The organism is Capnocytophaga sp. oral taxon 335 str. F0486 (assembly GCF_000277665.1).
Lineage (GTDB): Bacteria > Bacteroidota > Bacteroidia > Flavobacteriales > Flavobacteriaceae > Capnocytophaga > Capnocytophaga ochracea.
The window spans coordinates 1-57,671 of the sequence record NZ_AKFR01000038.1 but is presented as its reverse complement, the minus strand read 5'-3'; the positions used below and the strand labels follow the sequence as shown (position 1 = coordinate 57,671).

Here is a 57,671-nt window from a genome sequence, read left to right as displayed (position 1 = left end):
AATCCTAAACCTCGACGGTTGCCTTCTGGACAGTAATTACAAGTGTTGAATATTTTTATAGCCTGAGGTTGCAAGAACCACGTACCACCGTAATACCCTTGTTGGAGGTACATTTGCATCACTTTGGCTACATCGTCGGCAGTTCCAAAAAGTCCTGCGTGCCCACCAACCCCTCCTAAAAGGGCTGCTCCTTGATCGTGTACGTACCCACGAAGCTCCTGAGAACGAAAAGTCTTTTCATCTTCGGCAGGTGCAATATTTACAGGAGAGAAGCGTTGCAAAGGAAGAAAAGTAAGCTGGTAGGCTCCTAAACCTCTATAAAAATGCTTCTGAACGATTTCTTGTAGGGGCTTCTTGTTTTTTTTTTCTATGTACTTCTTAAAATAATAATAAGGGAGGTCGCTATATAAGTACTTTTTATCTTTGATAAGTTCACTCTCGTCAATTGTTTTATAAATACTGTCAGCATACCCTTCTCTAAGATATAAGTCTTTGGCTACCTCAGTAGGGAAAGAATCACTTTTGGTAGTGCTGTAATACTCAGGCGAGGGTTTCCTATCAAGATCTAAGGTTTTTCGGTAAAAAGGAATCCACGACTGGAACTGAGCATAGTGCGAGAGTACATCTTTCATTACCAAATCTCCCTTGTTTGTATGTTTGAGTTTTGGTAGCAAATCCTCAAAAGTATCTACGGGTTTGAAATCTCCACGCACATAAAGGCGCATCAGTTCCGGGAGAGTAGCCAATATCTTAGTAAGCGAAGCGAGGTCGTAAATAGTATTGTCAGTCACTTTATTGGCTGGATTGTAATCTAAAGTACCAAAATTCTTGCGGTAAACTACTTTTCCTCTTTTGGCAACCAATACTTGCATACCGGGTGTCATCTTTTGTGCTACAGCATCAAGAGCAATGCTGTCTATCTCTTTTAGTTTAAGAGAATTGAGTCCCACGCTTTCAGGTAAGCCGTAAGCTAAGCGTCCTATTCTGGGAGTAGCAATCGAAGTGCCTACGGGTAAGTTAGGGTGTGCTGTTACAGGCAAAACTCCTTTGCCCTCAATAGCACCAAAAATGAGCTGAGCGGCTTTCTCTTGGGCTACTTTGTTATTTTGGTAAGCAAATACAATAGCTTTAATAGGAGCTATATTTTTCACGTCAAGCATCGCATAGGGGCGAGTAAACACTGCGAGGATTACCTTTTTTTTCTTAGCAATATGGTCTAACCATTTCAGTTCGTTCTCTGTAAACTTGTATGCGTCCCAAGGGGTCTTATCTGGTTTGTGCAACCCGATGATAATCGTGTCAAAAGGTTCAACTGCTTCATATAGCTGTGCCTCATTCTTAGGCTCAATAAGCACAGTCTCTGCGTATTTGCGTAAGGTGGAATAAAACGCCCAACCACTATCGTTACCAAACTTCACATAGGCTATTTTTCGCTTGTCCAAGTCTTTTATAGGCAGTATATTTTCCTTGTTTTGCCCTACCGTAATCGCATTTTCAAACAGTTCCTCAGTGAGCAAATCATCTTCTACCGTGTGCAAAGTCGAGGTTACAGTGCTTTCGTCTAACTGTTTAAAAGATGTGAGCCCCACTTTGTATTTAGCCATTAGTATTTTCTTTACTGAATGTGCCAAGCGTTCCTCACTGATGCGTTTGTTCTGGTACGCTTTCTTCATTGCCTCAAAACCCTTAGCTACATTAGCTGGCATCAGCAAAATATCGTTACCCGCCAAGAAGGCTTCTACTTCCACTTCGCCTACGGGCAAGTATTCCGATACCCCTTTCATACCAAGTGCATCGGTAAAGATAAGCCCTTGATAACCTAATCTCTTTTTGAGTAAATCGGTGATAATAGCACTTGATAACGAAGAAGGTAGCCCTGTTTTAGGTTCTAAGGAAGGAATATTAAGGTGCCCTACCATTATGCTGGCTACTCCTTCTCTAATGAGGGCCTTAAAAGGATAAAGTTCTACCTCGTCAATACGGTTAGCCGGGAAAGATATAAGCGGTAAAGTTTTATGAGAATCTTTAGAAGTATCGCCGTGACCAGGAAAGTGTTTAGCACTGCCCAACACCCCTACTGATTGCATTCCGCGAGTAAAAGCAAGCCCTTTTTGGGTTACATTCTCCTTATCTTCGCCAAACGAACGATTTCCTATAATAGGGTTATTCGGATTTGTATTAATATCAATATCAGGAGCAAAGTTAAACTGCATACCCAATTGTTTGCAGTGCAACCCTATGCGTCTACCGGTACGTTCTACAAGGTAGTTATCTTTGATAGCCCCAAGGGTCATATTCCACGGGTAAGCATAAGTAGAGTCTAGGCGCATCGCCAATCCCCACTCGGCATCCATTGCCATAAAAAGCGGAATTTTAGAGAGTGCTTGGTATTCATTGGTGAGCTTTGCCTGACGCTTCGGTCCTCCTTTGGAGAAGATAATTCCTCCAATGTAGTATTTCTTTATGAAGTCTTTTACCTCATCGGCTTTTTTTGTGCCTATATGGCTTGAAAACACCGATACCATAAACAGTTGCCCAATCTTTTCATCAAGGGTCATTTTGTTATAGGTGTCGTTCACCCACTGCTGTTGTGCTTGGGTATCGGTAGTTGTTAAAGGAGATTTATTTTGGGCAAGTGTAGTAAATAGTGATAAGTAAAAAAAAGTAATTAGTAAATAAGTCTTTCTCATTTTTTAAGATAAAAAGTAAAAGGTAAGAAATAACAGATAAGAGGCGTTTTACTTGCCTTTTACCTTGTTACCTCTTACCCTTTACCTATTAAAATTCGTCTATATTATAGGCTTTAAGTTTGTTGTAAAGTGTTTTACGTGTAAAGCCTAACAGCTTAGCTGCTTCTGTTTTATTATTATGGGTCTCGTGTAGCGCACTAATAATGAGTTCACGCTCGTTTTCTTTGGTTGAAAAAGAAAAACGCTCTGTAGGGAAATGGCGTGTTTCAGTAATTACAGGCTCTGGCAACTCATTTTCGGTAATATAATCACCTTGTGTGAGTAGGGCAGCGCGTTTCACCGTGTTCGATAGTTCGCGCAAATTACCTCCCCAAGTGTATAAAAGCATCTTTTGTACCGCCTTTTCAGTAAACCCTTGTACGTTCTTATGTAGCTTTTCATTTGCTTTTTCCAAGAAGTATGAAGCAAATATCATCAAGTCGTCCTTGCGCTCACTTAGCGAAGGTACTTTTATCGAAAACTCGTTCAATCGGTGATAAAGGTCTTCGCGAAACTCTCCTTTTCCTACTGCTGCCAATAAATCTTCGTTGGTAGCTGCCAATACACGAATATCAACTTCTATTTCCTTAGAACTACCAATAGGTTTAATACGGCGCTCTTGTAGGGCACGTAGCAACTGTATTTGGTTGTCATAGCTTAGGTTTCCTACCTCATCAAGGAAAATAGTACCACCATTTGCCTCTTCAAAGTGTCCTTTTTTATCGGTAATTGCTCCCGTAAACGAACCCTTTACGTGACCGAAGAACTCACTCGATGCAATTTCTTTAGGAATGGCACCGCAGTCCACCGCAATAAAAGGCTTGTTACGACGCTCACTTTTCAAGTGAATAGATTTGGCTATCACTTCCTTACCCGTACCACTTTCACCAGTAATGAGTACCGACATATCCGTAGGGGCTACCAAACTGATAAACTTATTCAGCTTTTTAGAAGCGGCACTTACACCTTCTATATATGAATTTTCGTTCGTAACAACAGGCTGAGCAGCTTTGCCAGGGCTGTTGTCCGCCTTCACATTTTCCTTCTTAGGTAACGAAGCCGTACGCGTACTGCTTTGCGCATTCTTAATAACATTCAGTACGTCCTCTTGTTGGAACGGTTTCGATATATAATCAAAAGCACCCAATTTCATTGCCTCTACCGCAGTCGATACTTCCGCATAGCTGGTCATTACCACTACAGGCAAATCTGGATATACTTCTTTCACCTTTTTCAAGAAATTGATACCGTCACCATCGGGCAAACGTAAATCAGTGAATACTAAACTTAGCGATGCATTTAGGCTTTTCTCCGCTTCTTCTAAATTATAACATCTTACTACTTCATATCCATTGCGCTCCAAAAATTTACCTAACATTTTGGAAAAAACTACATCATCTTCTACTAAAAGAATTGGATTCTTCATACTTTATATATGTCTTTTTAAATTAAAAAATATACTGTTTTTAGCCGTTACCTCACTTATCATCATATGATAAAAATATGAACATCAGCTTTGTGCGTTAAAAAAACGCTCTTTAAAACAGGACAAAAATTTTGCAAATATACAAAACTTTTCTAATAAACATACTATATTAATAAAAAAAGACTTTCTTTTTTCAAGAAAGTCTTTCTTCAATGCATATAATATAAATACTACTACTAACTCCCAATATTTGTTAGTACTTTAAGCTAGCTTGGCTAAACTTAAAGGAATGTCTTAAAATAGTTTAATAAATGATTGTGTTTAAACAATTAAAATTTTAGCAATGTTCTTAATATAAAAGTTGTTTCCCAACAACACAATGAAATGAAATTTAATTTTTAACAACAGTTTTGTTTAATGATTCTTATCTAACAATGTTTCTTTTAGCAATTTTTTCAGTAATTTAATTTTTAACCATTTTCTGTTTGTGACAAATCATTTATTTTATTACTATGCACAATAAGTTTTATCAACTTACGCCTACTATATAGAAAATTCCGTGCCAAAATACCGAAAATCTGTTCATAACTACATTAAAACACTTATTATCAATATAATAAGTTATTAACAACCTGTTAATAACTTGTTAGTATCCCGTGCGTAACCTGTGTACAAAGTGTGTAGTTATACACAAAATGTGTAAATATGTAACCTTTTACACACTATCGTTCCTCAGTCCAACCCCTCCTATACAATACCATCTCCTCCCCTTCTCTTCATCTTATTTTCATCTTAACCTCAATTCAACCATCAAATTCATCTCACAAGTGCTACTTACCCGACAAATCTGAGTATACAAAAGAACTATTTTCTCCACTACCCTTCTATCAATTCACTACTAACTGCCCGTGCAGCTCGTCTCTACCCGTCGTACTACACCCTCACATTACCTCCACCATTCGTCCCTCGCTATTCGTCTTTTCTTCACTTTCCTGTCGCTACCTTCCCCCTTTGGAGGGGGCTAGGGGGAGGTTTCTTTCGCTTTCCCGTCACCACATTTCCCCTTTTGAAGATAGCCAGCAATAGCTGGGTATATGCCCCGCGAAAGCTGGGTATGTGTAAAGGGGGGAGGTTTATCTCCTTTTCCAGCTTGTCCCCCTTCGGGGGTTCGGGGGGCTTACCAAATAAATAACTCGCCACATTCCCCCCTTTCAAGATAGCCAGCAATAGCTGGATATGTGAGAAGGGAGATATTTTCACCACATTACCTTCGTCATTCGTCATTCGTCCCTCGTCATTAATTTCTCTTTCTTTCGCCTCGAAACCCTCTTTTTACCGTTTTTTGCATTGTTGTATGATATTATGAATCAACTATTTATATACCCTTTCTATACCAATCGTCCAAGATTCGTATAAGCTTCCTATAAGCTCTCTATAAGCTAATCCCACCCTCCTTTCACCCTTTTTTCACCAAAATCTCTCTTAACCCTCTTTTGAACCTTTCCGTTTCCTTCCGAATTCCCCTAACAGCCCTAACACATCGCTTTTTCATCTCAAACTTTGGCAAAGTTAATAGCCCGTCGTGCTACGACTGCCTGTGCGGCTCGCACCTTTGTCAAAGTTAATTATCAGTATTATTGGCATTATCAGTATTTTTGGCATTTTTGGTTTTATCAGCATTATTCCCTACCTTTGCACCCTATTAAACACCTATCACCCATTAACCTTTTACCTTTTACCATTCACCTTTTACCATTCACCTTTTACCATTCACCTTTTACCATTCACCTTTTACCATTCACCTTTTACCATTCACCTTTTACCTTTTACCTTATGAACATACAATTACCTCATTCCACATTACAGTCAGGAAAACATTTGTTGCTCTCAGGCTCCAAGTCCGAAAGCAACAGAGCGCTTATATTACAAGCGCTCTTTCCTGAACTCACTGTGCAAAACCTCTCCACTGCCGATGATACCCTACTGCTACAACAAGCTCTTACCTCTCATACAGAAGTTGTAGACATTCATCACTCAGGTACTGCAATGCGCTTTCTCACCGCTTATTTCGCAATACAACAGGGCAAAGAAGTGCTCCTCACAGGTTCTCCCCGAATGAAAGAAAGACCCATAAACCTATTAGTAAATGCATTACAACAGTTAGGTGCCGATATTACATATACTGAAAAAGAAGGATTTCCACCTATATATATAAGAGGCAAAAAGCTTACTAACAACGAAGTACATATCCAAGGCAACGTCAGCAGTCAGTACAGTTCAGCTTTATTGCTTATTGCTCCTGCTTTGCCTAATGGACTCACCTTGCATTTGGAAGGCGAAGTTACCTCTCTGCCTTATTTAAAAATGACTACCAATCTCTTAGCTCATTGCATAGGACAAGAGCAAGTGTTGTTCAAAGCCAATACTATAAAGGTAAACACAATGAAAGGAAAAAACTTACTACATAACAGTTGGGAAGTAGAATCCGATTGGTCTTCCGCCTCCTATTGGTATGCTTTTGTCGCCTTATCGCCCATAGGCACCACCCTTTCATTGTCCTATTTTAAGCCTCATAGCCTGCAAGGTGATAGTGCCTTGAAAACTATTTATGAGTTTTTTGGAGTGCACTCCTCATTCAAAGGTAATGAATTAACCATTGAAAAAGTAGCTGAACCTCAGCAAAAGCGTTTCGAGTATAACCTAAATGCCACCCCCGATATAGCACAAACCATTGCCGTTACTTGTGTAGCAATGGGCTTAGAGTGCCATTTAACAGGCTTACACACTCTTAAAATCAAAGAAACCGACCGCCTTCAAGCGCTACAAACCGAACTGAGAAAGTTAGGAGCCGATGTAAGTATTACTCACGACAGCTTGCATTTAGCACCTTGCCCACACTTGCGCTCTGGTATTAGCATTGCTACCTATAACGACCATCGAATGGCAATGGCTTTCACACCTTTGATGCTAAAAACTAACCTCGAAATAGCTGATAAAGAAGTCGTAAGCAAATCCTATCCTTCTTTTTGGCACGACGTAGCCCAGCTTACAGTTAAAAGATAATCATTAAAACTTATTTTCAATCAGTAACATAAAAATCTACCACAATATGACAAAAGTATATTTTAATCGTAAAATATTAGAAAACAGTGTTTTAAACAGCTAATTATCAGATATTAAAAAATAAAAAATAAAAAAAGTTGTTCTAACATAGTGTTTATTAAATAATTAATTTGTACCTTTGCACGCTGAAAGGATTTAGAGAATATTATTAATAAAAACAATATAAAGATGACAAAAGCAGAAATTGTATCAAAGATTTCCGACAAGTTGGGTCTTGATAAAAACGACGTTCAACTAACGGTTGAAAACTTTATGAACGAAGTAATCAACACATTAGAAAGTGGTCAAAACGTATATCTTAGAGGCTTCGGTAGCTTTATTATCAAAACTAGAGCTGAAAAAACTGGACGTAACATCTCTAAGAATACCACTTTGAAAATTCCCGCTCATAACATTCCTGCCTTTAAACCTGCAAAAGTATTCGTTGAAGGAGTTAAAGCTAAGGTAAAAGTAGCTAAAACTGATAAAAAAGCGAAAAAATAACATTGTATTAATAAATCACAATATATTAAATAATTAAGTTATGCCAAGCGGAAAAAAAAGAAAAAGACATAAAGTGGCTAACCACAAACGCAAAAAAAGAGCGAGAGCTAATCGCCACAAAAAGAAAAAGTAGTTTTTAACTACTTTTTCTCTTTAAAGTAGTATTGTTTAACTAAAATCCAACAAAGTGGACAAAGAATTAATCATTCGTTCTGGTTCCTCTTACGTAGATTTTGCTTTGCTCAGAGACGGTAGGCTCATCGAACTTCATAAAGAAGAAGATACTAACGGCTTAGGAGTAGGAGATATAATGCTCGCTAAGGTGCGCAAACCTATACAAGGGCTCAATGCAGCTTTTGTAAACGTAGGTCACGAAAAAGACGCCTTCTTGCATTATCACGACTTAGGCCCCCAATTAGCTTCTCTACTGAAGTTCCTTAAATGGGTAATCTCTGGAAAACTAAAAGACTTTTCTCTTAAAGATTTTCCCTTAGAACCCGATATCGATAAAAATGGTTCTGTAGCCGAAACACTTAAACCTAATCAACCTATACTGGTACAGATAGTAAAAGAACCTATCTCCACCAAAGGTCCTCGTATCAGCTCTGAACTCTCTATCGCAGGTCGTTACCTCGTGCTGGTTCCCTTTTCTGACCGCATTTCTATCTCTCAGAAAATAGAAGGTAAAGCCGAGAAAGAACGCTTGCGTAAACTCTTGCAAGGCATTAAACCCAAAGGTTTTGGTGTGATTGTACGCACCGTAGCCGAAGGTAAAAAAGTAGCGGAACTCGACAAGGATTTGCAAAGTCTCTTCAATCGTTGGGTTTTGATGTGCCGAAAAATTCAAAAAGCGGTTTTTCCCTCTAAGGTAATGAGTGAAGTGAACAAAACGGGGGCTATCCTCCGCGATATGTTCAACGATTCCTTTACAGGTATTCACGTAGATAATGAGCAACTCTATGAACAGATAAAAAAATACGTACAAGAAATTGCTCCTGAGAAAGAGAATATCGTAAAACTCTATCACTCATCAGTGCCTATATTCGAAAAGTTCCATATCGAACGACAAATCAAAACGGCTTTCGGTCGCACCGTATCGATGCCAAAAGGAGCTTACCTCGTAATAGAACACACCGAAGCCTTACACGTGATAGACGTAAACAGTGGCAACCATTCCAATAAAAATAACGACCAAGAAACCACCGCTCTATCCGTAAACCTCATCGCTGCTACTGAAATCGCACGACAACTCCGATTGCGCGATATGGGTGGTATCATCGTCGTCGATTTTATCGATATGGGCAATAGCGAAAACCGCCGTGTATTATTCGATCACTTGCGCAATGAAATGGCCGAAGACCGTGCTAAACACAAAATCTTGCCTCCTAGCAAGTTCGGTCTGATACAAATCACACGCCAGCGAGTGCGCCAAGAACTAAACATCAAAACAAAAGAAGAGAATCCAAGCAAAGAAGGCGAAATCGAAGCGCCTATCGTTCTAATTGATAAAATCAATATAGAACTTGAAAGCATTATTAAGGAGGAAGCCTATAAAGGACGCATCGTGCTAAATGCACACCCTTTCATAGCTGCTTATTTAACCAAAGGGCTATTTAGCTCTATCCGTTTCAAGTGGTTCTTGAAATACAAGCGATGGATAAAAATCCTACCGCGCGATGCCTATACTTATTTAGAGTATCGCTTCAAAACCAACGAAGGAACCCCTCTTTAACTTTACCAAACTCGGTGCGTAGCAATACTCACCGAGTTTTTTTATTAAATAACAAATATGAAAACCATCGTCTCTACAAAAGTCTTATCCCAAGAACAGAAAGCAATCCTTTCAGTTCTTCCTATACACCTCATCGAACACAACTTTATCACCGTAAGTCCTATAACAATGAGCCTCACACCGCCCTACGACTTGCTCATTGTTACCAGTCAAAATGCAGTGAAGAGCCTATCACAACACCCTTTGGTAACTATCTTAAAAGAGACTCCAGTTCTTTGTGTAGGTGAGCAAACTCAACAACTACTCACTCAAAACGGTTTTAATGTATTGCATTTTGCCCACTATGCCTCTGATTTGGTTCAATATTTACAGCAAAACTTAACTTCCTTAAAAAAACTTACCTCTATCGCATTCTTTACAGGTACTCAACGCCTTAATACTCTCCCCAACTTCTTTGTTGAAAACAATTTAAAAGTAAAAGAAATCACCGCTTATAAAACTGAATATACTCCTATTGAGATAAAAGAGAACGCAAGTGCTATTCTCTTTTACAGTCCGTCGGGAGTAGAAAGCTACTGCTCGCGCAATACCCTTACCGCTGAACAACAGATATTTTGTATAGGTAAAACTACCGCCGAAGCCGTAAAAAACAGATTAAAAAACCAAACTGAAAATATAATCCTCCCTCCGATTCCTACTGTAAAATCTCTTTTAGAAATACTGTCTATAAACCTAAAATAACAGACTATATTAAGGTAATAATCCTAAAAATAAAGAAAATAATCACTAAACATTGTTGCTCTAATTATATTTTTTTGTATTTTTGCCGATTGAGGTAGTATGTTACCTAAACACTATTAACATAATAAACAGGAAAATGAGTTGCAATAGTTGCACAATCAATCATACAAAAAAAGGGTGTATATCCAACTGTCGAGCCAGTAGCTTTGGGAGTGTAAAGCTCTCGGTGTTCGATTGGCTTGCTAATACTCAATTAGCTGGTGGACAAGAGTTTTTCGACTGCGTGGAAGTACGTTTTAAAAACAGTCGGAAGGAATACTTCCGCAATGTCGACAAGCTTCCTCTGCAAATGGGAGATGTCGTGGCTACCGAAGCTCCCTCAGGTCACGATGTAGGGGTAGTAACGCTCACAGGTGAGTTGGTGCGTTCGCAAATGAAGAAGCGAAAAATAGATTGGGAAGGCGACTTGCCCCGCGTATACCGCAAAGCCAATCAGCACGATATAGATGTGTGGCAACAGTCACGTGCCAAAGAGATTGAAGTACAAAAACAATCACGCGAGCTGGCTATTGCCTTAGGGCTCGAAATGAAAATCTCAGATGTCGAATTTCAAGGTGATGGCTCTAAGGCTACTTTCTATTATACAGCTGAAGGACGCGTAGATTTCCGCCAACTCATTAAGGATATGGCAAAAGCCTTTTCAGTGCGTATAGAAATGCGCCAGATAGGTTTCCGTCAAGAGGCAGCTCGTTTGGGCGGTATAGGCTCTTGTGGGCGCGAATTGTGTTGCTCTACTTGGCTTACCGATTTTAGAAGTGTTTCTACTTCGGCTGCCCGCTATCAGCAACTCTCTTTAAATCCACAGAAATTAGCAGGGCAATGTGGCAAGCTAAAATGTTGCTTGAACTTTGAGCTCGATACTTATTTAGATGCTCTGCAAGACTTCCCAAGAACCGATACAAAACTCCATACACAACGCGGTATGGCTACTTGTCAAAAAATAGATATCTTTAAGCGATTAATGTGGTTCACTTATGATGAAAACCCTATTACTTGGCACAAACTATCTGTAGACAGTGTAAAAGAAATCTTAGAAATCAATAAAAACGGCGAACCTATCGAGGAACTCGAAGAATATGCCATTGTAACCGATTTGTCTTCTCGTAAGAGTACCTCAGTATATGAGGGCATTGAACTCGCTCCGGTAGAAGAAGATAGCATCACCCGTTTCGATACTCCTAAGCGCAAAAAGAACAAACGCAACAATAAAAAGGACAATAAAGGAGGTCAAAAGAATGCTAAATCTGCTCAAAGTAACAATAATAACTCCTCTAAACAACTGAAATCACAGTCCAATCAAGGAGCTAAGAAAGACAATAACAATGCAGAAGTAGCAAACGAAAAACAAGCTCAAAAGCCACAAGCGAAACCTAAAAATACTCATTATACCAATGGGAATAACAAAAAGAACCCTAATTATAAAAACAAACAAAAAGTTAATAATAACGACAATACACCAAAAGATGAGAATTCTTAGCCTGCTAACCTTCTTTACCTTGCTTATTTCTTGCCATAGTGGGGTGGAATATAGTCAATACGTTTCCCTACCCAATGGTTGGGAACAGCATAAACCTATGTTTTTTGAATTAGAAGAAAACGACACAGTAGCAAAGAAAAACCTTTTTATAATGCTCCGAAATGACGAACATTATGAGTTCAGCAATCTGTTTCTCATTACTAAAATGGAATTGCCTAACAGCAATAAAGTAATTGTAGACACTTTGGAGTACGAAATGGCTACCCCCGAAGGTAAGTGGTTAGGCTATGGCTATTCAGCCGTAAAAGAGAGTAAATTGTGGTATAAAGAAAATTTCACATTCCCTACTAAAGGTAAATATCTCATAAAAATAGAACAAGCAATGCGAAAAATAGGCGATAACAACGGCGTGCCTGTGCTCAAAGGAATTACTGAAGTAGGATTAAGAGTTGAGGAAGTAAAAAACAGAAAGTAAACTTTCATTGATAAACTGATAAATAAGATATGAAAAAAACAAACGACACAGAAAACAATAGTCAAACCAAAAAGGGTATAAGCCCCGTCGTAAAATGGTTTTGGTATATCTTTGCTGGTGGAATTGTAGCAATTATGTTGCTGTTCTTATCAGCGTCTTTGGGACTATTAGGCGAGATGCCTGACTTCAAACACTTAGAAAATCCCGAAACCAATTTAGCTACCGAAATAATTACCGCCGATGGTAAATCCTTAGGAAAATTCTATTTAGACGAGAATCGTACCCCTATTAAGTTTAAAGATTTGCCCAAATCATTAGTCGATGCGCTTATTGCTACCGAGGACGAACGCTTTTACGAGCATTCAGGCATCGATGTACGTGGCACCTTGCGCGCAATGTTTTTCTTCGGTAGCAGAGGAGGAGCTTCAACTATTACCCAACAGTTGGCTAAACAGCTCTTCCATAAAGAAAAGAAAAGAGGCTTAGGGCGTTATACTCAAAAGATAAAAGAATGGGTCATTGCTACTCGTCTCGAGAAACAATATACCAAAGAAGAAATATTGGCAATGTACTTTAATGTCTACGACTTTAATAACAATGCCGATGGTATACGCTCTGCTGCCAAAATTTACTTCGATAAAGAACCTAAAAACCTCAAGATAGAAGAGGGGGCAATGCTAGTCGGAATGTTTAAAAACTCCGCTCTTTATAATCCAGTGAAAAATAAAGTAGGCGTCACCAATAGGCGTAATGTAGTACTTGCCCAAATGGCAAAGAACAACTACATTACTCAAGAGGAAAAAGACTCTCTACAAAAACTGCCTTTAAAAATTAAATTCACTCCTGAGAGCCATAACGACGGCTTGGCTACCTATTTCCGCGAATACTTGCGCACTTATATGAAAACTTGGATTGAAAACAATCCTAAGCCAGACGGTACCAAGCACAACTTATACCTCGATGGACTAAAAGTCTACACTACTATCGATTCTAAAATGCAAGCCTATGCTGAGGCTGCCGTTAAAGCTCATATGCAACGACTACAAAAGGCTTTCGACGCCGAAAATAACCCTAAAAAGAACCCTATGTTCCCTTTCGTGAAGGTCTCAAAAGATGAGTACGCAGCCCTAATTGAAAAGGCGATGAAAAACTCTAATCGCTGGGCTCACTTAAAGTATTTAGGCTATTCCGAAAAGGAAATCCGCGACTCTTTCTATAAAAAGACCGATATGCGCGTATTCAGTTGGAAAGGTGAGAAAGACACTGTAATGACCCCTCGCGATTCTATACTGTATTACAAGGCTTTTTTGCGCACAGGAATGATGTCTATGGAACCCCAAACAGGGCATATCAAGGCTTGGGTTGGTGGTATTAACTACAAACATTTCCAGTACGACCAAGTCATACAAGGAGCTCGCCAAACTGGGTCTACCTTCAAACCTTTTGTTTATGCCACAGCTATTGACCAGCTCCACTATTCTCCTTGTTTAGAGCTGCCCGATATACAAACTTGTGTAGAAGCTCATAAATATGGTAACCTGCAAGCGTGGTGTCCGCGTAACTCCACAGGTAACTTTACCGGTAAGATGATGACTCTCAAATATGCATTAGCAAACTCCGTAAACTCTATTACGGTGAATTTAATGGATAAAGTAGGTCCTCTTCCTGTCATTAACTTAGTGAAAAAGTTAGGAATTACTTCCAATATGCCTCAAGCTCCTTCCATCGCCTTAGGTACTGCCGATGCCACTGTTTTCCAAATGGTAGGTGCTTACGGTACTTTTGCCAATGAAGGCGTATATGTAAAACCGGTACTGATTACCCGTATTGAAGATAAAAACGGTACAGTACTCTTCGAAAATACTCCTGAAACTCACGATGTAGTAAATGCCGAAGTAGCTCGCGCCGTAGTAAATCTTTTGGAAGGTGTTACTCGCTACGGTTCAGGGGCGAGATTACGCACCAAAGGAGCTGATAGTTACAACGCTGTATATAAAAATGTGATGACTGGCTATCCTTACCAATTTACCAATGCCATAGCTGGTAAAACCGGTACCACCCAAAACAACAGCGATGGTTGGTTTGTCGCAATGGTGCCTAATCTTGTAACAGGCGTATGGGTAGGAGGCGAAGACCGTGCAGTACACTTCCGTAGTATGGCTTATGGACAAGGGGCTACAATGGCTCTACCTATTTGGGGATACTATATGAAAAAGTGTTATGCCGATGCTGACTTAGCTGTTTCCAAAGCTGCATTCCCTGCTCCTCAGAATGTACAAATCCAAATAGATTGTAGCAAGGAGAAAGAAGAAGACTCTGGAGAAGACGATACCTCTATCGATTTTTAATCATTAAATATATTAAAAAATGGGATACCTTCGCTTTTGCGTTGGTATCCCCTTTTTTTTTTTTGCATTGATAAATACAACCGAACTTTCTTTTTATCCCTATCTTAGCTTTAACTTACCTTCACTTTTTCTTCGTCTTTTGTTCATCATTTGTTCATCATTTGTTCATCATTTGTTCGTCTTTTCTTCGTCTTTTCTTCGTCTTTTCTTCGTCTTTTCTTCGTCTTTTCTTCGTCTTTTCTTCGTTGTAGAGCCACTGAAGACCCACTGTAGAGCCACTATAGAGCCACTCATTGTTCGTTCTTTGTTCGTTCTTTGTTCGTCTTTTCTATAAGCTCTCTAAATCTACATTATTTAATTCTCCCGCCCCCATTTGCTAATTTGCTAATTAACTCATTTACTAATTTTATCTGCCTGTGTGGCTCGCACCGTCATTTCTTCCCTTCTCCGTCGCTACATTCCCCCTTTTCCGTCATACTCCCCCCTATTGCCTATGACCTAAGGCCTATTACCTATTCCTCTTTCTTTCGCCTCGAAACCTCATTTTTAGCACTTTTTAATCGTTGTATTATGGTATTAATCAACTACTTATATACCCTTTCTATACCAATCGTCCAAGATTCGTATAAGCTTCCTATAAGCTCTCTATAAGCTAACCCAAGCTCTTTTCAACCAAAAAACACTTTTACCGATTACTTATAATTCCTTTTTATTTCCTTTTAAAAAGCCCTTGTGCTTCTATTCTGTATATTTTTCGTAACATAAATACTACGATATTTCTTACGTTGAGCTCACGTTAACTTATTGATTACTTACGTTTTTACCAGAAAAATAACTTTTAGTAAAGAAAAATGTACAATAAGTAAAGTGCTTTTTGTTAAGTATTCCTTAATTTTGTCCCAAAGAAAAAACTTTAAATTTTATATAATGAAAAGCATCATTAGCATTTGTATTTTGCTGTTCAGTATCCCAATGCTGGCGCAAAAAGTAACTATTACGGGGGTAGTTACCGATGAAAACAAACAACCCCTCCCTGGTGCAAGCGTTGCTGTAGAGCACGCACATTCAGGTACGGCTACTGATTTTGAAGGGCGTTTCTCCCTAAGTGTAGCGCCTACCGATAAAATAGTAGTGAGCTTTATGGGCTATCGCTCTAAAACCATAGCCGTAGGTAAAACACGTACTTTCAATGTATCTCTCGAACCTGAGGTCACTCAGATTGATGAGGTAGTGCTTGTAGGGTACGGTACACAGCGCAAAAGCGATATCTCTACAGCAGTAGCTTCGGTGAAGATGGCAGATATTGCCCAAAGCAGTCCGTCGCAGGTATTGCAAGCGTTGCAAGGTAAAGTGAGTGGGGTGCAAATCATCTCTTCCGATGGTTCTGCTTCCAGCGGACTCACATTTAGAATTCGCGGAGTGAACTCCATTACAGGAGGTACGCAACCGCTCTTTGTTATTGATGGGGTGCCTATGCCTACCCAAAGGGTAACCAACACCAATGAAGATGTGGCTACCAATCCGCTACTCAGTTTAAACCCTAACGACATTGAGTCAATGGAAATCCTTAAAGATGCCGCAGCGGCAGCTATCTACGGGTCTAACGGTTCTAATGGGGTAGTGCTTATCACCACCAAAAAAGGTAAAGAACTCGCTAAACCTAAATTTAACTTCAGTTATGCAAGTTCTATTGAAATGATGCCTAATATCCCTTTGAAGGTGCTCAGTGCTGAAGATTACGCTCACAAAATGCTCGATTATGGCACTTGGGGCAATCAACCTCAAATAGACTTTTGGCAACGAATGATTGCCGAAAAAGGCTGGAATCACCCTGCCGTAAAAGATTGGCTGAAAGAAGTTACCCAAACAGGTACCAAAAACGAAGCTAACGGTAGTATCACGGGTGGTACCGACCAAACCCGCTATATGCTTTCAGTGGGCTATCTGAACCAAGAAGGACTTATCAAACGTTCTGCTTTCAATCGCTTTACTTCACGTCTCAACCTCTCTCAGAAGATTAACGATAAGATGAATGCAGGTATCAACCTCTCTTATGCCGTTTCTAAGGATAAAAATCCCGTAAGCGATTGGTCTCAAAATGGAGTGGTTCTCAAAGCTTTGCAAACTTCTCCTTTCTTAGACTACCCTGGTTTTGGTACCCTAATGAGCTATCCTAATATTCGTACGATGAGCCCTAAGGTAGCGGTAGACCAAGTGGATATCAATACCAAATACAACGAGCTCAACGCCAATGTATACCTCAGCTATCAACTGCTTAAAGATTTGACTTTCAACACCAGTGCTTCTTACCGTTTACACACTATTGGTCAAGACCGTTTTTGGGGACCTGACACTTGGTTCGGACAGTCAGAACGCGGACGTATGGAACTCTCTCATCGCAATGAGAACAGCTGGGTATATGAAGCCCGTTTGCAATACTCTAAGAGCATCAATAAGCACTATTTTTCTATAATGGGTGCTTTTGAAGCCAATAAGTATTGGACAGATTATACTTACAATAAGTCTACCAACTTCGAGGATACCAAACAAGGTATTTGGGGTATCAACCAAGGGTTAGTAACCTATGCGCCTTTGTACACTTATGATGGTAACCAATTGGTATCGTACATCAGTAGGGCTACTTATAGTTATAACAACAAGTATGTACTCAACGCTTCTTTGCGTGCCGATGGTTCTTCTAAATTTGGTAAGAATAACAAATACGGTTATTTCCCTGCCGTTTCTTTGGCTTGGAATGCTCACGAAGAAGACTTTATCAAGAAAATAGAAGCTATTTCCAATTTGCGTTTGCGCGGTAGTTTTGGTATGACAGGTAACAATCAAATCCCATCTTACCAGTCTTTAGCACAACTTGCTAAAAACAAAGTGGTATTGGACGGTAACAAAGTAGAAATCGGTCGTTATACCAGCAATATTGCTAACGACAACCTCAAATGGGAAAGCCAAAAGCAATACAATATCGGTTTAGATTTGTCCTTTCTCAAAAACCGTTACACCCTTTCTACTGAATTGTATTACAAACGCATAGACGATATGCTTTTGGAAGTGAATATCCCTTCTACTTCGGGATTCCAAAAAGCGTGGAAGAATGCAGGTTCAATGGAAAACAAAGGTCTCGAAGTGAGCTTCAATGCACAATGGTTGCGTGAAGGCGATTTCAAATGGACAACCGATTTCAATATTTCTTTCTACCGAAACAAAATCCTTTCATTAGACGAAGGTCAGTATCAACAATTCTACGATCGTGGCATCAACTCCAAAATCAAAAGTGATGTGCTCTTGCGCGTAGGTATGCCAGTAGGTATTTACTACGGTTATGTAGCCGATGGTGTATTCCACAACCAAAACGAAGTGGATAATGCACAACCAGGGCCTAACGTAGCTTTAGGCGGTTTGCGTGTGAAAGACATCAACCACGATGGTGTAATCGACACTAACGACCGTGTGCCCGTAGCCGATGTAAACCCATTGCACACAGGTGGTATAGGTAACACTTTCTCATATAAAGGTTGGGAACTGTACGCTTTCTTGCGTTGGTCGTATGGCAACGATGTAGTAAACGGTAATGCTTACTACCTCACAGGCACTAAGAATATCGACAATATCACACAAAGCGTTTATAATAACGTGTGGTCGGAAGCACACCCCGACCGTAACTTCCCGCTCTTTGGAGGTGGTTTCTGGGCTGAAAACGCTTTCCGTAGCGACTTGGTAGAAGACGGTTCTTTCTTGCGTTTGCAAACTGTTACTCTTAGTTACAACTTGCCTAAAGAAGTGTTAGAGCCTTACAAACTTAACAAATTGCGTGTAGGCGTTACCGGTACCAATCTTGCACTTTGGACGCGCTATTCAGGATTTGACCCCGAAGCTAATACGGGCTATGGAACTATTGCCCGCTTAGCCCCAGGTCTCGATATGAGTCCGTATCCACGACCCACATCGGTTTTATTCTCAGTAGAAGTTGGTTTTTAAAAGATATAGATTATGAAATTACATATTACCACCATTATAGCAATAGGGGCAAGTCTTGGGCTTAGCAGTTGTGGCAAGTTCTTGGAAGAAACCCCCAAGAGCACCCCTACATCTCAATTTTTCTATGAAAATGAATTGGATGCTCGCCAAGCGATGAACGGTACTTACCGTTACCTTACCGATGTATATGTTACAGGGCACGGTACCAAACAAATCAGTACCGACCTTGCCAAACGTGCCGATTGGGACGAAGGGGGAGGCTTGCGCAACTACAAGTTTGGACCTGACAACGATTATATCACCCAAATGTGGCAACAACATTATGCAGCCATTAAGAACTGCAACTGGGTAATCGATAATGTAACCGAACACCAAGATCGCATCAATAACTGGGAACGCTATGTAGCCGAAGCTCGTGGTGTGCGCGCTTACTTGTACTTCGATTTGGTGCGTTGGTTTGGCGATGTGCCTTTGGTACTAAAAGAAACCCAATCACTCAACGACCTCAAAGTATCTCGTACCCCACAAAAGCAAGTGTTTGAGCAAATCATTGCCGATTTTACTTACTCGATGGCTCACGTAGCCGAAAAAGGCGATACAGGCAATGGTTACCAATACGGACGTATTACCAAAGATGCTTGTCGCGGTTTCTTGGCTAAAGTACACTTGTGGCTTGCCTCAGTAGCACAACGCGACGGACGTGAAGTGCTTGGTTCGGCTACTGAAAATTACACCAAAGCAATGAACTATGCCAAAGAGGTCATACAAGGCGGTCGCTACCAATTAGTAGAATACTATCCCGATGTATTCAACGCTAAAACCAAAATAAGCGAAGCTCCAAAAGAAGTTATTTGGTGCGTACAAGGTCTTACAGGTGACGATACCGGTACCCTCACAGGAATGCTTTACGGAATGAGAGGGAATGAAAACTTAGGAGGTTCGTGGGATAACATTTCCAGTTCCGATTACCACCGTATGATTTATGAACCCTCCGACTCTATTCGCCGGTTGTGGAACTGCCCACGTGTGCAAGTACTCGACAATGGTAAGTTATGGGGTTGGGACTACAATATTTACAAAGATACCCGTGTAGACCAACCTCTTAGTAAGGCTACCGAAAACAATAACTGGGTGATGTGGAGTATCGGTAAGTTCCGCCGTTTCCCACTAGCTGATACCTCTTCGTATAACTACAAGAACTTTGGTATGGATGAACCGTTACTTCGCTTTGCTGATGTACTCCTCATCTATGCAGAGGCTTATAACGAGGTAAACCATTCACCTGGGGCTTACACACCCTCGTCTTCTTTAACAATGAATGGCACCAACGTGCAAAGCGCTTACGATGCGGTGAATTTAGTGCGCAAACGCGCTCGTATCTCTAACAAAGCAGGCGGACGCATCGTACACCGCGATGTATTGCCTCGTGATTTGGATAAAACTCATATCAACGATGTAAACACCGTAGTACCCGATTGGAAAACCTCCTCTTATGGTTATGACTATGCAGGTACTGCTATGTGGACAGCTAAACATTACAGCGATGATTATACCGCTTTCCGCACTGAAATCTTAAATGAACGGGCTCGCGAGCTTGTAGGAGAAACCACCGACCGCTGGTGTGACCTCGTACGCCGTGGCATTTTGGTACAAGCTTTCCAAAACTGGCGTATCAACAATCCGTTTATCAGTGGGGAGGAACGCCGTATTCCAGCACCTGCTGCGCCTGAGAATGTTCGCCCTTATCACCAGCTATTACCTATTCCGCTTAGCGAATTGGACGCAAATAAGAATTTAACTCAAAATCCTGGATATTAAAATGAAAACATATATATTACTCATTAGCAGTTTGCTACTCACGGCTTTGGGTGCTTGTACTAAGGATAAACCTGAAGACGTAGACCTATCAGTAACAGCTGATAAAACCCAAGTAAGGGTAGGCGAACCCGTAACTTTTACTATTCATCACAATGTAAATGCCTTGGCTATTTACACCGGTGATGAAGGACACGATTACCAAAAGAGTATAGACAATGTACTCAAAGGGAAGACTTCTGAGGAATTACAAGGTAAAAACTATCGCCCTACCGACCCTGATGTGAAACCTTACAAAGTAGACTTTACTTCTACACAAGTAGGGAGCACTACTTTAGCCAATGGCGCTTTTGAAGTGCGCAACGCCAATAGCGGTGATAACTTAGTTGGCAGTCAAGCCGAAGTAGTAACCGATGCTACCATAGGTAAAAATGTAGTGAAAGTGAATGCCAAACACCCTAACTGGTGGTATGAAGCTTTGCGCCTTAATGTAAACACCAAAGTAGGAAGTGACAAGAAGATGACTTTACGAATGAAGTTTGCGACAACTACTTTGAAAAGTACTAACGACCAAAGCGAACACCCCGAAGAAACAAAGTTCCCTATCGTGATATTCTTAGGAGGAATTGCTGAAGGAGAAACAGCAGTCACTTTCAAAAAAGAAACCGTTTGGGATTTATTTGTAGAACCCAAAACTGAGTATACCGATTACACTTTTGATATTGGTCGTACCATTTCAGCGTGGGAAAGTGCTGTAAACAAAAAAATGGCAACGCTTTCTTATATTCAGATTCTGTTTACTACCGTGGGTGCTGGCATTGGCTATATAGGCGATTATTTTGTTGAATCGGCTAACTTTGGAGCTATTGACTATAAGGCTTTCGATACAGGAAAAGGTATTACCATTACCGATGATTCTGGGGTAACCAAATACACTCATACGTATGACAAAGCAGGAACTTATGAGGTAGTGGTAGTGGGCAGTAGCAGTGGTTTTAAAAGCTATTCAAAAGACGGCTATAAAACTGATGTAGGAACTGTAAGTGCTGACGAGTACAAGTACAACACTGAATACCGCACTATCAAAATTACGGTAACCCCATAGGATAGTGATGAGGTGTAATCTGTACGAATAGGGTAAAGAAAAGACGAAGAAGAGGTGAACGAAGAGTGGCTCTACAGTGGCTCTACAGTGGCTCTACAGTGGCTCTACAACGAACAAAAGACGAACAAAAGACGAAGGAATGACGAACAAAAGACGAATCTACGATGAAGGTAAGGCGAATCTAAGATGAAGAAATGAAGGTTACTTATCAGTTTTTAGATTTGGGTATTTTGAGCTTTTGATAAGGATTTTATATCTTTGCCCTCTAAATGAAATTTTGACAAATGAACAGAACGATAAAGCTCCTGCGAATCCTGCTGTTGTGGTATTTTCTCTTTCCTATCGCTTTCACAGAAGAGTTGGTGGTGAGAATTCAAGCGCAAGAAACTTTCCTTTTCCACCATCTTACGCGCAATGAAGGTCTGTTACACGACAACGTTACTTGCATTGCTCAGGATTCGTTGGGCTTTATTTGGTTAGGCACCCACAGAGGGCTGAACCGTTTCGATGGCTATACTCTTGATGCCTACAAGTACGAGCAAGACCCTATCAACTCGGTGTACTACAACCGTGTGTACAGCTTGCAACCTATGGGGCGTTACCTTTGGGTAGCTACCGAAGCAGGGGTAGCTTGTTTTGATATTCGGCTGAAACAGTTTGTCAATTTCAAAATAGACGACCCTCTTGATTTGGCTTTCTATACCAAAGTAAAACTCTTACAAAAAGGCACAAATAATGAACTTTGGCTTTTGAGTGAAAACCAAATTAGGCGTGCTAAAGTAGTATGGAATCAGCGCGAGAAGACACTTACGCTAAAAACATTGCCTATTGGCTCTGCCTCACAACTCACTACTTCGCAACTCAATCCGCAAATAGCGGTGAGTGAAAAAGGAGAAGTGTGGCTTTCGGGGTTCCCTTGGTTATCGGCTTACGTTCCTGACAAGGGCACACTAAAAGCCCTACCTGAAAAGGTGAACAACATAGGTTCGGGTATCGTAAAGATGCTCTATACCGATGGCTATTTGTGGGTGATTTACCGAGATAGCTTAGTGAAGTACGCCTGTAAGCCCGATAACACCTATACGATAGTCGCTAAAAAGGAATTTGACCTAAACAAACATTTGCTTTCTCTTACACTGAGCGGTCAATACGTGTGGGTAGTGAATGAAGAAAGTATCTTTCAGTTGGATAAAAACAGTCTTTCTCTGCTGAAAGAACACAGTCACTCGCCTTTGAATCCGTATTCGGCAAGCAATCATATCAACAGTGTGTTCTTAGACAAAGAGAGCAATTTGTGGGTATCGGCTTGGTCTAATGGCGTATCGTACAGCAGTACGCGCGATGCGTTCTTCAAGACGGTATGGATAAAACCCCAGAGCAAAGTGGGTTCGGAGTTTGTAAGCACGATGCACTACGACCCCGATGGCTATGTGTATATAGGCAATAAGTTCGGAGGAGTGATTAGGTTTCACACCCAGAGCCAGCAGTTAGACGAGCATTATTGCAATGCTCCTGAGCTTTCGCCTAACGTTACGAGTATTCAGAGCGATAAAGCACACTTGTACGTATCGGTTCGCGAACGGGTATGGGTGATAGACAAGCAAAGCCGACGCATTATCGGTTCGTTTGCAACACAGTGCAACGATTATATATTTGATATCAAGCTCGATACCTTTCACCGTTTGTGGATTACTACCTATTCAGGATTGGAGTGCTTTGAAGAGCAAAAAGGACAATGGCAAAACGTCTACACCTTTACCGAAACAACGCCTGAACCTCGTAGGTTATCTACTAACAAGCTCCACAAAATATATGTGGATAAAGCTAAGAACGAACTTGTGATAACCTCGGTAATGGGCTTAAACAGATTGCAACTCAATGCCAAAGGCGAGGTAGTGCGTGTGCTCAAATACGTTGCCGACGCTAAAACCTCGCACAGCCTGAGTAGTAATTATCTTTGGGCAATTGATAAAGACAAAGATACTTATTGGATAGGCACTATGGGTAGCGGACTAAACAAGGTGATTCTCACTGATAACGCTAATGGCAAACTCACTTATACTGCCGAACATTACGGTATAGAAGAAGGGGCAACCTCTAACGATATTGAAAGTGTGGAAGTAGATGCTTTTGGCAATGTGTGGTGTGGAGGCTTTTACTTGAGTTTCTTTGATACAAAACTAAAACGTTTTGCCGCTTTCAGCAATAACGATGGCTTGCAAGGACACAGTTTCGGGACGGCTTCCTCTTGCAAAGATGCTGAGGGGAATCTGTACTTTGGAGGCTCACACGGCTTTAACTATTTCAAACCACAAGCGCAGATGTTTTCGTCAGCTCACCTAAGAGTACATTTTAGCAGGTTTGAAAACAACGGCAAGATAGTCAATTCGTGTATAGAGTTTACCGATGCGCTTTCGATAGCGTACCCGAACAACGATTTTTCGGTGTACTTCACCACTTTGTCTTACAATGCACCTCAGCGGTTGCGTTACCGTTATAAATTAGAGGATTACGACACTGATTGGCATTATATAGCCGTGAATGACCCTGCCCCACACGCTACTTACCAAAAGCTCCCTTATGGCACTTACAAACTATTAGTAGAGGTAGGCGATTGGCAACAGTGGAGCGGAGCGCAGACCGAGCTTACAGTGGTCTCCAAGCCTCCTTTTTGGCTTACGTGGTGGGCATACACCCTCTATGCATTTGCCCTTGCAGGCTTGCTGTACATAGGTTTCAGGTACTTTATGCGATGGACGCAAATGAAACATACCATAGCTGTACAAGAGGAAAAAGAGCGACATAAAGAAGAGCTAATGCAGATGAAAATGCAGTTCTTTACAGACGTCTCACACGAGTTCCGCACACCACTTACCCTAATGAGCCACGCAGTAACTGAAATGGAAGAGGAAATGCCTTCCAATAAGTATGTGCATACCCTCAAACGCAATACGGGTAAGCTCAGTAATATGGTGAACGAACTGCTTGAAATACACCGTATGGACGTGTATACACCTCAGCTAAAAGCCAATTACATTTCGGCAAACAGCTATGTGCAAGCCATTTACAACGAGTTTAAGGAGTGGGCAAGCAAAGTGGCTATAACGTTGCAATTAACACTACCTGAACAAGAAGTAAAGTTGTGGTTAGATGAGAAGTATTTTAGCAAGATACTTTCGAATATTCTTTCCAATGCTATTAGGTACTCCAATGCGGGAAGCACTATACGCTTATCGATTTCGGTAGAGAATTTGAGCGAGCTCACACCGCTCTACAAGAGCGCCTTTGAGAACACTGCGCATACCTTGCCAGGCAAACAGTTGGTGGTAAAAGTGCAAGATGAAGGCATAGGGTTGGAGAAGAATGCCTTATCCGAAATCTTTGAACGCTTTCACCGTGTAGAGGGACAAGGACAAAAAAGAGTAGGTTCGGGCATCGGGCTTTCTTTGGTAAAATCATTAGTTGAAGCGCATCGCGGTGGAATTATTATTAGCAGTAAGCCCAATGTAGGTACCGAAGTCATCATCACCTTCCCTATGGACGATAGTTACTTATTGCCCGAACAGAAGTTACAGGACAGTGCTTTTCAGCTGAAAGAATACTTATCGGACTATGCGGTTGAGTATGAACACATAGGCGAAGAAGAGGACGAAATGTTAAATTTGCCTCAAGAAGATAAACCTACCTTGCTTTTAGTAGACGACAATCACGAGGTACTGATGATACTCAAAAACATCTTTATCAAAGAGTACAACATCATTCTCGCCTCCGACGGCGAACAAGCGATTGAGAAGTGTAATCAGCATTTTCCTAATTTGGTCATATCGGATGTGATGATGCCTAAAATTGATGGCTTTGAGCTTTGTGCTATCCTGAAAAAGAACCTGCAAACTTGCTTTATTCCTGTGATATTGCTCACGGCGAAATCGCAAATAGAGTCACAAATAGAAGGAATTGAGTTAGGTGCTGATGCCTACCTTACGAAACCTTTTGATGTGAAACTGCTCAAAACCAATGTGCGCAACTTGCTCAACAAGAGCAAACAACACGCTCCTATTGAGAATATTCGTCAGAAGGTGATTGATAAAAAACAACAAGAACAGTTAGACAAGCTCACTCACTTGGTAGTGACCAATATGCAAAACCCACATTTCTCGGTAGATAACCTCTGCCTTGAACTCGGTATGAACCGCACTAAGTTGTACAGCTTTGCCAAACAAGCTACCGAGCTTACCTTGGCGAACTACATTCGCAAAATACGCTTAGACAAGGCTGCCGAACTGCTCAAAACTACTGATAAACTCATCAGTGAAGTGTGCTACGAAGTAGGAATCGATAGTCCGTCGTATTTCACAAGAGCTTTTAAAGAACAATTTGGGGTATCACCCTCAGAATTTATTTCAGGTAAGAGATAAGAGATAAGAGGTAAAAAGTTAACGGCTAAGAACTAATAACTAACGACTAAAAACATACAAATGAAAAGAATATTTGCTTTTATTACTTTGTGCAGTTCGCTATGGGCGAGTGCACAACAGCCCACTGAAATCACCCTACTACCCAATGAACAATGGTGGGGTGGCTTTACGGGCGTAGGCAAAGAGATGCCTTACCAACCATCGGAGCGTATTTACAACTTGCGCACCGAGAATTTTAACAACCAATCAGTGCCCTTTCTGTACTCTAATCAAGGGCGTTATATCGCTTCGGAAGCTCCTTTTGCTTACCAATTTAAAGACGGAAAGATACTTATCACTCCTTCACGGGCTGAGGTGGGTTGCCACACAGCAGGTACTACCCTCAAAAGCGCCTATCAGGCAGTGAGTAAACAATATTTTCCGCCTTCAGGGGTAATTCCCCCCGAAGTGTTCTTTACCAAACCACAATACAACACTTGGATAGAACTTATTTACAATCAGAATGAAAAGGACGTTTTAGTCTACGCCAAAGCCATTCTGGATAACGGAATGCCAACGGGAGTAATAATGATTGATGACAACTGGCAAAAAGACTATGGCGTATGGCAATTCCGCCCCGATAAGTTCCCTACGCCTAAGGAAATGATAAACCAGCTCCACCAAATGGGCTTCAAAGTAATGGTATGGGTATGCCCGTTTGTATCGCCCGATAGCCAAGAGTACCGCTTTTTGCGTGACAAAGGCTATTTAGTGAAGAAAAAAGGAGCTGACACCCCTGCTATCCTCGATTGGTGGAATGGGCTCAGCGCTTGCTACGACCTCAGCAATCCCGAAGCCTTTGCCTACTTTGTGAATATGCTTAAAGACCTACAAAAAGAATACGGCATCGATGGATTTAAGTTTGATGCAGGTGACCCAGAGCGCTATTTGGCGGAAGATGTAGAGGTTTTCGACCAAAAATCTTACGATACTGAACAAACCTATCTCTGGGGTAAATTAGGTTTAGAATTCCCTTACAACGAGTTCCGCGCTTGCTGGAAATTGGGCGGACAGGCTTTGGTACAACGTTTGGGTGACAAGAGTTACTCTTGGGACGGTGTAGCCCGTTTAGTCCCCGATATGATAGCCGCAGGACTCAACGGTTATGCATTTGCTTGCCCTGATATGATAGGCGGAGGGGAATACGGCAGTTTCTTGAATGTAGACCCTACTAAGTTCAATCAGAAACTCATCGTGCGCTCTTGCCAAATACATTCGATGATGCCTATGATGCAATTCTCAGTAGCTCCTTGGCGCATTCTATCGAAAGAGAATTTGGCTATCTGTATCAAATATGCCAAATGGCACGAACAATTAGGCGACTATATCATAGCCGAAGCTAAAAAATCGGCACAAACAGGAGAACCTATTGTGCGCAGTATGGAGTATGCTTTTCCTCATCAGGGTTTCGCTAATTGCAAAGACCAATATATGCTGGGCGATAAGTATTTAGTAGCCCCTGTAATGACCGAAAGCGATATTCGCACGGTAAAACTCCCCAAAGGCACTTGGCAAGATGAACAAGGCAAAAAGTACAAAGGAGGCAAAGCATACACCCTAAAAGTACCTTTGGAGCGATTACCTTATTTTGTAAAGATTAAGTAATAAATTATGCATTGTAAACTTAAAATCCTATGAAAAAATATCTTTTAACATTTTTTGTTTTACTAACCACCATAATCTCTTGCCAAAGCAAAGAAGATGACGTTAACAATGGAGGAGGTACACAGTCACCTACTACCAAAACCTCTACTACTACGTCTACTACCACCCCTATACCACCCGTTACGCCCCCAGCAGTTCCTTCTCTCAATCAGACAGTGAGATATGAAGGTACTAATGAGGTGTTTTTAAATCCTGAAAGAGGTTTTTTAACCCATCAAGACCAAGGGGAAGGTGATTGGACACTTAATGTAGATTGGGTGAGACAGAAGCGAAATCAGGAGGGGATAAGTCTTATTCTCACGATTTATTATATGAATAACTTTCGAGAGAAAGATATTCCGGAGTACTTTTTAAATCGGATTCGGAATAATATGCGAGTCATTCGCGAAGGAGGCTCTAAGGTGGTTTTACGCTTTGCTTATTCAAAAGACCAAGGTGATTATTACAATGGTAGAGGAGATACCTCGTGGTATTGGACGGAAAGACACCTTAACCAATTGGCACCGATAATTCGTGAAAATGCTGATATCATAGCTGTATGGGAAGCAGGTTTTGTGGGTGTTTGGGGCGAATGGTATTACACCAATCATTACGGCTTTGAACCCCAAGAAAATGCAGGAGCTTATGAAGCCCGCAGAAAGGTATTAGCAAAAGAATTGAGCATTTTACCTAAGGACAGAATGGTGTGTGTGCGCTACCCAATGGCAAAGATATTTACCCAAAACATCAATGTGCACACGAATCTTACAGAGGGAAATGCTTATAATGGCAGTGACTTATCACGCATAGGCTTCCATAACGATTGCTTTTTAGCTGATGCTCCTAATATGGGTACTTATCCTAATGAAAACTACCGCAAGTATATGGAGCGGGAGACCCAGTATGTGGTGATGGGCGGAGAGACTTGCACCTCGCCTAATAGTTTTACAGAATGTAGCAATGCTTTAAGAGAAATGGCTTTGTACCATTGGAGTTATATTAATATGGACTTTCACGAGGGTACTATTAATAGTTGGAAAAACAGATGTATGGACGATATGAAAAGAAAATTAGGCTATCGTTTTGCACTTAATTACAGTAAATTTACGGGTAACCCTGTGCCTGGAGGACGTTTGCAAATAGAGCTTGAACTCAAAAATGAGGGCTTTGCTTCGCCGTATAATCGTCGTGATGTGCAGATTGTTTTAGTGAGAAAAGGCACTTCGGAAAAACAAGTATTTAAACTCAATGACGACCCTCGACGTTGGTTTGCAGGTAAGACTGTGAAAGTGAAAGCAGATATTACTTTACCTCAACATCTTTCCAAAGGGCTTTATGACATTTATTTGAATTTACCAGACCCTTACCAAAGTCTTGCTCATCGTCCGGAATACAGCATTCGTTTGGCTAACAAAGGCATATGGGAAGCTCAAACAGGTTATAACAAACTCAATACGATTACGATACAGTAAAGATTAGGATAATAGAAACAGAAGAAAAAGGTCAGCAAAACTCTTTTTGCTGACCTTTTTTAATAATATAACGTGAGTTCAATGTAAGAAAAGTGTAGCTTACGCTACAGAAATCTTACAAATCTTTAAAAAATCAAACAAATAGGCAGCAAACTGCCTGAAAGTCTTACACGGATAGTCTTTCAATTGACAATTGATAATTGATAATTGACAAATGTGATATGCACGGATTGGCAACTTCGTTGCTGGATTTCACAGGTTATGACACAAATACTATTGTAAATCAATATTGTGCATATCGAACTGACATTAACATAATACCAGAAATACTGATGGGCGATGGAAGGTCGGAGTCTTCGTAAGGAAACGGAAGATTTCAGAAGAGGCTGGAATGCAATTTTGATAAAAAAAGGTTATTAGGAGGATATGCTTAGCTTATAGAGAGCTTATAGGAAGCTTATACGAATCTTGGAAGATTGGTATAGAAAGGGTGTATAAGTAATTGGTAATGAATAGTTAAAGATGGTGAGAAAACACTAATTTTGAGGGAAATAAAACGAAGGGAAAACAAAGTTAATCAGAGGGTAAAACAAGATAAGAAAGATGATGCCTCTTTTTTTGATTTTGTTTTTGACCCGCGTACTAATATAGACCCTAAATACACTATCATAGTAGAATAAGATGGTATTATTTACAAAAAAAGCCTTTGGAGTTCCAAAGGCTTTTTTTGTTGTAACATTAAAAAACTTTATTATGATTCTAATGGAATAACAGAAACAAATGATTTGTTATCTCTCTTCTTTTCGAACTTAACGATACCATCGATTTTAGCGTGCAAAGTATGGTCTTTACCAATATACACATTCTCGCCAGCATTGTGTTGAGTTCCGCGTTGTCTAACAATAATGTTTCCTGCGATGGCAACTTGTCCACCGAAAATTTTAACACCTAAGCGTTTAGAGTGAGATTCTCTACCGTTCTTAGAACTACCGACACCTTTTTTGTGAGCCATTTTTTCTTAGATTTTTAGGTTTAACAATTATTTTACGATACCACCGTTCAACTCGTCTTGCCATTTTTTAAGTTCGTCCCATTTGCCGTCAGCGGCTAATTGAGCTTGAGCTGCCCAAGTTTGAGGGTCTAAGTGTGCCAAGGTTGAACTTGTTTCTGATAGAATGGTTTTGATTTCTTCAGCTGATTTCTTAGCTAATTTAGCAAAGGTGTCTACCCCTGCTGCTACTAAGGCTTCTGCTGCTTTAGGCCCAATACCTTCTATCTTTTTCAAATCATCAGCTTTTGCTGACTTAACAGGAGCTTTTTCTGTCTTAGGTTTTGCTTGGGTACTTTTAGCACCACTTGCAACGATGTTCTCAATTACAATTTGCGTAAGGAACTGACGGTGTCCGTTCTTAACTTTGTAACCTTTACGTCTTTTCTTTTTGAACACGAGCACTTTGTCACCTTTCAAATGTTTCAAAACCTTTGCTTCTACGGAAGCTCCATTTATAGCTGGGGCGCCTACGGTGATGGTTCCGTTGTTATCTAAAAGGAGTACGTTATTAAACGCTACTTTCTCTCCCTCTTGATTAGGCAAACGGTGAACAAACACTTTTTGGTCTTTGCTAACTTTAAATTGTTGCCCTGCTATCTCTACAATTGCATACATAGCTTTGTTATTTAATAATGGTTTAAATCGGGCGCAAAAGTACGAATTATTTTTTACCTACCAAAATAAAAGAGAGAAAAAGTTTTAAAACCTTTTCTCTCTTTCTTATTTTATAGCGCCTATAAGGCTTGTATTAATAACTGTTTTCATCAATCTCTACTTTGCCCCAGAATACTTTGTAGGCGAAATAAGTGTAGAGAAGCAATAACGGCGCCCCTATCGCAGTAATAGTGAGCATAATCTTTAATGATTTTTGAGAAGCTGCTGCGTTGTATACGGTAATGCTATTGCCTGTTTCTAAAGTAGTTCTCAAGAAAGTAGGGTGCAAATTCAGTGCTGCTACCACCATAAAGAAAACGATGGTGAGAATAGTACCCACAAAAGCCTTTTTATAGTCTTTTTTCTTCATAAAGAAAGCTACGCTTAAGATGCTGAGGAGCAATAACGCAGGGAATACTTTCAGTGCAGTGTTATTAGCAATATTTTCAGCTAAATGAGGAGTGAGCATACTGTAAATCGCTACTGCTGTAAACACTACCAAAAAGCCGAGGTATGCATAGTTAATGCGTTTCTCGATGCGGTGGTGCATATCTCCGTGAGTTTTGAGAAGCAAATACAAACCTCCGTGTACCATAAAGAGCAAGAGTGTCATTACACCTACAAGTAATGCATAAGGGGTAAGGAAAGTAAAAAGCGCTCCTCCGGTGTACTGAAAGTTCTCGTCTAACGGAAGCCCTTGTAGTACATTGGCTATTACCACGCCTAAGAGCACAGGCAATACGATGCTACACACGCTATATACGGTATCCCAAGTGTTGCGCCAACGGTCGCTGTCCTCTTTGCCGCGTACCTCAATAGCTACCGCTCTAAAAATAATAAAGGTGAGGAAAAGCATAAAAGGCGTGTTCATAGCCGAAAACAATTCGGCATACATTAGTGGGAAACCAGCGAAAATACCTGCTCCCCCAATTACTAACCACGCTTCATTACCGTCCCATACTGGTCCGATAGCGTTTAGAGCTACACGGCGTTCTTTTTTCTTATCGAAGAACAAATGCCACGCTCCAGCGCCGAAGTCAAAGCCGTCTAAAATAGCATAGCCTGTAATCAAAAATCCTATAATGATGAACCACCACGTAGGGTAGTCGATTCCTAAAAATGTTTCCATATCTGTATAATGTTATGCTGTTTGTAATTGTTCTTGAGTTTCGTGTTCATCTATACCGTGAACGATTTTCTTGTTCATCAAGTAGATGAATAGAGCGAAGAGGATGATATAAATAACAGTAAATAAGATAATCGCAAAGAGTATTTGGTTAGCCGATACCGATTTAGAAAGGGCTTCGCTCGTGCGCAAGAGTTTGTACACTATCCAAGGCTGGCGACCCATTTCGGCTGCAAACCAACCTACTTGATTACCTATTTGTGGCAATAGTACACTCCATACGAAAATGTGCAAGAGCCAACGTTTGTTGTATAATTTGCCTCTCCACAATAGGAAAGAAGCGTAGAGAGTGAGTGCGATGAGAAACATACCAATAGCTACCATTATATGATAGAATTGGAATACAGCATTCACTTGTCCTGGACGGTCTTCCACTGGATATTGGTCAAGACCTGTTACAGGAGCATCGCCGTCAAAATGCACCATATACGAAAGCCCCTTAGGAATACTCAACCCGTGAGTTTCCTCATTCTTTTTATCTACCCAACCAATAATGTAAGCATCGCCAGAGCCTGTTTTGAAGTGCCCTTCCATAGCAGCTAATTTCTCAGGCTGGTTTTTAGCTACACCATCAGCTGAGCTGTGTCCTGAAACCAATTGCAACAAGCACACAATGGTACCGATGATAAGAGTTACTTTAAAGGCTTTTTTAGAGATTTCTACGTGGCGCCCTTTGAGTAAATACCAAGCGTGAACGCTCAATACCAAGAAGATACCAGCCAAGAAAGCTCCTTGCCACACGTGCCATATACGGTCTATGCTCGAAGGATTGAACACCATCGCCCAAAAGTCGGTGATTACGGCTTTGGCTTGCATACCTTCACCTGCAATTACATAACCTGCGGGGGTTTGTTGCCAGCTGTTGGCTATTACTATCCAGATAGCAGAACACATAGAACCTAAGAACACCCCAAGGGTAGCCAAGAAGTGCCATATAGGCTTTACTTTGTTCCAACCGAAAAGTACAATACCAAGGCAGGTACTCTCTAAAGCGAAAGCAAAAACACCCTCAGCCGCCAAAGCACTACCGAAGATATCACCTACATAACGCGAATAGGTAGCCCAGTTGGTACCAAATTCAAATTCCATTACAATCCCTGTAGCGACTCCTAAGCCAAAGGTAAGTGAAAAGATGCGCGTCCAGAAGCGGGCGAGCGTGTCGTACTCTTTTTTACCAGTGCGTAGGTAGATACCTTTAAAGGCTACCATTAGTAGTCCAAGCCCTATACTTAAAGGCGGATAGATGTAATGGAAAGCAATCGTCAGTGCGAACTGCACCCGTGCTAAAATTTCTGTCTCCATATGTCGAGTAATTTAATTAGTGAAATATGCGACAAAAGTACACTATATGAGTAATATACCAAAAGAAAAGTAGAAAACGGATATTAATTTATATTACATCTAAATAATATAGCTCTTTCTCTACTCTCATACCTAACTTATCGCTAGCTTTACCTCTGATGATTGGTTTTATCATTTTTTTTCGGTATTGTGATATTATAAAAAATCAATGGATACTCAATCCTCTGAATATCCATTGATGAACTTATAATTAGATATTATCGATTTTTACTTGTTCTTTTTAATTTTCCCTTTTATTTCTTTCACTTTGTCTTCTACAAATCGCATTAGTTTATTGGTAATAGGGAAATTGAACACTTCTTTATCAGTAGTAACCCTTGTAGTGAGATAAATACCCAAAGGCAGAAGTATCAAAGCGGGTATCCACGGTGCTAAGGCTGGGTTAATTGTGTTGTTCTCAGCTATATTTTTCATAAACATTCCTATAAAATAATAAGCTAAGAACAGTATCATTGCTATTACCAAAGGCATTCCAATCCCTCCTTTGCGAATGAAAGCTCCTAAAGGTGCCGCTACGAAAAAGAGCACAAAACAAGCTACCGTAAGAGCAAACTTATCGCTGAGATTTAAAATGTGTAAGTTCATTAGCTTATAGCGATATTCAAGGTCGCTTTGCCGGAACTCCACATTGTCTAACTGAGCTTGGTTGGTATTGATAGCCATATCAAGTACCATTGATTTTTGTGTGTTGTTCAGTTTGTTAAAGAGCTCTCTCACCGAAGTAATCTCCTTAGCAGGTTTAGGTTTCTCTTGTTTTTTAACTTCGGAAGAAAGAGATGTAGAAGGAGCTACTGAGAAACCTGTACGGCGAAACATATTATTGCCATAGTCAGTAATATTCTGCTTGAAATCGGTGCGGAGTGAGTCGATAGCGTAATTAAGCTGTCCTACATTCATCATACGATAGGTAGTAGCATCGGTTTTCTCGTTAAAATCTACATTGTTCAAATGCGAAAGATCAAGATTAATAACGTATTTTTTAAAGTACACTTTGGCAAAAGGTACTTTTTGTTGGGCTTCGTAAGAGTTGGTTTTAATATCCTCGTAATAAGTCCCGTCTTCCAAAATAAGCTGTAAGAAGTTGCTATTAGTCTTAGAACTCTTGAGTTCTCCTCGCTTGGCATTGATTACAGTGCGATTTACTTTATCGGGAGTCTTTTTGTGAATGAGCACATTCTCTAAAAACTCGTCATTATCACCTCTTTTTTTCCCTACTTTTATGCTTATATCTTCCCCTATGTTAGAGAATACTCCTTCGGCTATAGCCATAGCAGGCTTCACTTTGGCAATGTTCGATCTAAGGGTGTACACCTCGCGATAAGCTACTGGAATTACATTATTGGCTAAAAAGAAAGTGCCTAAACTCAGTAATGCCATCAGTATAATCAGCGGACGCATTACGCGCATTAGCGAAATACCTGAGGCTTTCATCGCAGCAAACTCATAGTTTTCAGCAAATGCCCCAAAGGTCATAATAGAAGCTATTACCACTGCCAAGGGCATAATGATAGGGATAAGTTGCGGAATAAAATAGATTAGAAATTTGAATATAATCCATAACTCCAAACCACGCCCCGCTAGCTCATCAATGTATGTAAAGATTGTGTGGAATACAAAGATAAGAACAAGTATAGAGAGTGCTCCTAAAAAGTTAGTAAGGAACTGAGTGATAATGTAGCGGTCTAATATCTTCATCTATAATTCACTGATAGTATAGCCGTCTTTTTTGTACTTCTCGCGGTCGAATTTAAAGATATTGTTCGAAATAGGCTGGTTTGTTTTAAAAGTATTCACTGTGATAGTGGTTTTAGTACCGTTCTTTCCTATTTCAATAAGGTTGTAGATGTGTTTAGTTTGTATATCTATCCCCAACAGAATTTGCTTTACATCAGTATTAGCTTTCTGCGGTTTTAGCTCTACATATTGTATTTTGCGCCCACGCACATTTTGCTGTATATCCCATTTGTACTTATAACCTTTCTTATAGAAGGTAAGCATTTTTGAAGGAGTAATGGCATTGTCGTCATTGGCGTTTTTCTCTATGGTTACTTCTTCATTCTCGGGTACTATGGTATAGGTCTTATGACCATCGTATATTTTAGTAGCCCCCAGATAATTCAGCACATACTTGTTTTTGGCAATGGTTACATTACCTTTGGTTTCCTGATTGATATTCTCAGCAATATTATCGAGGTTATACTTAAAATCTATATAGATATTATTGTAAGCAACCATCTTGTTGTACACTTCGTCCAATAGCTTTTTTGCCTTGTCTACTTGCTGGCTATGTGCCTGAAATACGCCTAAAAATAAAGCAAAAGCTACAATAAATATTCTTCTCATTTCTAGTGTTTTTAATGATTTTGTCTCTGTCTAATAGCAATTATTGTTCCAAAGTTTTATTGCGATATATATTTTTTACTTCTCTGTCTTGGGTTCTATCACTTTGCCTCCCTTTTTAAATATCTTTTGCATCAACCCTTTAAAGGTATTGAAATCTACCGAATAGGTCAGTCCTACCCCTTGGGCATACCCTATACGGTCGAGCATATACTGTTGCCATTCGTTTTCTCGGTTGAATATTTTAGCTGTCAGGCTACCGTCGGTGTTTAAGCGGAATTGTACCTCTACGTTACCCGCCACTGCCGTACGGCTCACTCCTCCCACAGGGATACCCACTTTGGCATTCACACTCGCCCAATCGGTGATTTGGGTAGAGACAGTAAAGCCCAAACGGTCGCTGTTGATGTCGGACGAACCGTCGTTAATCCCCGCCTCGTACGATACTCCCAAGTTCAGCTTGTTGTCTTCGTCCGAGAGCAATTGGTTAAACAAGCCTGCTGCCGTTTCAAAGAGGTTGTAAGCTACCAAACGGTTGTCGGTATTCTTTTCGCTCATAAACGAACCCTGTGCCAAGAGCGAAAAGGCTTGCAACTGCTTGCGGTCTTGGTCTTCAAGCTTGTAGTTGAGCTCCGATACCAAACTCGGACTACTATCAGGGAAGGTAATGTCAAACAAGGTTTCGGGGCGCATCAATTCTCCTTCTAATTTAATGATTACCTGAGTGTTGATTTTCCGGTTGTACTGGGTGCTTTCCAATAGCGTACTTGGGTTCGCACTCAGGTTATACGCCGCTTTCAAGTCGCGCAAAGTGGCTCTTAGCGGGTCGCCACTCCAAGAAATAGACCCCCCTGGGAGCACCGTAAAACGCTTGTCGATGATGTTTTCGTACTTGAAATTATAAAAGCCCGAATAGGTGATAAAGTCCCCCCACATATTGAACTTGCCGTTGGTATTAATTTCAATAAGGAGCGTACCTGCTCCACGCCCCACAAGGTTACTACCCGTTTTTCTATCCATCACAATTTCCACTTCGGCAGTAGGAAGGATATCAAGCTCAAAGTTCAGTTCTAACCCCTTGATAGACTCCAATTCTCGGTTAATTTTTACTTTTTTATCGCCCTTCTCTACAAAAGTGATAAACGAGTCATCGCCCACACTCTCACTATCGCTGAGCGGTATTTTGAAGGACGTACCCTCTTCGGTCTTCGCATTTACCTTAATCGCAATTTCGTCCAATGCTCCTTTAATGCTCGCATTCCCTTTGATAAAGGCAGTCCCATAGAACAGCGCATCATCAGTATAAGGGGTGTTGAGCACCATAAAGCGCTTGCCAAGGGTTTGCAATCTCAGGTCTAAAAACCAATCTAATAGTTTGTTATGTCTAATCGAACCATTCAGTTTGGCTTGTGTTTTATAAGCGGTATCGGTCAGTAGCCAGTTGTCTATATCAAACGTTTTGTTATTTATCTTTATCCGTGCACCTTCCTGAATATCGGTATTGAGTTTCAGGTACGTAATCCCCACACCTGCTTTGTGCAAGGTGAGTTCGCCGTCCATCAGTGGGTCGGTTACACTACCGTCTATCTTCACTTGCCCCGACATCGTGCCTCTAAGGTTGTAAAAGACTCCCTCCAAGAACGGATTAAAAGGCGAGAGCTCAAAGTCTCTAAAATAAGCCGTAAGGTCGAGCAAAGTACCCCGCTTCTTGTCTAAGTTAATTTTTCCTCTCGTAGCAAAGCCAAGAGCCCGCCCGTTAGAGAAAAACGCCCCTACATCAAACGACGACAAATCACTGTTACCAAAGATACTCACTTCCAAATCGCCATAGTCATAGCCATTCAGTTTAAAATAGCGTATAAAAAGGTCTGCCGAAGGGTAATATAAGTTCCCGCGTTGAGTGAGCGACACATTACCATTGAGCGTTCCCGTGAGGTTAAGCCCTTTGATTTCGGGTACTATCTTATCCATCGCTACGTTATGGGCAACTAAGTGCAGGTTCTTATAATCTTTGGTAGTGATGAGCCCACTGAGGTTCATATATTGGTTTTGGTGCGCCATCTTGAAGTTGCTCACCTTAATCGTATCGGCAGTGCGGTTGAGCACAATCTTGTTGTACTCATTCATCGCATTCTCGCGGTTGATATACCACGCATTGCCTTTGAAGTTTATCAGTGATTTCTTAATCCCTATAATCGACTGTTGTTTCTTGTTCAAAGTATGGTAGAAATTCAGCTCATAAGTATCTCTGCCGGTATCGCCCCCTTTGAACTCAGTACGGAAGAAAAGCGTATCTTTGATAGTGGTATTAATTAGGTTAAAATCTTGAATGGCATACACCCCAAAATCGGCTTTCTTCACTTCAAAATAAGTATTGTACAGCGGGTTTTTATTGTCAATTTCAAGACTGATACTGTCTATCTGAGTGCCGTATGCATTCACGCTGGGCGACTTCATTTGGAACTTAAAACTCCCTTTATCGGCATCTATATTCCCGTTGATGAAAGTGTTTCTGCCTATCTTCACTTTGGGCACAAACACTTCTACTATCTTGTTGTAAATATCAAAATGGAAGTCTACGTACTGGTTTTTCTCTATCTTATACGGGTTGTATTGGGCATAGATACTTCCCACCGCATTTTGCATTACCTTTTTTAGCTCAGCTAACTTGAACTTTCCTCTTACATTCCCACTCACAATATCAGGCGAATTAATCGTGATTTCTTTCACTCCGTTGTTCAAGGTTGAAACAACCTCGAAGTCTTTAAAGGTAAAACTTCCTGCTGAATTGATGTAATTGGTGTGTTTAAATGATATTTTACCCACAATATCGTCCAACTGATTGCCCGAAATATCTATCACTACCTTACCACAGAACTGCGATACGCTGTCCATTTCCATAAAGCGTAAAGCGTGCAAATCGGCAATAGCAATATCCGCTTGAAAGTCAAATTTGTTGTTTCTGCCCGATAGGTCAGCAAGCCCGTTGAAGTTCATCGTAAGGTTCGGGTCTTTTGCGTCTATTTTGCCGTTAAACACCTGATTCCTAAACTCCCCATTAATACCTATGCGCTGGTAGTTATAACCGTTGTAACCCACCGAATGAACCGTGCCATTGGCGTAGAGTTGCATAGTTTTAAAGTTCAATCCTTGTCCGCGCACTGTCATATCGGCAGTGAGTGCGCCCATAGTCGGGTCGTCTAAAATCTTGCCCAAATGAAACTGATTCGTAGTGAGCGTACCTCTAAAAGCCGTTTTATCGGTATGGGTAAGGTCTTCCAGAGAGCCATCGATATGTGCTTCGCCGTCATTGGTTTTCAGCAGTACATTGGCTTGTAGCGAAGTAGTTCTGTAAGCAAAATCACCTTCTACTGAAAACATTCCTAACCTTTGTAGTTCCCCTGGAATATTTTCACCCAAATCCTTGGGCATTAAGTAAGCCAAATCGTTATAAATGCTCTCGGCATATACACCTTTGCCTATCACGGCTATATTAGCGTGTTCTGCTAGTAGGTTTTGGAAAGTTAAATCTCCCTCTATAAGCGTGTTCTGATAAGATATTTTTCCCTGCGGAATAGTGAAGTTGTTCAGCGTTCCTTTCATCGTTACGCCCTCTAACACAATGTTTCTACCTCCGTTAAAACCATTGTAAAAAGCGTTCAAATCGGTAGTGCTTACCGTAGCTTTGGGCAGATTAACGTCAAAGACTACCTTGTTCACAAAATCGCCAAAACTACCGTTGTGAGAGAACATCGTTATAGTACCCTGAATGTCCGTCAATGCCGTTTGCAGTCGCAAATCCTTGGCTTGCATCAAGCTATCGGTATAGCTGAACTGTGTATTTAGGTGGGTAATATTCAGTTTGTCATCAAAGCGGAAGCTCCCTTCTTGCATCTCAAAAAACACTTTGCTACCCAAGATTTTAAAGTCGTTTAACTTAGTGTTCAGATGGTCTACTTTCAAGATAGAAGGGTTGGCGTTATTCTCGTCCGAAATACGGCAATAGCTGTCTTTTAGCTTGATACTTTTTGCCTTCATCACAAACTTGCCCGTGCTGGGTTCCCCCGAATCAAATTTGTTTACAAACACGTCTAAGTTAGACAAAGTATCACCCTTATGGGTTTTCATATTGAAAATGAGACTATCACCCTTTATGTGTCCAAAGTACAAATTACCGTCAAACAGCTGTTTAAAGTCTAAAATAGAAGTCGTGAGTTTCTTTGCCGAAATAAGCGTATCTTGCTTGTGGTCGCGAATAAGCACTCGCTTGATATCCACATCCCCGTTGATTTTCAGATGTATGCGCTCTATATTCAGGTCGATATCAAAATCTTCATTTAGGTAGTTCACCACCTTTTTAGCAATGAAGGTTTGGGTGGAGGGTAAGGTCAAAAGCAGAGCCGTAACCCCAAGTAACACAAGGGTTATAAGGAAGAAACGGACAAGTATTTTTCGTAATCTTTTGATAGAATGAGTTCTTTACTGCTGACTTAGCGTGCAAAGATACAAATAAAATTGAAAAGCAAAAAAAGATATACTGAAAAAATACCCAAACACACTAAAATAGCTTCTTTTCTCCTTCATCTTACCCCCGCTTTATCTTCATCGTGCCTTCGTCATTCGTCACTCGTCATTCGTCATTTCTCTCCTTTTCCCTCACTACACACCCCCCTCTCCTTGGGAGAGGGACGGGGTGAGGATTCCCTTTCTTTCGCCTCGAAACCCCTTTTTTAACATTTTTAGCGTTGTTGTATGATATTATGAATCAACTTTTTACATACCCTTTCTATACCAATCGTCCAAGATTCGTATAAGCTTCCTATAAGCTCTCTATAAGCTACCCCCACCCTCCTTACACCCTTTTTTCACCAAAATTCTTCTCAGCTCTCTTCCGTTCCCCTCCGATATCTTTCGTCTCCTCCTAACCACCCCAATACATCGCTTTTTTATCTCAAACTTTTGCAAAGTTTAAAACTTTGCCAAAGTTGAATAAACTAACAATCCCTATTTTCTCATTTCCAAATTTTCTTATTTCCAAATTTTCTTATTTCCAAATTTTCTTATTTCCTCATTTTCTAATTTTTGGCATTATCAACATCAAATTGGTACAATTATTGCGTTATGGTGTGGCTGAAAAATACTGCTATCAACCGTCACAAAGGCTATTACGCTACTTCTTATGGGCATTGTGGGAATTATTTAAAAGTGTTAAATAAATGTTAAAGTGTCACCTTTCTGATACAACGTAAAAAAAATATACTACCTTTGCACCCGCAATGAATTCTTATTTAACAATTAAAAAATGTTTCGAACAACAACACTATGAACAAAAAGTATTTTTTCTTATTCCTTATTTTTGTATTAAGCAGTTTTTTGTATTTCGTACACGCCCAAAACTCCCATCTTAGCAAAGAAAAACTATTAGCCTTAAAAAAAGTCGAACTTAACATTAAAGATTTGTATAACGAGCTAAACGCCGCCCAATACGACCTTAGCTTCGAAGCTTTTCGCTACGCTTATATAGGCTATCAATCTCTCAGAAAGCAACACCGCTTAAACGAAAAAGACCTCTTTTCTATTATTGATTTTACAAAAGATAGTAGCTCTAAGCGCTTTTATACCATCGACTTAGAGAAGATGAAAATAGTGTATTACACCTATGTAGCACACGGTAGAAATAGTGGAGAAATAAAGTCCTCCTCTTTTTCAGATGCGATGGAATCTAACAAAAGCAGTATAGGCTTTTACATTACAGGTACCACTTACATCGGTAGTAAAGGATTTAGCCTAATGTTGTACGGCGATGAAAAAGGCTATAATAGTAACTTAGCCAAACGTGCAGTAGTTATCCACACTGCCAATTACGCCAATGAAAATTACATAGCTCGTACGGGGCGTATGGGCAGAAGTTTAGGTTGCCCTGTATTGCCCGAAAATATATATAAACAAGTCATTGAAACTATCAAAGAAAAAACAATGATTTTTGCTTATTACGACGATGCAAAATACCTCAGATCCTCTAAATACTTAAATGTTTTAAAACTTATTGACGACGAATCCGTCTTCTAAATAAATTTTGATTATCCTTATCTGAATACTTAAAAAATAAAAAAGACTGCTGTTTAGCAGTCTTTTTTATTTTTCTTATTAGATGTCTTATACTTCTAACTGAAACACCTCTTGTACCCAACTGATACTTTCATCTATTGACGAGGTATCTTTCAAGTGGTTTACAAATTGTGTGGTTATCTTCTGAATGATTCGGTTACTTATCATTTCAGCTTGTTGCTCGTTAAAGTTTTCAATTTTCTTTCGCTGGAAGTCCATTTCAGCTTCTTTAAGGCTTTCAAGCTTCGCTTTTAACGCTTTGATAGTAGGCGCAAACTTGCGGTTGTCTAACCATTGGAAAAACTCTTCTTTTACCTCTTCTACAATCTCCAAAGCCTGTGGAATCGCTTCTTTTCTACGCTCTAAGGCTTCGTCTTTGCGCTTAGAAAGCTCGTCCATATGCAAAAGGGTTACATTGGGGAGTGTTGCCACTTGTTCCTCCACGTTCTTAGGAATAGAAAGGTCTAAAATGAGTATCGGTTGAGCCGGATTGATAAAATCTTTATACACCGTAGGAGTAGCAGCCCCTGTGGCGACTATGAGTACATCAGCTTTGCTAATTTCATTTCGTAACTCGTTAAAATCTTTAACTATTACATTAAACTTACCCGCTATTTGTTCTGCTTTCTCGCGCGTGCGATTGATAAGAGTAATATGTTCGTTCTGAGTGTGCTTGATGAGGTTCTCGCACGTATTGCGACCTATCTTGCCTACACCAAATAGAAGAATATTCTTTTGCGACACCTCAGGTATATTCTGCATAATATACTGCACCGCCGTAAACGATACTGAGGCTGCCCCTGAAGAAAGCGCCGTCTCGTTCTTGATACGCTTGCTGGCGTTAATAACAGAATTCATCAATCGCTCCAAAAAGGCTTTGGCAAGACCTTTGTCGCGTGAGAGATTAAAGGCTTGTTTTATCTGCCCTATAATCTCAAAGTCCCCAAGAATCTGGCTATCTAAACCTGTCCCTACTTCAAAAAGATGATGCGCAGCCTCTTTGTTCTTTGTTACGTAACCCACTTTCTGAAAATCATCTACCGACCCATTAGAATTTTCACAGAGCAGTTGTATCAGCTGAAAAGGGTGTTCGGCATAACCATAGAGCTCCGTACGATTACAAGTAGAAATCACCAACAGCTCCTCAAAGCCTTCACTTTTAGCTTGGGAGAGCAATTGGTTTTTGTTTTCAGGGGTAAGACTAAACATTCCACGCATCGTTGCATCAGCTTTCTGGTAGCTGAGCCCAATGCAGTAAAAGGTTTTGTTCTTAGATATAGTAGGTTGTGACATAGTTTTTTAGTAATTAATACTATCAGTAGTTGTGTTTCGCAAGCGCAAAAATAATAAGTTCGCCGTAAATCACATAAGATACGACGAACTTTTATTCTAAAAAAATAAAATATGTAAACAATCTAAATAATTAGCCTTTTTATCATTTTGTCTATTTGTTAATTGCCACAGCGACTGAGAGGCAAAGTAGAGCACCTTAGCAATCCCTCTTGTTTGGCAATCTCGGCATACGGAATTTCCTCTACGGTAAAACCTTGTGAGCGCAACCAGTTATTCAAGCGTGTAAAATTCTTTTCAGAAACCACCACCTCTGGGCTGATAGAAAAGATGTTGCTAAACATATGGTACATTTCCTCTCGCTCTATATGAAAGAGATTGTCTTTGCCAAAGAGGTCTACCAAATACTGATAATCAGCTTCAAAGCGGAAACCGCCTTTGTAGATAATTCCTTTGTCTTTACCAATCGGTTGGAAGCAACAGTCGAGGTGGAGGGCATTATCGCGCGCCTCAGTTTGTGATTTCACCAAATCAAACTCCTTTACCTTTTTCTGAGGAAAGAGCTTTTGGATAAAAGCCACCCCTGCTACATTAGTACGAGCTGTGATTTGCTGTTTATAATCTTCCCCTTTATAAGTCCCGATGAAAATATGATCGTTCCAGGGCATTACATCGCCCCCTTCAATATGAACATCAGCAGGAGGGGTTATCACTTTTTTAGGGTCTATTTGGTTTACGATGTACTCAATAGCCTGAAATTCTTCTTGTCTATCGGGTAGTATATTAGCTTTGATAAAAGTATCTTCAATCACAAAACCGATATCGCGAGTGAATATCTGGTTGCAGTCAGTAATGATTTCAGGGCGATAAACGGTTACACCGTATTTTTGGAGCACTGCACAAAAAGCGTCCATTTCGGCAACCATATCCTTTTCTATGGGGTAAGTACCCGCTTTGATATGCTCCGCCGATTTAGGGTCGTAGGCTTCTTCGAGCTTTGGCGTAGGACCATTGCTAGTAGCTGTGCCTAAAATCACAGTTTCTAATTGATCAGTTTCGTTTGTAATATGTAATTTTAGCATATTAATATTGTCTTGTTTTGGGCAAAGATACAAATAATTTGGTAATTAGCAAATTTATCAATTCTCAATTGCTAATTGATAATTATTTTGTACTTTTGTCGCTCTAAATTCAATACAATGAATACCATACGCATAGGTACACGCGATAGTGAGTTGGCTCTCTGGCAAGCTAAAACGGTACAAAACCAATTAAAAACCTTAGGCTATCCCACTGAGATAGTAAGCACTAAATCTCACGGAGATATAGAGCTAAGCAAACCACTCTACGAAATGGGGGTTACCGGTATCTTTACCAAAGCGCTGGATATTGCCTTGCTCAATAGCGAAATAGATATTGCCGTACATAGTATGAAGGACGTACCCACGGCTTTACCTGAAGGAATCGTCGTAGGGGCAGTGCTCAAGCGCGGGAATCCTCACGATGTATTAGTGTACAAGGGTGACCTTTCGTTTTTGGAGGCTGAAATAGCAACTATAGCCACCAGCAGTTTGCGACGCAAGGCGCAATGGTTACACCGCTACCCGCATCATAATATAGAGAATTTGAGAGGAAATGTAAATACCCGCTTGCAAAAGCTCACCGATAACCCTTGGAATGGGGCTATCTTTGCTGCTGCGGGCTTGGAACGCATTAATAAATTACCTGAAAAACACTTGGTGCTGGATTGGATGCTACCTGCACCTGCGCAAGGAGCTATCGTAGTGGTGGTGCGTGAGGATAACGTAGCCTTGCAGAAAAAACTACTCTCTCTCCACGACGATTATACTTATATAGCTACTCAATTAGAACGCGATTTTCTTCGCGCTTTAGAAGGTGGCTGTACCGCGCCTATTGGAGCTTTTGCTGAGTTTAAAGATGAAAAACTCTACTTCAAAGGAGGCTTGTGGAGCGAAGATGGCAAAGAGTCTTCGGTAATAGACGAAGTACTCACTCAAATAGATGAATATACGGGAGAAAAACTTGCTACAATGGTAAGAAGTTAACGATTAATGGTTAAAAAAAGCGCAACACTTGTAACCAAGTGTTGCGCTTTTTTATTGCTTGTTATACTATAACTACGCATCAATTTTAGCGTACTTAGCGTTTTTCTCGATGAACTCACGACGTGGTGGTACTTCATCACCCATCAGCATAGAGAATACGCGGTCGGCTTCAGTAGCGTTGTCGATGGTTACTTGGCGAAGGGTGCGGTGTTCGGGATTCATAGTGGTATCCCACAACTGGTGATCGTTCATTTCACCCAAACCTTTATAACGCTGGATATTCACATTGCCCATTTCAGCTGAAAGCGCATCGCGTTGTTTGTCGTTCCAAGCGTACTCTTCGCGTTTGCTGTTTTTGCTTTTTACTAAATAGAGCGGTGGTGTGGCAATATACACGTGTCCGTTCTCTATAAGTTCTCGCATATAGCGGAAGAAGAACGTAAGGATAAGAGTAGTGATGTGCGAACCATCGACATCGGCATCACACATAATAATTACTTTGTGGTAACGGAGCTTGCTCAAATTAAGTGCTTTGGCATCTTCCTCAGTACCCACAGTTACACCCAAAGCGGTATAGATATTCTTAATTTCATCGCTATCGAAAACCTTGTGTTGCATTGCTTTTTCGACGTTGAGGATTTTACCTCTGAGGGGTAGTATCGCTTGGACATCTTTGTTACGTCCTTGTTTAGCCGTACCGCCCGCTGAATCCCCCTCAACAAGGAAAAGTTCGCATTTTGCTGGATCTTCTTCAGAACAGTCGGCGAGTTTACCAGGAAGACCGCCACCACTCATCACGCTCTTACGTTGTACCATCTCACGAGCTTTGCGTGCTGCTTGACGTGCTTGAGCAGCCAAAATCACTTTCTCGACAATGGTTTTGGCGTCGTTAGGGTTTTCTTCGAGATAATCTTCGAGCATTTGTCCTACGGCTTGAGATACGGCTGAGGTTACTTCGCGGTTACCGAGTTTGGTTTTTGTCTGTCCTTCGAATTGAGGTTCGGCTACTTTTACCGAAATGACAGCGGTAAGCCCTTCACGGAAGTCATCACCTTCAATCTCCACAGGGTTCTTTTTATCTTTGCTCATCTTCTCGAGCAAGCCTGATTTATCGGCATAAGCTTTGAGGGTACGAGTGAGCCCCATACGGAAACCTTGCAAGTGAGTACCTCCTTCGGAAGTGTTGATATTATTGACGTAAGAGTGTAGGTTCTCGTTATATGAATCGTTGTAAATCATAGCGACCTCCACAGGGATACCGTTCTTTTCTCCGTCCATAGCTATCACGTTTCCGATGATAGGCATACGGTTGCCATCGAGGAATTTAACAAACTCTTTTAGTCCGTTTTGTGAATAGAATTTTTCGGTGATAAAGTTACCTTTTTCGTCTTTGTTGCGAAGGTCGGTAAGGGTGATAGTAATTCCTTTATTTAAATAAGCGAGCTCGCGAATACGGGCTGCGAGAGTATCGTATTTGTATTCAATAGTTTGTTCAAAAATTACTTCATCGGGGTGGAAAGTAACCTTAGTACCGCGTTTATCGGTGTCGCCCACTTGTTTTACAGGGTACATCGCTACCCCGCGTTGGTACTCTTGTTGCCATATTTTGCCGTCGCGGTATACGGTAGCAGTAAGATGGTCGGAAAGGGCATTTACGCAGGAAACTCCTACCCCGTGCAAACCACCCGATACTTTATAAGAACCCTTGTCGAACTTACCTCCGGCACCGATTTTAGTCATTACCACTTGAAGGGCAGAAACGCCTTCTTTCTTGTGGACATCTACTGGGATACCGCGACCGTTGTCTTCCACGGTGATAGAATTATCCTCATTAATGGTTACCGAAATAGTATCGCAATAGCCTGCGAGCGCTTCGTCGATAGAGTTATCGAGCACCTCGTATACAAGGTGGTGTAACCCGCGCGTACCCACATCGCCGATGTACATTGAGGGGCGCATACGCACGTGTTCCATTCCTTCAAGGGATTGGATATTGTCTGCTGAATATTCAGCTGAATTTTGTTGTTCGTTATATAATTCTTCTGCCATAATTTTAATATCGAATCAAGGGTGCAAAGGTATGAATTAATTTATTAATGAGCAAATTTTATAATAGATAAATAAGAATGAGAAAATTAGAGAATGAGAAAATTAGAGAATGAGGAATTTTGGAGATTAGCAAATGGGTAATGATAAAAAAGGTTTTTTGACGGGTCTGACTTGTCGGACAAATTGGACTGGTCTGGGTTATCGGAGGAAAACGAAAAATATAAAAAGTGAGTTAGGAGGATTTTTGGTGAAAAAAGGCTATTAGGAGGGTGGGGGTAGCTTATAGAGAGCTTATAGGAAGCTTATACGAATCTTGGACGATTGGTATAGAAAGGGTGTGTAAAAAGTTGATTCATAATATAATACAACAAGGCTAAAAATGTTAAAAACAGGGTTTCGAGGCGAAAGAAAGAGGAATAGGTGATAGGCCTTAGGCCATAGGCACTAGGGGGGAGTGTGACGGAAAAGGAGAAAGAATAATTAGAGAATTAGCAAATTTGGAAATGAGAAAATGGGGTGGTGTGGGGTCTTAGGAAATAGGCACTAGGGGGGAGTGTGACGGAAAAGGGAAGAAATGACGAATGATGAATGACGAGTGATGTGACGCAAAAGCGACTACGATATTGTAAATGAGAGATAATCACTCTTTTTAACCCTTAGATTCGCTTTACTATCTTTGCTGTTAGAAAAAAAATATCTACCTTTGCCAAAAATATTTAGAGCTACGCAGGCAGAAATTGTAAGATTTCAAACAGAAGTAAGAGCGTTAGACTTCCCTTTACTTACAACTATTAAGAAGAAAGTTGTAATAACACGAGTGTAAGAACAAATAAGAATTGACAAATAGAAAAGAATCGGTTGGATTCTTTTCAGTTTTAACTTTTAACTAAAACAATATGGAATTAAACAAACTAATTGACCACACGCTTCTAAAAGCAACGGCTACCATTGCGGATATTGAGACCCTTTGCAAAGAAGCAGTGGAGTACGATTTTTATTCGGTATGTGTGAATAGCTGTTATGTAACAACAGCTAAGAAATTTTTAGCAGGCACTGATATCAAGGTGTGTAGCGTGGTAGGCTTTCCCTTAGGAGCAATGTCGGCTAAAGCAAAATACTTTGAGACGGGTGAAGCTCTCTCCGATGGTGCCGACGAGATTGATATGGTGCTAAACGTAGGCTTGTTAAAATCTGGTGAAGTGAACAAAGTGTTAGACGAAATTATATCACTGAAACGCTGTGTAGGTGAGAATAGAGTGCTAAAAGTAATCCTCGAAACTTGCTACCTCACTGACGAAGAAAAACGCTTGGCTTGCCGTATGGCTCTTGATGCTAAAGCGGACTTTGTAAAGACCTCTACAGGATTTGGCTCAGGAGGGGCTACCCTTGCTGATGTGAAACTAATGAAAGAATGTGTGCAAGACAAGGCAAAAATAAAAGCCTCAGGAGGTATACGTGACTACGAAACAGCTATGCAGTACGTGAACTTAGGGGTACAACGCATTGGCACATCGAACGGTATTGCTATCTTAAAAGGAGAAAAAGGAACGGGCTACTAATGAAAATTATCAGTTATAACGTAAATGGCATTAGGGCAGCGATTACGAAAGGCTTTGCCGACTGGCTGAAAAGTGCTAACCCCGATGTGTTGTGCTTACAAGAGATTAAAGCTACAGAAGACCAAATCCCCACGGAAGTTTTTTCGGAATTGGGCTATAAATATCAGTATTACCACAGTGCAGAGAAGAAAGGTTATAGTGGCGTAGCGATACTCTCTAAAATAGAACCTAAGCACGTGGAAGTAGGTACGGGTATCGACTATATGGACAAGGAAGGACGGGTGCTTCGCGCCGATTTTGAGACGCTTTCAGTAATGAGTCTGTACTTACCCTCAGGTACAAACCCTGAGCGCCTTGACTTCAAACTGACTTTTATGGCTGACTTTAAAAAGTACATAGACAAACTGAAAGAGAAGATACCCAACCTCGTTATTTGTGGTGACTATAACATCTGTCACGAGGCGATAGACATTCACGACCCCATACGAAATGCCAATGTATCGGGCTTTCTTCCGATAGAGCGCGAATGGTTGGATAAGTTTATGAAGAGTGGTTTTATTGATAGTTTTCGCTATTTCCACAAAGAAGCACATCAGTACTCGTGGTGGAGCTATCGCGCAAATGCTCGCAACAACAACAAGGGCTGGCGCATCGATTATCACTTGGTATCTACACCCTTAGAAAAGCGTATGGAGCGTGCACTTATTCTCCCCGAGGCTAAACACAGCGACCACTGTCCTATCTTATTAATGATTAATGATTAGTGGTTAATGATTAAAGGCTGTCCGAAAAGTTTATGCTGTTATAGTTTTTCGGACAGCCTTTGTTTCCTATTTCTTCTTTAAAGTAAAACAGTGCATTTCCTCTTCAAAACTATACTTCACCTGCAATTGATAACTATCGGCGATAGACTTTACAATAGCTAAGCCTAAGCCAGTGGAAGTAGCGTCCTGTTGCCCTTTGTGGAAGCGCTGGAAAATCTTGTTGGGGTGTAAGCGTATTCCGTCTTTGGCAGTATTTTTCACTTGAAAACAGTTTTCTTCTAAACGGACTTGTATCTCCCTTCCTTTTTCGGTGTATTTAATGGCATTGCGCAATAAGTTCGACACGAGTACCGTTGCTAAATCCTTATTCATTTCCACTTGAAAATCACTATCTTCTTTCACCGTAATTTTCAATTCTTTAAAAGCTATTAAATCACTGAGATCTTCTATAATAGTTGCTGTGAGCGCTTGAAACGATATGCTCTCGGCTTGCTTGTATTGGTGATTTTCTATGCGGGTGAGCATCAGTAGCGACTTGTTTAAGTGAGTCATTCGCATTAGCGACTGCTTGACTTCGCTGAGCTGAACTAATTGCTTTTCGGTCAGTGAAGGGTCATCGGTTAATAGTTCTAATTTGTTGAGGGTAATAGCTAAGGGTGTTTGCAATTCGTGTGAAGCGTTCTCAATAAACACTTTCTGTTCTTCAAATACCACTTCGTTGCGTTGCCACATTTGCTGGATATTGTCGTGCAACACGTTGAACTCAATTACATCGGTAACGATGGGCTGTAGTTTGGTTTTATTCCCTACTTCATATTGGCGAATAGCTGTGAGTATCCCCTTAAAAGGCTTCCATATTTTGTTGATAACTAACAGATTGACAAGATACATTGAGAGTACCAATACCACATACAATACCCCCAACGCAATGGCTAAATTGAACAGCAAATCGTCTTTTTCTACCGTAGAGGTGCGTATTTCAAGCGTATAAGGGTTCATATCACGGTCGTAGAAGCTGGTTTTGAGTACCCTGTATGGCTCATCTTCATCATCAAAAGGCATATAGAAAAAGGCATTACTAAGGATATTGTGGTCGGAGAAATCTTCTTGCGAAGGGTACACTCTAAAGTCCTCGATACCAAATTCATTTATCTTTAACAGTTCGGGGTGGCGAAGGATATTTTGGATAATGAGCGTCTTCTTGTCTTTCAGTCCGTCATCGATATTGTCGTACACCTCGTCTAAAATATAAGCGTAGAACACCGCCGCCCACACCGCCAAGATGAGCAAAAAGGTGAGCGTGAGGTAGCGCAAGGTGTAGTTTTTCAGTGATATTTTCATAGTTATACCAATTTATAACCAATGCCATAAACGGCTTGGAGGTCTATTTCGGCTTCGGCAGTTTTGAGTTTTTTGCGGAGATTCTTTATTTGCGAATAGATAAAATCGAGGCTATCGACTTGGTCGATATAATCTCCCCAGACAGCTTCGGCAAGGGTGGTTTTCTCTACCAATCGTTCAGGACGAATGATAAAGTAATACAAGAGGTCGTATTCCTTTCGGTTGAGAGTAAGGGTTGTATCGCCTACCTTCACGGTACGGGTTTCGGGGAAGAGCTGTACGTTTTTGAGGGTAATCACTTCCTCACCTTGCTGGTTTTTGCGCCGTATAATTGATTTGACGCGAGCCAAGAGTTCGGCGAGGTGAAAAGGTTTTGCAAGATAATCGTCAGCGCCCTTTTCGAGTCCGAGCACCTTGTCCTCTACCGAGTCTTTCGCTGAGATGATAAGCACCGAATGGTTCTTTTTCATCGCCCTAAGCTCGTCGAGCAATTGCATACCGCTACCGTTGGGCAACATAATGTCCAAAAGAATGCAATCGTAGTCGTAGTCGGCAAGTTTAGATAGCCCCGAAGGGTAGTCTTTCGCTGTTTCCACCAAAAAGTGTTCTTGTTCGAGGAACTGTCGCAGGGTGAGGCGGAGTTCTTTTTCGTCTTCTATAATCAGGATTTTCATACGGGGGCAAAGATAATAAATAATTGCGAATGAAGAATGATTAGTAAATGAGGAAATGAGGAAATGAGGAAATTAGCAAATTAGAGAATGGGGTAAATACCAAAAATGCCAAAAATACTGATAATACCACCAAGGGGAATGGACGGGTCGGACAGGTTAGAGGAGGGATTGGAGAATTCGGAAGGAAACGGAGATTTTCAGAAGAAGGTTAAGGGCGTTTTTGGTGAAAAAAGGGTGTAAGAAGAGTAGGGTTAGCTTATAGAGAGCTTATAGGAAGCTTATACGAATCTTGGACGATTGGTATAGAAAGGGTATATAAATAATTGATTCATACTGTAATACAACAATGCAAAAAACGGTAAAAACGGAGTTTCGAGGCGAAAGAAAAGGAATCCTCACCCCAATCACATACTCTCCTATTCGGAGACTTCTCCCAAGGAGAGGGGGAATGTAGTGACGGAAATAGTGACGGAAAGGGGGAAGGTAGTGACGGGGATTATATCGGTTGTGGCTTTACCTTTTAGGTTTTAGCTGCGTAAGCTTTGCGTTAAACATTCTTAAAAGATTCTTAATTGATGCTTAAAGTTTTACAGGAGTAGCGCAATAGCATAAGGAATGTGAAGTAGGATTATATAGTAGAAAGTGTATAATTTTCAGCGAGTTATAACAGAAAGCAGGTAAGGACATTGAGTAAAGGTAACAGGAGAGTGTAAAAAAAATGGACAATTAATTTTGTGTAGACATTTCTTTTTCGTATCTTTGCACCGTGTATAGTACCCAGTGGGTATGATTTATAGTATTTTTAGCAATGTTTTAATTCGTATTTTAAAATGAAAGTAAGCAATTTTTTTAAATACATAAGTGTTTTTCTGCTCTTATACTTGCTTGGTATAGAAGGAGTGCAAGGACAAGATAATAAACTAGTTTCTGCAAAAACAAATTTTTCTTTTGTTTGTGCAAGTGCCACTAACAATGGGAAACTTCAGCCAAACAATCCAAAAGATGATTCAGGATTTAGAATTAGTGTACGTTGGTCACCCCCTCTTCCAAATGCTGATAATAAATATATATTTGAACTTTCCGATGCTAATGGAAGTTTCAATAACCCAACTGTACTACAAACTCAGAATGAAAAATTTTGGCCTGGAAAGACATTAAATACAGCCCAGACCTTTGAAGCCTATGTAACTTTCCCTAAGACTTTAAAGGGTAAAAAATACCGGATTCGCGTACGTTCAACCAACCCTGCGAGCGAAATAATAGCTACTATTGGTAGTAGTCCTAATCAGGAATTTGAAGGTTCTTATATGAATGTAGCACAAGCTTTAAAAACTACTCCTTCAGGTAATATAAATCTTTGTCCTGGACAGTCATTAGAAATATCAGTAGCACAAATTTTTACTAGTGTTGGAAGTACCAATATTTCTGACTACAAGTATGTTTGGTATAGAAAACCTTTTGACCCTTCTTACCACGGTAGTTCTTGGGGAATTAAAATACCTAATCAAACAGGTCCTAAACTTACTGTAACTGAAGAAGGAACATATATAGTAGCTATCGATTACGGCGATAACTGCTTTGACCGAAATTATTCAAAGTCCAACAACATCACTGTAAAAGTTGCAGGCGGTGGACAGTCGTTAGTATTGAGTAGTTCGGCTACTGAGATATGTAGTTCAGAGAGCTTTACCCTTACTGCTACCCCTGCGGGCAATGAGACCTATACGTGGTATCGCGACAATACTAAGTTGGGCGAAACTAACGGGGTGGCTACCTATGTGGTGTCGCCCCCCAATAATCTTCCGGGTAAATACCGCGTGCAGATAGGCAACGGTAGTGCCTGCGATGTGCGCTCCAATGAAATAGAAATAAAACATAAAGATGCTATTAAAGCTAATATTACTACCACGGGAGGTAATGTATTGTTGCCCAACAAACAGCGTACCCTCAGCGTAAACACCACTGCCCAAAATCCTTCGTACAAATGGTTTAAGGACGGGGTGGAAGTACCGGGGCAAACTGCTAATACTTATGTAGCCACCAGCGCAGGCAAATACAAAGCCCAAGTAATCCAAACGGGCAGTTGTGCCTCGACGGTAGAAACTGAGGAGTACGAACTTAAAGCCCCTGATAGCTTCAAGGTGAGCATCAAGCCTAAAACTTCTTATCAGCCCTGCGAGACGAACAGCATAGACCTCACGGTAGACAAAATCACAGCCTTATCGGGTGCTACTGAGCTTGCGATAGACCCGAGCGACTATTCGTTTTTCACTTTCCAATGGCAAAGAGAAACGGGTGGTGCCTTTACGGATATCAACACCACGCAAGAAATCACTCTTAACAGCGCTACCCAAAACGGCAAATACCGCTTGAAAATAACGGCTTCGGGGTTTCCTGCCATTCCTGAATCGAATGTATTAGATATCCAGTTGCAGGACAGCAATGCGTTGCGCATTAACAACAGTGTAGACAATGTGGATTTTTGTGGAGAGGTGTATACACTCACGGTTACCACTGGTGCCGACCCTACGGCTACTTACACTTGGTTTAAAGACCGCGTGCAAATAGCACAAGGGGTAGGAATGACCGAATATGGGGTAACTACCACAGGAGTGTATTACGCTACCATAGGCGGTACGGGCGGAGGTTGCCCTGCTACATCTAACTCGGTAGTGGCAAAGCGTACCGTTATCACAGCACGTTGGGCGGAAGATATGAACACTCGGGAGATTTACTACCCTGCAAAAACTACGGTATTGAAAATATCGCACAATATGACCAACCCTACTGTGGAATGGAAGAAAAACGGCACTGTAATAGCAGGCGCTACGGGTGTGGAATACACGGTTACTGATACGCCTGTATCGGCTGACGTATACGAAGCAAAAATCACCGATGGCGGTAGTTGTGGTACAAGTATCAGGCTTACCCCTATTTACTTTGAAACCATTGCTGATATTAAAGGCGTGAGAGTAGGAACGGTAGCATCTACCAACTGTGAAACCCGTACGCAAACCACTCTTGAAGTACAAAAGATAACTGTACAGCTGAGCAGTAGTGGAGAACAGGTGGAAGTAAAGAAAATAGATTACCAATTTTTTAACTTCCAATGGCAAAAAGACAGCAACGATGTGCCAGGTGAAACCCGACAGCAGTTTGTCGTGTCGCGCGCAGGCAACTCAGAATCGGCTAAATATTCAGTGCGGGTTAGTTATGGCACGATTATCAAGACTTCGGACGAAAAACCGGTAGCGTTTACTCCTATCCCCGATTTTGAAATATCGTCGGCTGACGGTGCGAAAGGAACAGTATACCTTTGTCAAGGAGGTACTATTAGTCTTACCGTAGCTGCTGATAGCTTCGACCCTAACTCATCAGTAGCCGATAGTTTTTCATACGTATGGAAGAAAGTAACGAGTGCCAATTACACTAACGACACTCCCATAGGCAGTGAAAACCCTACGGCAAGCGTGAACGAAATAGGCGATTACTATTTAGAAATCAACAACGGCGGTTGCCCTAAACGCGCTCATATACAAGTGAAGAACTACCAAGTAGGCGGTTTGAAATTGAGTTTAATGCGCGACAGTCAAGGCACCGCTCCTGTGAAACAAGTATACCAAACCAGTACAGCACGAGAGCGCAAGTTCGACGTGCGTATAGGAGATAGATTAGTTGCCGAAGGAGGTAATAAATTCAGCTGGACAAAAGACGACGGCACGGTGAAATACGGCACAACTTTGGAGGTAACCTCTGAGGATATGTCGGGTTCTTATACACTGAAAGAGGAGTCGTGCGTGGCAGCAGGCGAGAACATATTGCCATTTGAACTGAATATCTACCAAGTGGTGGAAGTACCTAATGTGGTAACTCCTAACGGCGATGGCATTAACGATAAGTGGGAAATACCGTCGGTATACCTCACTCCGAAAGTGAAGGTAACGATATACTCACAAGAAGGTAAAGAAGTACTCTCGACAAACAACTACCAAAATAATTGGCCTGATGAGCGTACTTTCAATGACCTTGGCAAGCGTGCACTTATCTATATCTATACGCTCAAAGGTGAGATTACCGAAAACGGCGAAACGAGAAGCGTGGATAAGAAAGGAACCATTACAATACTTAAATAAGAATTGACGATGAAGATAGTACATAACATAACGATAACAGTGTTGGCGCTTAGTGTTCAGTTTTTATTTGCACAAAGTGATGGTAATTACCTACCCTACGAAATGCCTGGACATACGGCTGTAAAATACAACACCTACCTAATGAACCCTGCGTTTCCAATATTTAGCAAGAATGAGTCGCAAATTACCTTCTTTCATCGCAACCAGTGGATGGGCTTTAAGGAAGATAAGTTCAATACCTTTGGGCTCTCTTATGGCAAGAAGTGGGGTGGCGATGCAGGTAGAAAGAATGATTACTACGATGGCAACAATATGGCACACGGGTTGGTTTTCCAACGTACAGCAGGTATATTTGCTAATATAGGTATACTAGGGAACTACGTACACCAAGTAGAGATATCAGATGATAACTTTTTGCGCTTAGGGTTAAACGTAGTGTTTGCCCGCAGTAGTATCGACAGAAATAAAGTGCGCGTAAACGTGCAAGACCCCTTGATAGAGAATGCAAAACCTACAAGTATCATCAACTTACAACCAGGGGTAGACGTAAACTTTAACTTCTGGCATTTTGGTATTACCGCGGAGAACCTCTTAGACTATTCGTTTTCGGCAGGAGAAATGGCAGTGCCTTTTAATGAAAAGTCGCTCACCGCTCACGTGATGTATCGCAAAGAGTTAGATTCTCGCAGTGATTTCTTAGAAGATGGTTTTTTCAGTGTATATGCTAAAGCTAAGAGAACCAAAGATAATTTTCAAATGGGCGGACACGTGATGTTGGACGTTCCTCTAGGTTGGGCTTACGCCGGTTATGACCAAAAATATGGAGCTTTCGGTGGCTTAGGCTTCAACGTGACTAACCACTTGAGCGTAGGATTTGGCTACGAACAAACCATTGCTAATTATGTAGCTGAATTGGGTGGTAGTTATGATGTGGTAGTTTCTTATCAGTTTGGTGGCAAACATCACATTAAGAAACCAATTAAGACCACTCCTCCTGAACCTACTGTGGTAACACCTCCAACGCCTAAGGTAGTAACTCCTACGGTAACAGAAACGAAAACACCTACGGTAGAAACTCCTAAAACAACAACTAAAACACCTACTGTTCAAGAAGAATTAGACAAGCGCATAAGAGTGGTAGAAGACCCAAAAATAGAGGGTATATCACAAGGCTATTATGTGATTGCAGGGGTATTCCAAAATCCTAAAGGAGCTTACCAAATGAGACGGGATATAGAGAATTTAGGTATCAAAGTATTCACATTTAAGAATAAAGAAAATGGTATGCACTATATCTATATTGATAGAGCTTATGAATCGCGCGGAGAAGCAGGTGAAACATTGCTCAACTTGTTGAAACGTCCTGAATTTAAAAACTCTAACATTTGGGTACTAAAAGTAGGTAACTTATAAAGCATTTAAGTAATATAAAAACGATGCTTTGCAATAGTAAAGCATCGTTTACTTTTAGAAAAGAAACATAAACTAAAAAAATATATGAAGAGTAACTTTTTGAAAATAGCAATATGCCTTATAGGACTATTAGCTTTACAGGCTTGTAGCACTGTAGATAGCCATAGATATCCTCACGGGGAAAAAGCAGTTGCAAAAAAGACTGCGAATATAAAAACAGGCGTATATAAGACCAATGTAACAGCTACCTATTATCACGATAAGTTCAACGGAAGAAAAACTGCTAGTGGGGCTGTATTTAGCAATAGTAAGCTCACCACGGCACACCCCTCGTTGCCTTTTGGTACTCAACTAAAGGTTACTAATCGCATAAATGGCAAATCAGTAGTTGTTACTGTTACTGATAGAGGTCCCTTTACCAAAGGGAGAGAGCTCGACCTCTCTAAACGCGCCTTTATGGAAATCACTGACAATAAAAACAAAGGATTGATACAAGTAGATATAGAAATTGTAGAATAAGGAGTAAAACTCCTTATTTTTTTTTGCATTATTGAAATAAGCAAATAAAAAAGAGCAATTCTTTATCAGAATTGCTCTTTATAAG

34 protein-coding genes and 1 pseudogene (1 of these 35 running past the window's edge) are annotated in these 57,671 nt (G+C 40.7%); 20 read left to right on the top strand and 15 right to left on the bottom strand.

What is annotated here, in order from left to right; translation table 11 throughout:
• From HMPREF1320_RS10475 to HMPREF1320_RS11730, 3 genes and pseudogenes are all read right to left on the bottom strand, one after another.
• Positions 1-2,690, bottom strand: partial view of a glycoside hydrolase family 3 N-terminal domain-containing protein gene (locus HMPREF1320_RS10475; protein WP_009751612.1) — the 5' portion only. The gene continues 241 nt to the left of window position 1, outside the view; the window shows 2,690 of its 2,931 coding nt (coding positions 1-2,690); the start codon lies at positions 2,688-2,690; its stop codon lies off the left edge, out of view.
• Positions 2,691-2,778: 88 nt separating this feature from the next.
• Positions 2,779-4,155, bottom strand: coding sequence for a sigma-54-dependent transcriptional regulator (locus tag HMPREF1320_RS10470; RefSeq protein WP_002670899.1), 1,377 nt, complete (start codon positions 4,153-4,155; stop codon positions 2,779-2,781).
• Positions 4,156-5,139: 984 nt separating this feature from the next.
• Positions 5,140-5,357, bottom strand: a pseudogene (locus HMPREF1320_RS11730) (phosphinothricin acetyltransferase).
• 631 nt (positions 5,358-5,988) lie between these two features.
• Between HMPREF1320_RS11730 and HMPREF1320_RS10460 the strand changes: the two are divergent.
• The 13 genes from HMPREF1320_RS10460 (at position 5,989) to HMPREF1320_RS10400 (ending at position 29,077) form a co-directional block, all read left to right on the top strand.
• A complete protein-coding gene (locus HMPREF1320_RS10460) occupies positions 5,989-7,218 on the top strand; it encodes a 3-phosphoshikimate 1-carboxyvinyltransferase (protein ID WP_034554578.1) in 1,230 nt (409 codons plus the stop codon).
• 228 nt (positions 7,219-7,446) lie between these two features.
• The gene (locus tag HMPREF1320_RS10455; RefSeq protein ID WP_002670816.1) at positions 7,447-7,761 is read left to right on the top strand and encodes an HU family DNA-binding protein; all 315 of its coding nucleotides are present in this window, start codon (positions 7,447-7,449) and stop codon (positions 7,759-7,761) included.
• A gap of 187 nt (positions 7,762-7,948) precedes the next feature.
• Positions 7,949-9,493: a ribonuclease E/G gene (locus HMPREF1320_RS10450; RefSeq protein ID WP_002670818.1), complete on the top strand. Its 1,545-nt coding sequence runs from the start codon at positions 7,949-7,951 to the stop codon at positions 9,491-9,493.
• Between the two features lie 57 nt (positions 9,494-9,550).
• Positions 9,551-10,234, top strand: coding sequence for a uroporphyrinogen-III synthase (locus HMPREF1320_RS10445; protein WP_009751635.1), 684 nt, complete (start codon positions 9,551-9,553; stop codon positions 10,232-10,234).
• 226 nt (positions 10,235-10,460) lie between these two features.
• Positions 10,461-11,771, top strand: a complete 1,311-nt coding sequence (locus HMPREF1320_RS10440; RefSeq protein WP_009751614.1) for a stage 0 sporulation family protein — start codon at positions 10,461-10,463, stop codon at positions 11,769-11,771.
• Positions 11,758-12,246, top strand: a complete 489-nt coding sequence (locus HMPREF1320_RS10435) for a gliding motility lipoprotein GldH (RefSeq protein WP_009409915.1) — start codon at positions 11,758-11,760, stop codon at positions 12,244-12,246. The genes HMPREF1320_RS10440 and HMPREF1320_RS10435 overlap by 14 nt, the downstream gene beginning before the upstream one ends.
• Before the next feature lie 29 nt (positions 12,247-12,275).
• Complete coding sequence (locus tag HMPREF1320_RS10430; RefSeq protein ID WP_009409916.1) at positions 12,276-14,594, top strand: penicillin-binding protein 1A; 2,319 nt, start codon at positions 12,276-12,278, stop codon at positions 14,592-14,594.
• A 927-nt stretch (positions 14,595-15,521) separates the two neighbouring features.
• Positions 15,522-18,587 (top strand): SusC/RagA family TonB-linked outer membrane protein, encoded by a 3,066-nt coding sequence (locus HMPREF1320_RS10425; protein WP_009751619.1) that lies wholly within the window; start codon positions 15,522-15,524, stop codon positions 18,585-18,587.
• 12 nt (positions 18,588-18,599) lie between these two features.
• Positions 18,600-20,405: a RagB/SusD family nutrient uptake outer membrane protein gene (locus HMPREF1320_RS10420; RefSeq protein ID WP_009751620.1), complete on the top strand. Its 1,806-nt coding sequence runs from the start codon at positions 18,600-18,602 to the stop codon at positions 20,403-20,405.
• Between the two features lies 1 nt (position 20,406).
• Positions 20,407-21,507, top strand: coding sequence for a DUF5017 domain-containing protein (locus HMPREF1320_RS10415; RefSeq protein ID WP_009751645.1), 1,101 nt, complete (start codon positions 20,407-20,409; stop codon positions 21,505-21,507).
• Positions 21,508-21,791: 284 nt separating this feature from the next.
• Positions 21,792-25,922 carry a response regulator gene (locus HMPREF1320_RS10410; protein ID WP_034554577.1) on the top strand — a complete coding sequence of 1,377 codons (4,131 nt, stop codon included), beginning with the start codon at positions 21,792-21,794 and terminating at the stop codon, positions 25,920-25,922.
• A 60-nt stretch (positions 25,923-25,982) separates the two neighbouring features.
• Positions 25,983-27,566: a glycoside hydrolase family 31 protein gene (locus tag HMPREF1320_RS10405; RefSeq protein WP_009751626.1), complete on the top strand. Its 1,584-nt coding sequence runs from the start codon at positions 25,983-25,985 to the stop codon at positions 27,564-27,566.
• Between the two features lie 29 nt (positions 27,567-27,595).
• A complete protein-coding gene (locus HMPREF1320_RS10400) occupies positions 27,596-29,077 on the top strand; it encodes a DUF4832 domain-containing protein (protein WP_009751606.1) in 1,482 nt (493 codons plus the stop codon).
• Positions 29,078-29,828: 751 nt separating this feature from the next.
• On the opposite strand, the gene rpmA is transcribed toward HMPREF1320_RS10400, so the two are convergent.
• From rpmA to HMPREF1320_RS10365, 7 genes are all read right to left on the bottom strand, one after another.
• Positions 29,829-30,089: a 50S ribosomal protein L27 gene (gene rpmA, locus HMPREF1320_RS10395; RefSeq protein ID WP_002670844.1), complete on the bottom strand. Its 261-nt coding sequence runs from the start codon at positions 30,087-30,089 to the stop codon at positions 29,829-29,831.
• 27 nt (positions 30,090-30,116) lie between these two features.
• On the bottom strand, positions 30,117-30,743 hold the full coding sequence (gene rplU / locus HMPREF1320_RS10390) for a 50S ribosomal protein L21 (protein ID WP_009418644.1): 627 nt from the start codon (positions 30,741-30,743) through the stop codon (positions 30,117-30,119).
• Between the two features lie 133 nt (positions 30,744-30,876).
• Positions 30,877-31,911 (bottom strand): cytochrome d ubiquinol oxidase subunit II, encoded by a 1,035-nt coding sequence (cydB, locus tag HMPREF1320_RS10385; RefSeq protein ID WP_009751643.1) that lies wholly within the window; start codon positions 31,909-31,911, stop codon positions 30,877-30,879.
• 12 nt (positions 31,912-31,923) lie between these two features.
• Positions 31,924-33,270, bottom strand: coding sequence for a cytochrome ubiquinol oxidase subunit I (locus HMPREF1320_RS10380; protein WP_009418633.1), 1,347 nt, complete (start codon positions 33,268-33,270; stop codon positions 31,924-31,926).
• A 267-nt stretch (positions 33,271-33,537) separates the two neighbouring features.
• The gene (locus HMPREF1320_RS10375) at positions 33,538-35,025 is read right to left on the bottom strand and encodes an LptF/LptG family permease (protein WP_009751622.1); all 1,488 of its coding nucleotides are present in this window, start codon (positions 35,023-35,025) and stop codon (positions 33,538-33,540) included.
• The gene (locus tag HMPREF1320_RS10370; protein ID WP_002670855.1) at positions 35,026-35,673 is read right to left on the bottom strand and encodes a LolA family protein; all 648 of its coding nucleotides are present in this window, start codon (positions 35,671-35,673) and stop codon (positions 35,026-35,028) included.
• A gap of 75 nt (positions 35,674-35,748) precedes the next feature.
• Positions 35,749-40,089 (bottom strand): translocation/assembly module TamB domain-containing protein, encoded by a 4,341-nt coding sequence (locus HMPREF1320_RS10365; RefSeq protein ID WP_009751654.1) that lies wholly within the window; start codon positions 40,087-40,089, stop codon positions 35,749-35,751.
• A gap of 903 nt (positions 40,090-40,992) precedes the next feature.
• On the opposite strand from HMPREF1320_RS10365, the gene HMPREF1320_RS10360 reads away from it, so the two are divergent.
• Complete coding sequence (locus HMPREF1320_RS10360) at positions 40,993-41,739, top strand: murein L,D-transpeptidase catalytic domain family protein (RefSeq protein WP_009418636.1); 747 nt, start codon at positions 40,993-40,995, stop codon at positions 41,737-41,739.
• An 87-nt stretch (positions 41,740-41,826) separates the two neighbouring features.
• On the opposite strand, the gene hemA is transcribed toward HMPREF1320_RS10360, so the two are convergent.
• Together hemA and HMPREF1320_RS10350 are read right to left on the bottom strand one after the other, a co-directional pair.
• Positions 41,827-43,071 carry a glutamyl-tRNA reductase gene (gene hemA / locus HMPREF1320_RS10355; protein ID WP_009418649.1) on the bottom strand — a complete coding sequence of 415 codons (1,245 nt, stop codon included), beginning with the start codon at positions 43,069-43,071 and terminating at the stop codon, positions 41,827-41,829.
• A gap of 158 nt (positions 43,072-43,229) precedes the next feature.
• Complete coding sequence (locus tag HMPREF1320_RS10350) at positions 43,230-44,150, bottom strand: dimethylarginine dimethylaminohydrolase family protein (protein WP_034554574.1); 921 nt, start codon at positions 44,148-44,150, stop codon at positions 43,230-43,232.
• A 117-nt stretch (positions 44,151-44,267) separates the two neighbouring features.
• On the opposite strand from HMPREF1320_RS10350, the gene hemC reads away from it, so the two are divergent.
• On the top strand, positions 44,268-45,134 hold the full coding sequence (hemC, locus tag HMPREF1320_RS10345; protein ID WP_009418653.1) for a hydroxymethylbilane synthase: 867 nt from the start codon (positions 44,268-44,270) through the stop codon (positions 45,132-45,134).
• A 72-nt stretch (positions 45,135-45,206) separates the two neighbouring features.
• On the opposite strand, the gene gyrB is transcribed toward hemC, so the two are convergent.
• Positions 45,207-47,183, bottom strand: a complete 1,977-nt coding sequence (gene gyrB / locus HMPREF1320_RS10340; RefSeq protein WP_009751652.1) for a DNA topoisomerase (ATP-hydrolyzing) subunit B — start codon at positions 47,181-47,183, stop codon at positions 45,207-45,209.
• 896 nt (positions 47,184-48,079) lie between these two features.
• On the opposite strand from gyrB, the gene deoC reads away from it, so the two are divergent.
• A complete protein-coding gene (gene deoC, locus HMPREF1320_RS10330; RefSeq protein ID WP_009411866.1) occupies positions 48,080-48,742 on the top strand; it encodes a deoxyribose-phosphate aldolase in 663 nt (220 codons plus the stop codon).
• Positions 48,742-49,506, top strand: coding sequence for an exodeoxyribonuclease III (locus tag HMPREF1320_RS10325; RefSeq protein WP_009751618.1), 765 nt, complete (start codon positions 48,742-48,744; stop codon positions 49,504-49,506). Before deoC ends, HMPREF1320_RS10325 begins: the two co-directional genes overlap by 1 nt.
• A 66-nt stretch (positions 49,507-49,572) precedes the next feature.
• Here the strand turns inward: HMPREF1320_RS10325 and HMPREF1320_RS10320 are convergent, their stop codons facing one another.
• Together HMPREF1320_RS10320 and HMPREF1320_RS10315 are read right to left on the bottom strand one after the other, a co-directional pair.
• Positions 49,573-50,847, bottom strand: a complete 1,275-nt coding sequence (locus HMPREF1320_RS10320; protein ID WP_009751658.1) for a sensor histidine kinase — start codon at positions 50,845-50,847, stop codon at positions 49,573-49,575.
• A gap of 2 nt (positions 50,848-50,849) precedes the next feature.
• Positions 50,850-51,521, bottom strand: a complete 672-nt coding sequence (locus HMPREF1320_RS10315; RefSeq protein WP_009418635.1) for a response regulator transcription factor — start codon at positions 51,519-51,521, stop codon at positions 50,850-50,852.
• Between the two features lie 830 nt (positions 51,522-52,351).
• Here HMPREF1320_RS10315 and HMPREF1320_RS10310 point away from each other — a divergent pair.
• The 3 genes from HMPREF1320_RS10310 to HMPREF1320_RS10300 all read left to right on the top strand — a co-directional run bounded on the left by HMPREF1320_RS10310 (position 52,352) and on the right by HMPREF1320_RS10300 (position 57,586).
• On the top strand, positions 52,352-55,654 hold the full coding sequence (locus tag HMPREF1320_RS10310; protein ID WP_034554563.1) for a gliding motility-associated C-terminal domain-containing protein: 3,303 nt from the start codon (positions 52,352-52,354) through the stop codon (positions 55,652-55,654).
• A 9-nt stretch (positions 55,655-55,663) separates the two neighbouring features.
• Positions 55,664-57,067 (top strand): PorP/SprF family type IX secretion system membrane protein, encoded by a 1,404-nt coding sequence (locus HMPREF1320_RS10305; RefSeq protein WP_034554561.1) that lies wholly within the window; start codon positions 55,664-55,666, stop codon positions 57,065-57,067.
• A gap of 84 nt (positions 57,068-57,151) precedes the next feature.
• On the top strand, positions 57,152-57,586 hold the full coding sequence (locus HMPREF1320_RS10300; RefSeq protein ID WP_009751638.1) for a septal ring lytic transglycosylase RlpA family protein: 435 nt from the start codon (positions 57,152-57,154) through the stop codon (positions 57,584-57,586).
• Positions 57,587-57,671: the final 85 nt, after the last annotated feature.

Excerpts from the sequence above, each read along its gene's own strand:
- HMPREF1320_RS10470 (WP_002670899.1), bottom strand. The coding sequence starts at position 4,155 with ATGAAGAATCCAATTCTTTTAGTAGAAGATGATGTAGTTTTTTCCAAA.
- HMPREF1320_RS10460 (WP_034554578.1), top strand. The coding sequence starts at position 5,989 with ATGAACATACAATTACCTCATTCCACATTACAGTCAGGAAAACATTTG.
- HMPREF1320_RS10455 (WP_002670816.1), top strand. The coding sequence starts at position 7,447 with ATGACAAAAGCAGAAATTGTATCAAAGATTTCCGACAAGTTGGGTCTT.
- HMPREF1320_RS10445 (WP_009751635.1), top strand. The coding sequence starts at position 9,551 with ATGAAAACCATCGTCTCTACAAAAGTCTTATCCCAAGAACAGAAAGCA.
- HMPREF1320_RS10435 (WP_009409915.1), top strand. The coding sequence starts at position 11,758 with ATGAGAATTCTTAGCCTGCTAACCTTCTTTACCTTGCTTATTTCTTGC.
- HMPREF1320_RS10430 (WP_009409916.1), top strand. The coding sequence starts at position 12,276 with ATGAAAAAAACAAACGACACAGAAAACAATAGTCAAACCAAAAAGGGT.
- HMPREF1320_RS10425 (WP_009751619.1), top strand. The coding sequence starts at position 15,522 with ATGAAAAGCATCATTAGCATTTGTATTTTGCTGTTCAGTATCCCAATG.
- HMPREF1320_RS10420 (WP_009751620.1), top strand. The coding sequence starts at position 18,600 with ATGAAATTACATATTACCACCATTATAGCAATAGGGGCAAGTCTTGGG.
- HMPREF1320_RS10415 (WP_009751645.1), top strand. The coding sequence starts at position 20,407 with ATGAAAACATATATATTACTCATTAGCAGTTTGCTACTCACGGCTTTG.
- HMPREF1320_RS10410 (WP_034554577.1), top strand. The coding sequence starts at position 21,792 with ATGAACAGAACGATAAAGCTCCTGCGAATCCTGCTGTTGTGGTATTTT.
- HMPREF1320_RS10405 (WP_009751626.1), top strand. The coding sequence starts at position 25,983 with ATGAAAAGAATATTTGCTTTTATTACTTTGTGCAGTTCGCTATGGGCG.
- HMPREF1320_RS10400 (WP_009751606.1), top strand. The coding sequence starts at position 27,596 with ATGAAAAAATATCTTTTAACATTTTTTGTTTTACTAACCACCATAATC.
- rpmA (WP_002670844.1), bottom strand. The coding sequence starts at position 30,089 with ATGGCTCACAAAAAAGGTGTCGGTAGTTCTAAGAACGGTAGAGAATCT.
- rplU (WP_009418644.1), bottom strand. The coding sequence starts at position 30,743 with ATGTATGCAATTGTAGAGATAGCAGGGCAACAATTTAAAGTTAGCAAA.
- cydB (WP_009751643.1), bottom strand. The coding sequence starts at position 31,911 with ATGGAAACATTTTTAGGAATCGACTACCCTACGTGGTGGTTCATCATT.
- HMPREF1320_RS10380 (WP_009418633.1), bottom strand. The coding sequence starts at position 33,270 with ATGGAGACAGAAATTTTAGCACGGGTGCAGTTCGCACTGACGATTGCT.
- HMPREF1320_RS10375 (WP_009751622.1), bottom strand. The coding sequence starts at position 35,025 with ATGAAGATATTAGACCGCTACATTATCACTCAGTTCCTTACTAACTTT.
- HMPREF1320_RS10370 (WP_002670855.1), bottom strand. The coding sequence starts at position 35,673 with ATGAGAAGAATATTTATTGTAGCTTTTGCTTTATTTTTAGGCGTATTT.
- HMPREF1320_RS10360 (WP_009418636.1), top strand. The coding sequence starts at position 40,993 with ATGAACAAAAAGTATTTTTTCTTATTCCTTATTTTTGTATTAAGCAGT.
- hemA (WP_009418649.1), bottom strand. The coding sequence starts at position 43,071 with ATGTCACAACCTACTATATCTAAGAACAAAACCTTTTACTGCATTGGG.
- HMPREF1320_RS10350 (WP_034554574.1), bottom strand. The coding sequence starts at position 44,150 with ATGCTAAAATTACATATTACAAACGAAACTGATCAATTAGAAACTGTG.
- hemC (WP_009418653.1), top strand. The coding sequence starts at position 44,268 with ATGAATACCATACGCATAGGTACACGCGATAGTGAGTTGGCTCTCTGG.
- gyrB (WP_009751652.1), bottom strand. The coding sequence starts at position 47,183 with ATGGCAGAAGAATTATATAACGAACAACAAAATTCAGCTGAATATTCA.
- deoC (WP_009411866.1), top strand. The coding sequence starts at position 48,080 with ATGGAATTAAACAAACTAATTGACCACACGCTTCTAAAAGCAACGGCT.
- HMPREF1320_RS10325 (WP_009751618.1), top strand. The coding sequence starts at position 48,742 with ATGAAAATTATCAGTTATAACGTAAATGGCATTAGGGCAGCGATTACG.
- HMPREF1320_RS10320 (WP_009751658.1), bottom strand. The coding sequence starts at position 50,847 with ATGAAAATATCACTGAAAAACTACACCTTGCGCTACCTCACGCTCACC.
- HMPREF1320_RS10315 (WP_009418635.1), bottom strand. The coding sequence starts at position 51,521 with ATGAAAATCCTGATTATAGAAGACGAAAAAGAACTCCGCCTCACCCTG.
- HMPREF1320_RS10310 (WP_034554563.1), top strand. The coding sequence starts at position 52,352 with ATGAAAGTAAGCAATTTTTTTAAATACATAAGTGTTTTTCTGCTCTTA.
- HMPREF1320_RS10305 (WP_034554561.1), top strand. The coding sequence starts at position 55,664 with ATGAAGATAGTACATAACATAACGATAACAGTGTTGGCGCTTAGTGTT.
- HMPREF1320_RS10300 (WP_009751638.1), top strand. The coding sequence starts at position 57,152 with ATGAAGAGTAACTTTTTGAAAATAGCAATATGCCTTATAGGACTATTA.